Origin of the sequence: Rhodococcus sp. B10 (assembly GCF_011770055.1) — a bacterium.
Lineage (GTDB): Bacteria > Actinomycetota > Actinomycetes > Mycobacteriales > Mycobacteriaceae > Rhodococcoides > Rhodococcoides kyotonensis_B.
Genome location: NZ_JAAFYV010000026.1, coordinates 1 through 57,671 on the forward strand (window position 1 = coordinate 1; position 57,671 = coordinate 57,671).

Below are 57,671 nucleotides of genomic sequence, written 5' to 3' on the forward strand. Positions count from 1 at the left end.
ATGTTCTAGGACACCTACACCTCGACCGCGACAAGCGATACCAAGGACAACTCCACGCCCCCGCCGCCTAGAATCGACTCTCACATCTATGTAGACATCGTGTCTCACATCTATGTAGACAGCACACATACCCCTCTATACATAACCGCGCACATGCAACTAGTTGCATACTCACCTCGTTGCATACATACTGATGCCCGTGGCTCTCGAACATGCGATTCTGGTGTCTCTTTCCGAGCAGTCCGGCTCGGGATACGAGCTTGCCCGCCGCTTCGACAAGTCGATCGGCTTCTTCTGGAGCGCCACCCACCAGCAGATCTACCGCGTGCTGACGCGCATGGACGCGGCTGGCTGGGTCGCAGGCACCGTTGTTTCCCGCGACGGCCGACCCGACAAGAAGGTCTACTCCGTCGCCGACGCGGGCCGGGCCGAGCTGGATCGCTGGATCGCCGAGCCCGCCGACCCGAGCCGCCTACGGGACGAACTGGCCGTGAAGATCAGGGGAGCCGCACTCGGCGACGTCGAGGCAGTGAGAACCGAGGTCCGACGCCACCGCCAGGTGCATTCCGAGCGTCTGGAGATGTATCGACTGATCGAAAAGCGGGACTTTCCGTCACCGGAAAGCGTGGAGGGAGCCGCATTGCATCAATACCTGGTGCTGCGGGGCGGAATTCGAGTCGAGGAGGGGTTCACGCAATGGTGCGACGAGATTCTGGAGAGACTGTGATCGGAGCGAGCAGGTATCCGATTCTGTTGTCCCCGTTGATTGTCGGCAGGACGACGTTGAAGAACCGTGTGATCATGGGGTCCATCCACACCGGCTTGGAGGACCGTGCGCGCGACATCGACCGCCTTGCCGAGTACTTCGCCGAGCGGGCCCGCGGGGGCGTCGCGCTCATCGTCACCGGCGGTTATGCGCCCAACCGAACGGGTTGGCTGCTCCCGTTCGGCGCGAAGTTGACGAACAGACTGGAAGCACGCCGACACCGCCGCGTCACCGAGGCCGTGCACCGTGAAGGCGGCAAGATCGCTCTGCAGATTCTGCACGCGGGTCGATACTCCTACCAGCCGTTCAGTGTATCGGCGTCGTCGATCAAGGCTCCTATCAATCCTTTTCGACCTCGAAGGTTGACGTCTCGAGGGGTGCGATGGCAGATCAGGAATTTCGTTCGATGCGCGCGGCTCGCCCAATCCGCGGGATACGACGGCGTCGAAATCATGGGCGGCGAGGGCTATTTCATCAACCAGTTCCTGTCCGAGCGCACCAACCGCCGACGCGACGAATGGGGTGGCAGCCCAGAGAAGCGCCGACGCATCGCCGTCGAGATCGCACGAGGAATCCGCAGCGCCGTCGGAGACGACTTTCTGGTGATGTTCCGATTGTCGATGGCCGACCTCGTCGAAGGCGGACAAAGTTGGAACGAGATCGTCTCTCTCGCACAGGATCTCGAACGTGTGGGCGTCGACGTCATCAACACCGACATCGGCTGGCACGAGTCGCGTGTCCCGACCATCGTGACCTCGGTACCTCGTGGCGCATTCGCCGACATCACCGGCAAACTCGACAAGCACGTCGACATCCCGGTGGCGGCGTCGAACCGCATCAACATGCCCGACATCGCCGAGAACATCCTCGCTCGCGGTGACGCTCAACTGATTTCGATGGCTCGCCCCATGCTCGCCGACCCGTTCTGGGTGCGCAAGGCCGAAGCGGACGACGCCGACGCCATCAACACCTGCATCGCGTGCAATCAGGCGTGCCTGGATCATGCATTCGTCCACAAGACCGTGTCCTGCCTGGTCAACCCCCGGGCCGGCCGTGAGGTCGAGTTGAAGCTGTCTCCTGCGAAGCGCACCAAGAAGGTGGCGGTCGTCGGCGGAGGCCCTGCAGGTCTGTCCGCTGCGCTCGAGTGCGCGCGCCGCGGGCATTCCGTCAGCCTGTTCGAGGCACGTCCCGGTCTCGGTGGTCAATTCGGTATCGCACAACGCATCCCGGGCAAGGAAGAGTTCTCCGAGACGATCCGCTACTTCACCACTGCTTTGCGCGACGCCGACGTCACCCTCCATCTCGGTCGGCGCGTCACGGCAGCGGAGCTCGTGGACGGCGAGTTCGACGAGGTTGTCGTCGCAACCGGTGTCGTCCCCCGCATCCCGTCGATTCCAGGCATCGATCACCCATCGGTGCTGTCGTACGCCGACGTCGTCGAGCATGGAAAAACGGTGGGTGATCGCGTCGCGGTCATCGGTGCGGGCGGCATCGGCGTCGACATCTCCGAATTCCTCACCACCGACGTCTCCCCCACGCTCGATCTGAAGGAATGGAAACAAGAATGGGGCGTCACCGAACCCGAGGCCGCGCCCGGCGCGTTGACGACGCCCGTGCCTGCGGCGTCGCCCCGTGAGGTCTTTCTCCTGCAGAGGAAGAAGGGCCGCATCGGGGCAGGTCTTGCGAAGACCACCGGCTGGGTCCACCGCGCTGCCCTGAAGGCCAAGGGCGTGCACGAGATCTCCGGCGTCAACTACGAGCGCATCGACGACGACGGACTGCACATCTCCTTCGGCGAGAAGCACGAGAAGCCGCGCGTACTCGACGTCGACACGATCGTCGTCTGCGCGGGCCAGGAATCGGTACGCGACATCGCCGACGACCTCGACGCAGCAGGCGTGACGACGCATGTCATCGGCGGCGCCGACCTGGCCGCGGAGCTGGACGCCAAACGCGCGATCGAGCAGGGCACACGCCTCGCCGCACGGTTGTGACCGCATCCATTACCCTGGCTGACCGTGAGCCTGCCGAGTCCTGCACCCGAAGCCCGCGCCGTCGTCACCGGCGCCTCCTCCGGAATCGGAGAGGCGTTGGCGACCGAACTGGCCGCCCGGGGCCATTCCCTGATCATCGCTGCCCGACGCGGTGACCTCCTCGAGAAACTGGCCGCCACGTTGCGCGCGGACCACGGCGTAACCGTCGACGTGCGCGTCGTGGACCTGTCGGACCGTGACGCGCGCAAGCCGTTCACCGACGAGCTTGCCGAGCGTGAGATCAGCATCCTGTGCAACAACGCGGGCATCGCGACGTTCGGGCCGGTCGCGAACCTGGACCCGTCGTACGAGCGAGCGCAGGTGGAACTCAACGCGGTCACCGTCCACGATCTGACCCTCGCGGTTCTGCCCGGGATGGTTGCCCGACGCAGCGGCGGAATCCTGATCGTCGGCTCGGCGGCCGGCAACATGGCAATCCCGAACAACGCGACATACGCGGCGACGAAGGCGTTCGCCAACACGTTCTCGGAATCACTGCGCGACGAGCTGAAAGGCAGCGGCGTGAACGTCACGCTGCTCGCACCGGGTCCGGTCCGCACCGAGACTCCCGACCCCGCCGACGCGTCGATCGTCGACAAGGTGGTCCCCGGCTTCCTGTGGATCGACAGCGCCTACACCGCGAAGCTGTCGCTGGATTCGTTGGCCAAGAACAAGATGCGCGTCGTACCCGGCTTGATCAGCAAGGGCATGTCCGTCGCCGGTCAGTACAGCCCGCGCGCCATCTCGGCGCCGATCATCGGCAGTTTCTACAAGAAGCTCGGCAGCTGACGCCCACTCGTGAGTGCGAATGTAGAGCGGGCTCTACATTCGCACTCACGGGTGCGTCAGCGCTTACGCCTACGCCCCGTCCCGAAGATGCTGCGCGAGATCTCCCGCCCCGCAGCCGAAGCCGCCGATCGCAGGAAGCTCTTGACCGCCGGGTTGCTCATGATCCGTTCGGCCGCGGACGGCCCCTCGGGCGCCGAAGGTGGCAGGTCGGGAAGGTCGGCGGGCAACGGCGGGATGTCGAATGTCTCGTCGGGTGCAGGCACGTCGACGACACGGGCTGCGAGTTTCTCGTAGGCCGACTCACGATCGATCGTGGTGCGGTACTTACCGTTCAAGGCGCTCGCCGACGCGGCCTCGGTGATCGCGTCGTTCCCGATGGTGTCCATCAGCGAGCGCGGCGGCCGAATCCTGGTCCACGCCACGGGCGTCGGCGCTCCCTTCTCGGACAGGACCGTCACGATCGCTTCGCCGGTGCCCAGTGACGTCAGCGCTTCCTCGAGGTCGTAGGTATCGGTCTTCGGGTAGGTGCGCACCGTCTTGGTGAGCGCCTTCTGATCGTCGGGTGTGAACGCGCGCAGAGCATGCTGGACTCGCGCACCGAGCTGCGAGAGAACCTCGTTGGGGACGTCGGTGGGCAGCTGCGTGCAGAAGATGACGCCGACGCCCTTCGACCGGATCAGCTTGACGGTCTGTTCCACCTGTTCGAGGAACGCCTTCGACGCGTCGGCGAACAGAAGGTGCGCCTCGTCGAAGATGAAGACCACCTTGGGCTTGTCGATGTCGCCCACTTCGGGGAGCGTCTGGAACAGGTCGGCCAGCACCCACATCAGGAATGTCGAGAACATGACCGGACGTGCTGCCTGCGAACCGAGTTCGAACAACGTGACGACGCCTCTGCCGTCGGCACCGACACGCAGAAGGTCCTCGGTGTCGAGCTCGGGTTCGCCGAAGAACGTGTCGCCACCGTCCGCCTCGAGATTGACGAGCGCGCGAAGGATGACGCCCGCCGTGGCCGCCGACACTCCCCCGATACCCTTCAGGTCTGCTTTGCCCTCGTCGGACGTCAGGTGGGTAATGACGGCTCGAAGGTCCTTCAGGTCCAGCAGCGCGAGGCCTTGCTTGTCCGCCCAGTGGAAGATCAGGCCGAGGGTGGACTCTTGAGTCTTGTTGAGCTGCAACACTTTGCTGAGCAGAATCGGGCCGAACGCGGTGATGGTCGCGCGGACGGGAATGCCGATTCCGTCGGTCCCCAGCGACAGGAATTCGGTCGGATACGCGGTCGGCTGCCATTCCGCTTCACCGCACTCGACGGCTCGAGCCCGGATCTTCTCGTTGTCCGCGCCCATCGCCGACAGGCCCGACAGGTCTCCCTTGATGTCGGCCATGACGACGGGCACGCCCGCCGCGGACAGCTGCTCGGCGGTGCCCTGTAGCGTCTTCGTCTTACCGGTTCCCGTCGCACCCGCGACGAGTCCGTGCCGGTTCAACGTCGCCAACGGGATGCGAATGCGCGCCGACGGGTCGACGACGCCGTCGACCATCACCGTTCCGAGTTCGAGTGCGGCGCCCGACGTCGCGTACCCGGCTGCGATCGTTGCGGCGACGTCGTTCTGCACAGCCGCATCGGTTGTGCCCCGAGACTGCTTCTCCTCGGCTTCTGCCGCTGCTGCAGCCGCTTCCGCCGCCTCCGCAGCAGCAGCCGCCTCCTGTGCGATCCGGGCGGCCTCGACCGCCGCGGCCTTCGCTGCCTTCGCCCGTTCCGCCGGCATCGACGTTTCGGTGCTGCTCGGCTGATTCGGATCGACCGACATGTCTCCACTCCCTCTGAAACGAACGCGCCCCGCTGATTACACACTGTCGATCATCACCGCACACCATAGGGACCGGCCGTGCGCACTAGTGTGTCTGTCGTGCAGGACAAACTTGTGTGGATCGATTGCGAAATGACCGGTTTGGATTTGTCGAAGGACAAACTCATCGAGATTGCGGCGCTCGTCACCGACAGTGAGCTCGAAATTCTCGGCGAGGGCGTCGACATCGTCATTCACGCCGACGACGAGGCGCTGGCGGGCATGCCCGACGTCGTGAAGAAGATGCATGCCAAATCCGGTCTCACCGAGGAGGTACGTGCCTCGACGGTCACCATCGAGGAGGCGCAGAAACAGGTCCTCGACTACATCCGCGAACACGTGCCCGTGGCGTCGACGGTTCCGCTCGCCGGCAACTCCATTGCGACGGACCGCGGATTCATCGCGCGTGACATGGCCGACCTGGACACCTACCTGCACTACCGCATGATCGACGTCAGCTCCATCAAGGAACTGTCGCGTCGCTGGTACCCGCGGATCTACTTCGGTCAGCCGACGAAGGGGCTCGCGCACCGCGCCCTCGCCGACATCAAGGAGTCGATCAAGGAGCTGAAGTACTACCGCCAGACGGTCTTCGTACCTCAGCCCGGCCCCTCCACCAGCGACATTGCAGCAATCGTCGAGGGTCTCGACACGCAGTCGTAGGGGCGATTAGGAACCTGGGAACCGAACCGCTAATATTGTCGTCGCTGCTGAAACAGAGCCTGAACGGGCGAAGAAGAAGTAGCTATGGTGGGTGTAGTTCAGCTGGTAGAGCACCAGGTTGTGATCCTGGGTGTCGCGGGTTCGAGTCCCGTCACTCACCCCATCGAGAGCAAGAAAGCCGGTCTCCGCACGGAGGCCGGCTTTTTTGTGTCGCAAGCAGGCACCGATCGCTACCCGCCACGCATTCGCACACACGGTCGAAAATCGTGAATTACCTTGTTGTAATTCATCTTTCGAGTTTCGCATGTGATTGATGTGACGTACGGTTACTGATGGCACTTTTGGGGAAGAAAAGTACCGATGTTGAAGCTGTGATCACGCGGCTCTGATTTGTCGTGCCCCCAAACGCGTCGCCAGCAGTTCGAAGCCCGCCGTACGCGTGCGGGCAGAGACGAGGAGGTACGTCACGTGGGTCGACGAATGCACACGGTGATCGCAGGTTCGGTGTTGTCGGCAACGCTGTGCCTCGGCGGGGCGGGTCTGATCAACCCTGCCGTGGCCACAGCGCAGCCGACCATCGATCTGCCCGAGATCCCGATCCCGCAGCCCGACGCACAACAGCGCGCGGCAATTCTCACTGCGGTCCTGGATGCGACGGGCGTGCTCATCAACGAGGTTGCCGCCGTCATTCTCGACTCGGACTTCGGACCGACACCCGACACGACGGACGAGTCGGAGGATTCGACGCCGGAGGTGGAAGCCGCTCCCCCGTCCGTCGGCCTGGGTGGATCGATTCTGCCGCTCCCGGCGCGTAGCTACGACATCAGCTCCGGATACGGCGGACGAAACAATCCGACCGGCAACGGCGCTCAGTTCCACCAGGGCGTCGACTTCGCAGCACCGTCAGGAACCGCGATCTATGCCGTGACGGGAGGAACCGTCGAACAGGCGGGTGACGCGGGTGACGGGTACGGGAACCTCGTGCGGATCAAGAGCGGCAACACGGTCACCTATTACGGACACCAATCGGACATCGATGTCTCCGTCGGAGACACCGTGCAACCAGGCGACCGCATCGGGTCGGTCGGAAGCACCGGCAATTCCACCGGCCCGCATCTGCACTTCGAGGTGAGGAACAACGGGTCAAGCATCGAACCCGTCGCCTACCTGAAAACCCTCGGCATCGATCCCGCGCGGTACCAGAAGGACGACGGCGACTAGACCGCAGTCGCGTTGCCTGCCTTCCACTGATCCCACGGGATGTTCCAGTCGCCGAGACCGTCGACCCCGGACAGGGTGCCACCCACGGTGTTCTTGACGACGACGATGTCCCCGCGCTTGGTGTTGTCGTAGACCCACTTGGCGTTGGTCGGGCTGAGATTCAGGCAGCCGTGGCTGGCGTTCGAGTAGCCCTGCTGCCCGACCGACCACGGCGCAGAGTGGAAGAAGATGCCGCTGTAGGACATCCGCACCGCCCAGTCGACGGGTGTGCGGTAGCCGGCAGCCGAGTTGACCGGCACACCGTACGTCGACGAATCCATGACCAGGTGATCGAACCGATCGCCGATGATGTAGACCCCGTTGTCGGTCGGCGTGCTGTCCTTGCCCATCGACGTCGGCATCGTGATGACGTCCTGGCCGTTGACATTGAACGTGACCTGCTTGGTGTTGTCGTCGGCCGTGGCGACGACGGCGTCACCGATGGTGAACGACGCGGTGGCGTTCTCCTGCCCGTAGATTCCGTCACCGAGGTCGCGGCCGTAGACGTTGACCGCAACGTCGACGCGGGTGCCCGACGCCCAGTAGTTCTGCGGCCTCCAGCGAACCTCGCGGTCGTTGACCCAGTAGAACGCGCCCTCGACGGGTGGCGTCGTGGTCACTTGGATGGCGTTCTGCGCGGCGATCTTGTCGGTGATGGTCTCGTCGAACTGCACCGCGACGGGCTGGCCGATTCCGACGACCTCCCCGTCGGACGGCAGCAGGTACGGCTTGGTGAAGTTCCCCGGCTGACTCGTAGTGAAGCTGGTGACGGTGCTCGACGCTCCGCCGAGGCCGTACGCGTCGGCCTGGACACGATATTCGCGGTTGTAGCCGAGCGGTTCGGTGTTGGTCCACGACAGCCCGTCCGGCGCGATCGCCCCTGACACGACCTTGCCGTCGGGGTTGAGCATCGTCACGGATCCGAGCTTGCCGTCGGTCACCGACACGGTCACCGGGTCGGCGGGCGAGAATCCGACGGCACCGTCGGCAACGGTAGAGCTCACTTTCGGCTTCATGAGCTCGGCAATGGGGTTCGAATCGATCGGAGCTACCGCCTCGGTCGTCTCCGTCGTCGTTCCACAAGCGGACAGGACAGCTACCGCAGCGAGTGCCGCGACAGCGCCGAGTACCGTTCCGCGCCAGACCTTCATGAACCGCCCCACTTCCACACCAACCGATTACGCACGTACCGAATCGGACATTCCGGGAGGATAATGCCAGCTCGCAGCCTGCGTCTCCAACCGAAATGCCGTGAGTTCGAGTAACGTTCCAATACCAATCGGCATGTTCGGGGTTCGTGTTACGTCATCAACACCCGCAATCGGCGTGATGACGCGTCACACGTCAGCGGAAGCTCATGTTGTCGTCGACGAGCGAACCGAATCGCAGAACCGGCAGGTCGCGGAAGTAGTTCATCCGCAGGCGCCAGGGAGCCTCGGATCCCTGCTTCGGAAACGTGTCGACGGATCGAAGCACGTACCCGGCGGCGAAGTCGAGGAAAGGCTCCTCCCCGACCGACTGATCGCGCTTCAGCCGCACCTCTCGGTACCCGGACTCGTCCATGTGTCCGAGCAGCCTGGACACGTAATCGCAGACGAGGTCTGCCTTGAGCGTCCAGGACGCGTTGGTGTAGCCCACGACGAACGCGAAGTTGGGCACGTCGGTGAGCATCATGCCCTTGTAGGCCATCGTCTCGGTCAGATCGACGGTCTTGCCGTCGACCTCGAGGTCGACGTGACCGAAGGCGACGAGGTTCAGGCCCGTTGCCGTCACGACGATGTCGGCGTCGAGGTGCTTCCCCGACCGGAGCCGGATGCCGTCCTCGGTGAACCTGTCGATGTGATCGGTGACGAGTTCGACTTCCCCCTTGCGAATGCACCGGAAGAGATCGTTGTCCGGCACGAGGCACAGCCGCTGATCCCACGGGTTGTACTTCGGCGTGAAGTGAGTGTCCAGGTCGTACCCCTCCGGCAGCCACTTCTCCTGCAACTTCCGGATCTGCTTCTTCATGAAGTTCGGGTACCGCTGGCACAGCACGTACATACCGATGGCGGTGACGGCGTTCTTCAGACGCGTGATGCCGTACGCAGCTTTCGACGGCAGGTACTTGCGCAGCGCGAGTGCGACCGGGTCCTTCGACGGCAGCGACATGATGTAACTCGGCGAGCGCTGCAGGAGAGTCACGTGTTCGGCTTCGCGAGCGAGGTTGGGCGCCAACGTGATCGCCGTGGCCCCGCTTCCGATGACCACGACCTTCTTGCCCGAGTAGTCGAGGTCCTCGGGCCACAACTGCGGATGCACGACGGTTCCGCGGAAGTCGTCGACACCCTCGAACTCCGGCGTGAATCCCTTGTCGTAGTCGTAGTATCCACTACAGCACATCAAGAACGACGCTTCGAACGTGACGGTCGCGCCGGTGTCCGATCTTTCCGCGACGACCGTCCATGTCGAGGTGGCGGTGGACCACGAGGCTTTCACGACGCGGTGATGGAACCTGATGTGCTTGTCGATGCCGCCGTCGCGCGCGGTGTCCTCGATGTATTCGCGGATGTCCTTGCCGTCGGCGATCGACTTGTCGCCGGTCCACGGACGGAAGTTGTATCCGAGCGTGTACATGTCCGAGTCGGACCGAATTCCCGGGTACCGGAACAGGTCCCAGGTCCCGCCGATCGCGCCGCGGCTCTCGAGGATCGCGTAGCTCTTGCCGGGGAGCTTGCTCTGGAGATGATGCGCCGCACCGATACCCGACAGACCTGCGCCGACGATCAGGACGTCGACGGTCTCGGCCGCATCGGACGATTCGGACTCACGGGATTCCGAAGGGGAAATGGTTGTCATGGAAGCACTTTCGTGTCGGCGGGGCAGGCTAGTGAGCTACGTTGCGCTTGCTCGTCGAGCGACCGAGCGCTTCGACTTCGGCGTCCATCTTCGGGAGCAGGCGTGGCACGTGCTTCAGGATGGCGCGATCACCGACTGCCGACTGCAGCACTCCACGAAGGAAGCCGGCAGCACCTACCCACCGAGGCACGTAGACCTTGCGCTTGCGGCCCTCCAGGCCGTCGACGAACGCGTCGACGCACTGGTCGACGGTCATCGTGCGCCCGAACGGACCGGGCATGACACCCAACATCTCCCGGAACGCACCGAGGTCCGCTTTCGCGTCCTGAACGAGCGGGGTGTCGATCCACGCCATGTGTGCGGATCCGACGCCGACGCCTTGATAGGTGACTTCGAGCCGAAGCGCGTTGGCGAACTGCTCGACACCCGCCTTGCTGGCGTTGTACGCGGCGAGACCGGGGCACGCAGCGTACGCGGCGAGCGAGGACACGATCAGGATGTAGCCCTTGCGTTCGATCAGCGACGGCACAGTCGCACGAGCAGTGTTGAACACGCCGAGGAGGTTGACGTCGAGCACTCGCTGGAACGTCGCCGGATCGACCTTCAGCACCGATCCGTAGCTCGCGATTCCGGCGTTCGCCAGAACGAGGTCGAGGCCACCGAACTTCTCGATGCCCGCCGTCGCGGCCGCCTGCATCGCCGCGAGATCTCGCACGTCGGCGACGATGCCCAGCGCGACGTCGCTTCCGAGCTCTGCTTCCAGATCGCGGAGCGGTTCTGCATCGACATCGGTGAGCACCAGCTTGCTTCCGCGCGCAGCGAGGGCGCGTGCGGTCTCGGCGCCGATTCCGCGCGCGGCGCCGGTGATGAACACGACCTTGTTCGCGAGTACGGACACGAGAAGTCCACCTCCATGTTCCGGTCCCCCGTTTTGGGAACTGCTACGTGTCACTTTCCATCTGATACTGATCGGTGTCAAGATCGGGGGGTGAGCACTTCCGAAACTCGAGCACTCCCTGGGCGCCCCTACCGCGGTTCGTCGTCCGACCAACGTCGAGAAGACCGCCGAGAGAAGCTGCTCGACGCTGCCGTGGAGCTCTTCGGAACCAGCGGATACCGATCCGCGTCGATCGACCGCATCTGCGCAGCCGCAGGCCTGACGAAGCGCTACTTCTACGAGTCGTTCGACAGCAGCGAGGATCTGCTGAAGGCCGTCTACCGTCGCGCGACAGCCACGATGCTCGGCAGCATCGCAGTGCCGTCGGACGGCCGCAGCACGTCCGCCGAACAGGTGCTGCAGGCCGCCCTGGCGAACTTCTTCCGCAGCGTCGCGGACGACCCGAGATCGGCGCGTATCGTACTGCTCGAAGTCTTGGGCGTGTCTTCCGAGGTCGACGCGCTCTACAGACAGACGACGGCGCTGTTCGTCGACGCAGTCCTCGCGCTCGCCGCGTCCGTGGGTACAGCGCACGGGCTCGCGGGGCCGAACCGTCGAACTCTCGCAGTCGGACTCGTCGGGGCCGTGCTGATGATGACGCAGCAGTGGGTCCTCGCTCCCGACACCGAGTCTCTCGACGACGTCATCGCGGGTGCTCACACCATCCTCGGTGCAGTGGCGTTCGGACGGCTCGACTAGCTCCAAGTCGTTTCCAAGTGGGCGGGTGCAGTCTTCCCTCATGAGCGCACCGACCCTCCCCCAGTTCGCCGCCCCGCAGACCGCAACCCGGCTACGATCCGCGCGAGTGCAGTTCTGCGACCGCGACGACGCCGAGATGTTCCTCGAATGGCTGCACGCGCGCGCCGCATCGTACGCACGCGCCGACGAGACTGCGGAGGTCACGTTCCCTGTGTTCGTCTGCACTGCGGCCGACGCCTACAGCGTGTCCTCGGCTCTGACGTGCGCCGTGTTCGGCGATTCCGATGTCGTCGATCTTGTCGACACGGTCGCCGTTCGGGTCGAGCAGGCCACGCTCCCCGCGGTTTTCGGACCGTACGCGACCGAGCGAGGATGGGAGGTCATGTACGCACTGTCACTGCGATGACGGCACCGCGGCGAACACGAGTTCGCGAACCTCGCCGCGGGTCAGCTGACGCCCGACCTCGATGTTTCGCCGGAGCGTGTCGTCGTCGACGGCCGACCGGATCTCCTGGTCGTAACGTCCGATGTCGATCGGATCCATCGCCGACGGAACGTAGCCGATCATCTCGACCTGACGATCCACGACGCCCAACAACCGTGTCGCCGAATCGATGTCACCCCGCCGGAACAGTGCGTACGCAAGCGTTGCAAGCCCCACCATCCACGACGACGTGTCCGATACGGAGTCGCACGCGTCGATCATCCGTTGGAGTTTGAGTTCGGCAGGTCCTCCCCAACGGCCCTGCGCAAGATCGACTTTGGCATGGATCCACAAGGCGGATGCTTCGCACCACTGATACCCGCAGTCGGCGGCCACGGCCGTCGAGTACTCGAGCAGCTCCTCGGCGCGGATCATGTCCCCACTGCGGAGAAAAGCCGTCCCAGCGGACATCAACGCTTCGGCTTTCGTGTACGGCGCGTCGAGAGCGTCGGCCACGACGAGCGCCTCGTCGGCATGCACGACTGCTTGTTCGGTCAACCCGGCACCTGCCTCGAAGAATGCCAGCGACACGAGCACGTCCGACCGCGCCACCTTGTCGGAATGAGTTTCCGGCTCCAATTCCCCCAGCCTGCCGAAGGATTCGAGCAAACCCGAGATGTCGCCCGCGAGGTACCGCGTGATGGTCAGTCCCGCCACCGCCCGGACCAGGACACCGATGCCGATGTCCTTCGCCTTCATCGCCGACTCCAGGTAGCGAAGCCCTTCCGCGACGTGACCGCGGCGGTACCAGAACCAGTACAGGCTTCCGACGATGCGTAGATAGGTCTCCGACGTGTTGTCCAGATGTTCGAGAGCCGAACGCACGTTGGGCATGTCGTGATCGAGGCGCGTCATCCATCGTGGGCACTCGGGTCCCCGCAGACCGAAATAGGCTTCTTCCGCCATCGCGACGACCCACTCGGAGTGCCGTTGGCGCAATTCGGCCGACCGGGCCGGATGACGATGCAGCGCAGCGAAACTCCGCAACGTCTCCAACATGCGGTACCGCCGGGGATCACCGCCCGAGGACTTGATCAGCGACTTGTCGATGAGTGCGCCGAGGTCGGCGATGATGCCGCGATGGCCGGTTACCGTACGCGCCGCGTCGAGATCGAAACCACCGTCGAAGATCGCCAGATCTTCGAACAACACCTTTTCCGACGGCGCCAGACTCGCGTACGACCACTCGACCGCAGCGAGCATGGTCGAGTGCCGGAGATTGGTTCTCGGTCCACCGCGCAGTACCTCGAACCGGTCGTCGAGATTGTCGACGAGTTGACGCACCGACAGCGTACGACACTGTGCCGCAGCAAGTTCGATGGCGAGCGGCATTCCGTCCAATGCCCCGCACAGCTTGTCGAGTAGCTTCATGTCCTCGGTACTCGGATCCCAGCCGCCGGATTGCTGCGACGCACGATCGACGAACAGTCGAACGGCCGCGCCGCCGGCCCCGGAGGACAGCGACGGCGTGTCGTACACGTACTCGCCGTGCACGCCGAGCGCCTCGCGGCTCGTCGCGAGTACCGAGACTTCCGAACACGACGCGAGCACTGCTGCGACGAACTCGGCGACGGGCCCGAGGACCTGTTCGCAGTTGTCGAGCACGAGGAGGGTACGACGATCGCGCAAGATCGCCTCGAGCGACGACATACCGCCGGACACGCTCACCCCGAGCGCGGTGGCGATGGCGTCGACGAGCAATCCGCCCTCCCGGACGTCGGCGAGTTCCACGAACCAGGGGCCGTCGGAATCCCGACGCCGACGCGCCACCTCGAGTGCCAGCCGCGTCTTCCCCATCCCGCCGGGTCCGGTCAACGTGACGAGCCTGTTCGTGGCTCCTGCAGACTCGACGGCGAGCAGATCGTCGTGCCGGCCCACCAACGGTGTGGAAGGGATCGGAACGAGGCTGTGCCGAGCCGGCGGACGTGCGTCCGGTATCTCGGCGACGGTGACGTCGAGTGCCGAATCCTGCCGCAGGATGGCGTCGTGCAGCGCGATCGAACTCGGTCTCGGATCCGCGCCGAGTTGATCGGCCAGACTCTCGCGGGTTGCGCGCAGGGCCGCCAATGCGTCACCCTGCCTACCCGCTCGGTACAGCGCGAGCGCCAACAACTCCGAGGCACGTTCGCGAAGCGGATGGTTCCGGATGTGCGCCTCGAGCGCCGCGGCGGCCGACGCGTTCTCCCCCAGGGCTATCGCCGCATCCATGCGATCTTCGAACACCCCGAGTCGACGCTCCTCGAGGTGCCGGATCTCCGCCTGGGCGAACGGCCGGTCGGCGCAATCCGCGTGCGCGGGACCACTCCAGAGGTCGAGTGCCTCGCCGAGAATGCGGTGGGCGTCGGCGAACCGCTGTTCGTTCAGTGCTTCTTTCCCGGCGTGCGCGCCCGCCAGAAACCGCGTCGAGTCGAGACCGTCGTCGGGAAGGACGAGGGCGTACCCGGGCCCGCGCCGGACCAGCACCGTCGGCTTGGCGGTGCCACGGTTCGGTTCGAACGCCTTGCGCAGCGTGGAGATGTAGCCCTGCAACGTCAGCGATGCCGTCCTCGGTGGCGAGTCGCCCCAGAGGTCGTCGATCAGGGTGTCGTCGGCGACCATGTGGCCACCTGCGATCGCCAACCGGGCAACGATCGCGCGAGGCACGGGCCCACCGAGTGCAATCGGCTCGCCGTTCAGGAATGCCTCGATCGGCCCCAGAACGCGCAGCTCGACGCGAGCGTTCGTGGTGGCCTGATCTGTCGACACCGATGGATCATAAAGTGCCACCGGTCTTTCGTCTCACCGTTGGCACGACCCGGGCCCGGACCCCGCCGCGCGGGGACCGGGCCCAGGACGTCCGCCACCTACTCGGACGTGACCGATCGCCGCGTGGCGAGCAGTACCCCAAGGATCGTGTAACCGAGGACCAGTTGGACGGAGCTGACGACCAGTCCGGCGTCACGCACGATCATCACGAGCGGAATCGTGGCGACGAACCAGGATTGAGCCCACAGCGTCCACCACCGGACGACTCCGGTCCATCGTCCCGCGATCGCAACTCGTATGCCGATACCGACCATGCCCACCATCGACAGGGGCCAGCACAGGTCGAACGCCATCCACACCGCTGTGTCGTGAAGCAGCCAGAACGCGTCCAACGTCGACGAGACCAGTGCGCCTGCCATGAACACGAACTGTCCGACGTAGAAGCCGCGGGCGACGCGGCCGTCGCCCATCGCGTGCGTGCGTACCTGCAAGAGCAACAGCCGGACGACGCCGATCTGAAAGGCGATCGCAGTGGCGCCTCCGACGAGCGATTGCCACCCGAATCCCTGGTGGTCGCCGATCGCGGGCATTCCGACGGCCCAGGCCGTCGTGCCGATTGCCAACAGAATTCCGGTGTTGCGCACGGACTGCGGTGTCACGACACTTCTCGTGCGGTGTGAGTTCTCGAGAACGGCCATCGTCTCAGCTCCTCGTATGAGTGGAAGGTTCTTCTGGCTCACACGATCGGCGGTTCTACTGGGAAGTCACTGGGGATCCGCTTGGACCGCCTGCTTCTCGTAGAGCTTCTGCTCGTAGGACGCGCCGTAATACTGCTCGAGCTCGGCCAAAGACTCGGGCGAGTCCGGCATGACCGCCCTCGTGATCTCGGAGACGGTCGGCAGGATCGAGGGATTCCACGTCTCGGGCTCCCACAACTTCGATCGCATGAACGCCTTGGCGCAATGGAAGAAGACTTGTTCGACGTCGACGACGAGGCACAGGATCGGCCTGTGGCCCTTGACCACCATCTCGTCGAAGAAGGGCGCATTCTTGATCAATCGTGCTCGGCCGTTGATGCGCAATGTGTCACCGCGACCCGGGATGAAGAAGTTGATCCCGACGAACGGATTGGCCAGCACGTTCCGGTAGCCGTCCATACGTTTGTTGCCCGGGCGTTCGGCGATCGCGATGGTCGTGGAGTCGATGACGTGGGCAAGCAGGCCCGCAGGGTCACCCTTCGGCGAGACGTCGCAACGGCCGTCGGCGTCGGCGGTGCCGATGAGGCAGAACGGAGACTCCGCCAACCAGCGGACATCGATCGGGTGCAACGACGACCGGTCCTTGTTGGCAGCTCGGTAGCTCGGGGTACCGAACATGTCGGTCAGCTCGTCCGCGTCTAGAATCTCGTCCCAGGTCACGCCGCGAGCGTAACGAACCCCGCACGTGCGCGTGCACTCGCGTGGATCCACCGACATCGCTCCGACATCGTGTCCCCCGAACGGAGCGAGGGCGGCCCCCAGTCACTCAGAGTGACCGGAAAGCCACACTCGGTCCGAAACCCACCTTCGGGACGACGCTTCGAATCGCCGGCGGGCAACGAAGCCCCCGACCGGTTCTAAGCGGGGTGCCCCGCAGTGAAACTCGCGACCCGGTCGTAGGCCAGCTTGGGAGTGAAATCCCGCCGCAGCAACCCGAAGTTCTGCTCCGGGTCCGAGGCGTTGGTACCGGCATCGCGCGAGGCGTACACGAATGCAGGACCCATCCAGGAGTTACCGAGCACCGCGTCCATGACGATCCCGATCGTGTCCGACTGCACCTGCTCGGTGACGGCATTCGACGCGGTACCGGTCGGCGCACCGAACTCGGTCAGCCAGATCTGCTTGGCGCTGTCCCCGCCCGCGACCATGATGTCGCGCATCGGCCACATCGCCTGTGCCGTACTCCAACTCGCAGTGCTCGGGTCGTTGGGCAGATACGGATACGTGTACGGGTGGATGTTGAACGCGTCGAAGTACCGATTTCCGCCGACGTCGTACATCGCCTGCAGGAATGCTTTCGGGTTGATGTTGACACCGTTGCTCTCCGCGGGTGCGAGTCCGCCCGACAGCACAGTGGCTTCCGGTTGCGCCGCTTTGATCGCCGTGTAGGAGGCGCGAAGCAGGATCGAGTACTGGGTGGGATCGGGCGCCGGCTTGAAGAAGCCGACGATGTTCGGCTCGTTCCATACCTCCCACAGATTCATGTAATCGCGGTAGCGCTGAACGACAGTCGACGCGAAGGCCGCGAACGCGTCCGGATTGGCCGGACGAGAATGCGAGTCGTTCGAAGCACCCGCCACGCGCGCCCACTGCGGCGTATAGGCGATGATCCCCAGGGGACACAGGCCGTGCCCGACAATCGCCGAAAGAATCCGGTCGGTATTCGTCCAATTGAACCGGCCTCGAACCGATTCTATTGCGGACCAGTCGATGTCGACGCGTACTCCGAATACACCCGCATTGCTCATCAGAGTGAGCTCACGGTCGACGTCGGCGTCGGAGGCACCTCCGATCGAGGCACCCGGGGAGACACCGATACGAGGTGCGCTCGACATACCGGAACACTTCCCGCCGGACATCGGTGCGGCCTGAGCCGCCGGAGGCGACACGAACGCTGAAAGAAGTAACAGGACAAGGGTGGCGAGCGTGAACAGCTTCGGCGTCACGCTCAGCTGTACACGCTGAATCACCGCAGAAGGTTAACGCACTATCACAGAAAAGAAGAATCTCCTCAATTTACAGAACGAATGAAAGCGAGGTTTTCACCGGTCTGCACTACCATCGGGAAAATGACTATCGGAGTTCCAGGGTTCGATGATCGACTCGAGGAGATTCTCGGACAGCAGGCCGAAAAGGCAGGCGAATCGGTGGACGCGTACGTGCGACGTGCGGTCGTCACGCGTTTGGTACAAGAACTCACCGACGAAGACCAGTCCGAACTCGGACAACTCCTGCGGCATCTGAAAGAGGTGCAGATCGAGGCCCCGGCGCCGACCGGGGCACCGGCCAGCGATCGTCCACTCGACGATCCGGAGCGACTCGCCGCCGTCGAACGCACCGGCCTCCTGGACTCTCCACGGGAAGACAGCTACGACCGACTCGTCGCGATGGTCGTCGACGCACTGCAGGTGCCCTCTGCGGCAGTGTCGCTCATCGACAATCGCCGCCAGTTCTACAAGAGCGCAGTGGGCCTGCCCATAGAACTCGACCAAGCACGCGAACTCCCGGTGGACCAATCGATCTGCCAGTACACGATCGATGGCGGTGACATTCTGACCGTCGAGGATGCACGTCTGCACGACGTGTTGAAGGATCATCCTGCCGTCCTGAACAAGCTGGCCGTGTCGTACATGGGCATCCCCCTGAAAGACGACCAGGGCCACGCGGTGGGGACTCTGTGCGTGTGGGACGACCAGCCACGGGAATGGACGGTCGGCCACCAACAGATTCTTCAGGACCTCGCGTGGATCGTTCGTGAGCGAATCTTCGGCTGAACGTTCGCAATCGAAACTACCGCCCTGTAAAACCGCATGGAAACCGGAAGTCTGCCGCTTTTTCGTGACGAGATCGATAGAGCAATGGCGTTTCCGAATTGCCCGGCTCGGATATTGTTCGAAGGTGCTCTCTACTCGAAATCGGTCCCAAACGGGAGTTTGACTCGTGTCCAATACACTCGAAAGACGGCCGGTTAGACCCGGACTCACGCACTCCGACAATCCGGCGCCACAGAAAGGCCTGGCCGATCGCCTTCGGGTGGATCCGCTGCACACCGTCGTCACCGTCGCCGTCGATGTACTGACCGCGACCCTTGCCGTCGTCGCCGGTCTGCTCTGGAGGAGCGGAAGCCTTACCGAGCTCGGCTGGCTGCCATGGCTTTTCATCCCGATCGTCGTGGCGATCCTCGGCGCGCAATCCCTGTATCGCAGAAGCCTGCGTCGGAACTTCCTCGACGAGATCGGTCCGGTCGAGACGTCCGTCGCGTTCGCGGTGCTCGCCGTGCTCACGATCATGCTGATTGCAGGCACCGACTATCGACCCAGCACGCTGATGCTGCGCGTCTGGCTGTGCGCTGCGGTTCTGCTCGCCGTCGGCCGACTCGCCCGCGTCGTGATCCAGCGGCGCCTCAGAAGCAAATACCACTCCGCCGCACCGACACTGGTGGTCGGTTCGGGGCCGATCGGCCATCAGCTCGTGGCCCGCATGCGGCAGTTCCCCGAGTACGGTCTGCGGCCGGTCGGTCTCGTCGACGTCGACCCGGTGACGCCTCTCGACCCCTCGGCGGCCGACTACATCGAGGTCCCCTACCTCGGTACACCGAGCGAGTTCGAGGCCATCGCGCGCCGCACGGGTGCCGAAGAGGTCATCATCTCGTTCTCGACGGTCCGCGACGAGGAACTCGTCGCGGTCGCCCGTAGCGCACACAAGCTGGGTATGCGGGTGTGGGTGGTACCCCGCCTGTTCGACACCGTCGGCAACAAGACCAGAGTCGAGCACATCGGTGGTCTTCCGTTGATGGTCATGCCGCACGTCGACCCGAAGGGCTGGCAGTTCCTCGTCAAGGGAGCGATGGACCGCACCCTGACCGGGCTCGGCCTGCTGCTCATATCTCCTCTCTTTCTTCTGCTGATGCTGCTCGTCCGGTTGAGTTCACCCGGCCCGATCTTCTTCGCCCAGGAACGCATCGGTCGTGACGGAGTTCCGTTCGACTGCTTGAAGTTCCGTTCGATGCGTCCACCGCGGCCGGAGGATGCCGAGTTCGTTCGCACCGAGGGCTCGGCGCCCGGCGGTGTCGAAGGCGTCGATCGCCGCACCAAGATCGGCAAGATCATGCGTCAGACGTCTCTCGACGAGCTCCCCCAGCTGCTCAACGTTCTCAAGGGCGACATGAGCCTGGTGGGACCGCGGCCCGAGCGGCCCGTGTACGTGGACCTGTTCGAGATGCAGATCCGACGCTACGGCGAGCGTCACCGCGTCAAGGCCGGCGTGACCGGATGGGCACAGGTCCACGGTCTGCGTGGCCAGACGTCCATCGCCGATCGCGCCGAGTGGGACAACTACTACATCGAGAACTGGTCGGTCTGGCTCGACATCAAGATCTTGTTCCTCACCGTGCTCGCGGTGTTGAAGCGGGCAGAGGACTGATTCCATGAGTCGCGAAGACTCATCGGGCGTCTCGTGATCACCGTCGTCGCTGCGGCGTTCGGTGCCGTGATCGTCGTGATCGTCGGCTGGTTCGTCGCTCGATCGATCTGGTACCGGCCGCAGCGTGGCGTTCTTCTTCTTGCACTGGGGGTCCCGTTCAACGGGCTACTGGTGCTGCTTCCGGTCCCCGGGTTCGTTTCGGGGTGGAAAGAAGGCCTCGTCCTGTTCACGTTGATCTGCGCGTGGCTTCGTCGCGACAAGCGACCGAGAGACAGCGGCCCGAGACAAGGCGGCGCCCCTCTTCTCATGCCGTGGTGGCCCGCGGTGGCCCTGTACATCGCAATGGGCGTCGTCTCCGCCCTCGCGGTGTTCGGGCTCGTGGGCATCTTCGCGATCAAGGTGACGTTCTTCTACATCCTGTTGATCGGCATCATGTGGCTCGCGCCGTTCGACGCCAAGGATCGCGACGACATCGTCAGCATCCTGATGGGGGTAGGCGCCTTCACGTCGGCCGTCGGCATTGCCCAGTTGATCGCGGGGCCGGCAGCGCTCGTCTCCCTCGGCTACGAGTACGGGACGCAGGTGCGCACGTCGGGTGGCCTGCTGCGCACCTTCAGCACGTTCAACCTGCCGTTCCCCTTCGGGTTGTACGTGATGCTCGCCTTGTTGGTCGGCGGTGCCGTCGCCCTGGCCGATCCACGTCGGCGCCGAAACCTGTTGTTCCTGTGCGCGTCTCCGGTCATGGTCGTGGCGATGGCCAGTTCGATCGTGCGCGGCGCGATCCTCGGACTGATCGTCGGACTGATCTACCTGATCGCTATCCGGTTCCGATTCCTCGCTGCTCCCCTCGCCGTGGCGGCGGCGGCCGTGGCGGTGATCGTTCCGTTCGTACCGAAGATCACCGAGGTCTTCTTCTCGTCGAGAAGTCTCGGGCAGCGCAGTGATGGTTGGAACAACATCATCGCCAGCATCCAAGTTCATCCACTCGGAACCGCACTCGGTTCCAGCGGATCGGCAGCCGACCGAATATCCACTGCATCGGGCGCCTCGTTCCAGACCGAGGACGGGCTCTCCACCAACTATCAACCCGACAACTACTACGTGAAGGCCCTTCTCGAACTCGGACCGATCGGACTGTGGGTCGTGGTGGCACTCCTCGTCACTGCACTGCTGTGGTGCACCCGCTTGTCACGGTCCATGCCGGGCCGCGACGGCGCCCTCGCACTCGGCGTCGGTGCATCCATCGTCGCCGCGATGTTCGCTTCGCTGGTGTCCACGTATTTCGAGATCTTCCCGATCGACGTCTATTTCTGGTTACTGTTAGGAGTGGTGGGATGCGCAGCCGCGCAACACGATACGTCTACGGTGCGCTCGCGCTTCGGCCCGGCGGAAGCGGAGTTCAGACCTACATCCGCGAGTTACTGAACGAGCTCCCCGAGCAGCTTCCGGGAGCCGACCTGAACGCCGTCGTGCAGGAAGATGCCGTCGGCGAATTGCCTGCGGCCGTCACGCCGTCGACGCGCAGGGTTGCCGACGGCGCAGTCCGTGCCGTGCTCGGCGCACTCCCCGTCGGATCCGCCGATGTCGTCCACGGCTTGGATGTGGATCTGCCGCTCGTGACCCGAGCGTTCAAAGTTGCCACCGTGCACGACCTCTCGGTGATCGACATGCCGTCTGCATCGAGCCGGTTCCGAGCTCTGGGAGAGCAACGCCTCGTCCGGCACACACTCCGACGCGCAGATCTCCTTCTCGCCGTCTCTCAGTTCACCGCCGACCGAATCAAGTCGGTGAGCGGACGCGACGCAGTGGTGACGGAGCTGGCACCCGCCGCATGGGCGCGGCCCCCGAAAGAAGAGGAGGTCGAGGCGGTCCGCGCGAAATACTCGCTGCCGGACAAGTTCGTCATGCAGGTCGGTACCGTCGAACCTCGCAAGAACGTCCAACTCGTCGCGGACGCGGCCGAGAAAGTCGGCATCCCTTGTCTTCTCGCGGGAGCCGGATCGACGGGGCCCGACAAGCCGACGTCGGCCGTCGGCCTCGGTTACGTCGACCTGGAAGACCTTCCTGCGCTCTACGCGGCCGCAACGGTGACCGCGTACGCGTCGCGGTACGAGGGCTACGGCCTCCCGCCCGTCGAAGCAATGGCGTGTGGTGGTGCCGTCGTCGCCAGCGCGGTCGGTGCACTCCCCGACGTCGTCGGCGACGGCGCAACCCTGCTGAAGTCCGAACGCGTCTCCGACTGGGCGGACGCCATTCGCCCACTGGTCTTCGACGACGCCGCACGAGAAGCGTCGACCACGGCGGCTGTGGCGGCGGCCTCTCGAATGAGCTGGCGACAAACGGCCGAGAAGACCGCGCAGGCGTACCGAGGCGCCGGAGTGTGAACGGATGACCGAAACGACTGTCCCGGACGGGATGGAGACACCACCCGACTACCGGGCTATCGCGGCGGATCCGAAAGCCGCAGCCCGGGCGACCGCGGCCGTTCTGATGAGCCGCGTCGTCGTCGCGGCTCTCGGCTGGATCGGCAGCGTGGTCATCGCCCGTACCCTCAGTCCCGACGAGTGGGGTCAGTTCAGTTTCGTCTTCGCACTTCTCGGCCTGATGTCGGTCGTGACCGATCTGGGAGTCGGCCGAGTCGTGTTGGCCCGACTCATCGACGACGACGCCGAGGAGATCGCACGGACCGCATCGTCTTTCCTGGCACTGCGTTTCGTGCTGGGACTGGTCGGCTATGTGCTGGCGATCGGCTACACCGTGGTATTGGGGTATCCGTCCGAGGTCGTGCTCGCTACCGCTGTCGGTGGACTCGTGGTCGTCTTCGCGACACCGAGTCATGCACTCTCCGTACTCTTCCAGGCTCGGCACCGACTGCTCCTCGTGGCGGTCGCCGAAAGCGTCGGTCAGGTACTGCAACTCGCACTGACCGTTCTCGCCGCAGTGTTCGCGCCGACACTGCTGTGGTTCGTACTTCCCGCCGTCGCCAACGAGATATTCAAACTCGTGACCAAGGGCTTCGGAATCCGCCGCCGATCGGTCGGATTGCGGCCGTCGCGGCACATCGAGATACGCCGTTGGAGTGCGTATCTCAGGGAAGCAATTCCGCTGGCCATCGGTTTCGCGCTGACCATCGCGATGCTGAAGATCGACATGTTGATGCTGAGTCTGCTCGATGATTTCGACGCGGTCGGCCTCTACTCGATCGGCTACAAGTTCTCCGACATGATCGACACGTTCACGCTCGCGGCGGTCGCCCCGGTGAGCACGTTGCTGATCGCGTCCTGGCCGGACGATCTGACGACGTTCCGCGAGCGATCACGTTCGGCGGCAACGTTGTTCATCGTCTTCGGCGCCATGGCCGTCGCCGCGTTCTGGCCCTCGGCCGAACCGCTCATCCGGTTGCTCTACGGTGAGCGATTCGTCGACGGTGCGCAGGCGGCGCGGCTGCTCGTGTTGGGCGCGGCCCTCATGTCTCTCGTGATGCTCGGGATCTTCGTACTCGCGTCGGCGGGCATGCAACGCCACTACCCCCTGGTCGCGCTGCTCGGACTGGCGATCAACGTCGGGCTCAATCTGGTTCTGATTCCACGTATGTCGTTCGACGGCGCCGCGATCTCCACGGTCGTCACGATCGGGGTGACGCTGGTGCTGCTGTGGATCGTCATCGAACGCAGTATGCCGGTGTCGGGGGTACTACCGGTCCGATCGGTCGCGGCGGTGATCGTCGTGTGCGCGGCGGTATCCGCGGTCGGGTACTTTGCGGTTCAGGCGTTTTCGGCGATCTGGCTTCCCATCTCGATCGTCGCCGCCGCGCTGGTCGGAATCGTCGTCTTCGCCCTGGTCGCCATCGGTGCCATCGATTCGCCTCTTCCGTCCGCGAACAAGGGCCGCCATGCGCGTCGTTGAGTCGCCGCAGAGAAGGAGGTTCGCATGACCGCGTCACCGACCGAATCGGACACGCCGTCGGCTATGGAGCCGAAAGCAAGATTCGTGCACGTTCCCACCGGTCACGCTGCACCGCTTGATCTTTCACATCGCGTTATGATCGAGATTGACGACACTACCGGGCGGGTAACACTCGGCCACGTTGACAGATGCGACCTTAGGAGCCCCTCTTGGTGCCCGTAGACGATGCCGTGCATCGCGGTGACGTTCCTCCGCCCATCGATCTGGCGGGGCACATGCGAGAACTCGGGCGCGCTCTCCTGCCTGCGTTCGTCATCGCAGTTCTCGTGGGGGCCGGTGTGTTCTACGTCCGCAGTGAGCTGACGGAGAAGCAGTACTCAGCCTCGATCGTCACGGAAATCAAGCCCGCGCAGACACTCATCCCGGGCGACGCGTTCATCGAACAGATGCGTGCACCGTTCGAACAGCTGGCCACGGACACGGACGTGCTGAATCGTGTTCTGTCCGAGGTGGACACGGACATGGACGCCGGGCAACTCAGCGCAAGTCTCGAACTCGTCCCCGGCACGTCTCCCGCGCTGTTGACGTACACGGTCACGACGGACTCGCCCGAGACAGCCCTCGCCCTCGCGCAGTCCATGGTCACCAACGTGGCGCAGGCAGCCAACGCCAACTACGCGCGCGACACCCAAGGCCAGGTCGAGCAGGCCCAGGCATCGATCGCGGCGGCGGAGGCTCGGGTCAACTCTCTCGCCGCCGAGGACCCGAACCGCAGCGCCGCCGAGACACAGCTGTCGCAACTGCAACAACAGCTCTCGCAGCTGCAGGGTGGCGGCGGAGACCAGTTGGTCGTGCTGTCGAGCCCGGAGCAGAACACCGCGCCTGTGTCTCCCAAACCGATGTCCGAGGCTCTGGTGGCAGCGTTGGCCACGTTGGTGGTGGCGGCGGAGCTGATCGTTCTGCTGCGTGGCCGGTTCGGCTCGTCACCCAACCGTTCGTGGGCCAGGCGGGTCGCGAAGAAGAACGGTGCTGCGTTCGACGCGACGTCGTCCGGCGATCTGCCTCCGATTCTGGCGTCGCGCATCGACAGTCTTCACCGCGGAAGTTCCGTGTCCGGGAGCAATGCGCGGCATGCAGCGAGCAAGCGGGATGCAGTGGTCGTGGTCCTCGTCGGAGACGAAGCCGTGTATCGACCGACCCGCGGATACGCCGCCGATGCGGCGGCCGGCCGTCCCGTGGTCGTGACGATGGGACTCACCGACGAGTGGTGGCGCGCAGTCGATGTCGCGGACATCGATACCGTCGCGGTTCTGGTCTCCAAGGCCGGCAAGGACAAGAAGGCCGCAGCGCGTGCGCTGAAGCAGATTCACGAATTCGGAATTTCGTCGTTCCTGGTTCTGCAACCGAAGAACAAGAACAAGGACCATCGGGCCGACCAGGCGACACCGCAACAGAACACGGAGGTGGACACCCGTGCCAGCTGACAAGATCGCCCTCGTACACGAGCGATTCACCGAGATCGCCGGGTCGGAACACGTCATGGAGCAGCTGGCACTCCACTGGCCGAACGCGGACGTCTTCGCCCCCATCGCCCGCGCCGAAGGCATTCCTCCCGGCCTGTCCTCGCCGCCGCACACCACCTTTCTCAACAACATCTACAACGCCATCGGCCAGCGCTCCTACGCCCCGGTGCTGCCGTTGATGCCGGTCGCCTTCCGGCGGTTGAAGCTCGACGACTATTCCGCCGTCGTCGTCAGCCATCACGCGTTCGCCACACAGACCGTGTTCGCGACGGACGCCCCGGTCGTCGCCTACGTCCACAGTCCAGCGCGGTGGGCGTGGGATCCGGAACTGCGTGCCGGTGAAGGTGGCGGCAAGGTCGGTGCGGGAATTCTGACCGCGCTGTCTGCTGTGGCACGCAAGTGCGAGACGTCGGCGGCCCCCAAGTTGACCACCGTCGTCGCGAACTCGACGGCGGTGGCCGAGCGCATCTCGAATTGGTGGGGCAGGGACGACGCCGTCGTCGTACACCCGCCTGTCGACATCGAGGGGTTCACGCCCGACACGTCGGTCGAGCGCGAGGACTTCTTCCTGCTCGCCGGCCGTCTGGTTCCGTACAAGCGACCCGACATCGCGGTGCGCGCGGCCGCCGAAGCCAACGTTCCGCTGGTCGTCGCCGGTGACGGTAGAGCGATGGAGCAGTGCCGGGAGCTCGCGGGTCCGAAGACGACGTTCCTCGGCCGGGTGTCTCACGAAAAGCTCCTGGAGCTGCACCGCAAGACGCGCGCTCTCCTGATGCCCGGTATCGAGGATTTCGGCATCGTTCCCGTGGAGTCGATGGCCACCGGTACCCCGGTCATCGCCCTCGGCGAGGGTGGAGCGGTCGACACCGTGTTGCCCGGCAAGACCGGCCTTCATGTCGCATTCGGTTCGGACGACGAGATCGTGGCCGGCTTCGCTGAAGCGATGAGGTCGTTCTCCCCGAGCGAGTTCGACCGCAACGAGATTCGCACATGGGCGGAAGGCTTCTCGCGCGCCAACTTCCGCGACCGGATGCAGGAGGTCGTCGATGCCGCGATCTGACGCTCCCGGTGCAGCCCGCCATCGCTACCGATCGACCGCGATGGACCGTGTCTTCGCGGACGCACGCATCATCGCACTGACGGGTCCGACCAAGGGGCTTGACGCCGCCACTGCACGTGCGGTGATGAACGCAGCCGAGCAGTCTTCCGAGACCCCTCGGTTGGCTCTCGAGCCGCAGCACGACAGTCGCGACTGGGAGTATCGCACCGGCGAGGACAACAGCGCGGTGCTGGCACTTCCCGACCTCGACACGTCGGATCTGGGTCGTTTGCTGACCGAGATCCGAAACCGTCCGGGGCCGAAGAAGGCTCTGGAAGTGATCGTCTGCGGTGACTACCTTGCGGTCGATCTGTCCCACGGCATCGGCGACGGGCAGATGGGACTGATGCTTCTGGCGGCGTTCTCGAGCGACGTCGACGACGCACGTGCCCGCGGCCTGGCCACCGGTCTGCCCGATGGTTCGACCTGGACCGCGTTGCGGAAGCACTATTCCGCGAAACCTGCTGCACTGCGGGACTTCTGGCGTTTGCGAAATCAGCACAAGAACACAGGCGCGTCCGAGAACGTACCGTCGCGACGCATCGAGAACTGGGAGTCGGCGAAGGTCAGCCGGTCGGCGTACATGGAGCCCGCGCGCGTGAGCGAACTGCGCCAGTGGGCGTCCGAGAATGCGGCAGGCGCAACCACGGCATCGATTTCGGTGGCGCTGTGGCGCGCCGCTTTGCTGGCGCAGAACGTGCCGCTGTCCGAGCAGGTCATGATTCTGTTCAATTCTCGCCGCTATCTGGGCCCCGAACATCTTGCGTCGCACGGCAATTTCGCGGTCGGTATTCCGCTGCACCTTCCCGTCGACCTCACACCCGTGGACATCGCGTCCACGATGAAGCAGGTCATCGATTCCGGGTGGCCCGTCGCCATTCTCGGAATGTCCGAGATCAAGGACAAACTGCTGTCCTGGCGTTCGCGTCCGTCGACGCCCGAACCGGGCGGCGTCGTCGACGTTCCCGATCGGCTTCGCCTGGCAGTCAGCGACCTCGGCAAACTGCGCATGTTCGACCATCTGGCATGGGCGAACGACGGTCGACCGCCGCAGATCGCCGCGTCCTTGGAACCGGACGGACCCGACGGCGTCACCATGTTGATCGCCGAGGTTGCCGGCGGACGCACGTACACGGCGTCGTTCTGCGACAAGATGATCGACTCGGCGGTCGTCGAGTCCGCACTCGAGCAACTGTGCAGCGACCCGCTGTCCCTGCTGCGAGATGTTCGGACTTAGCGCCGGGGGCGCACACCCCGCTACCAGCCTCGCATCGGTGCGCAGGCTGGCACCGATGCTCGTCGTACTGCTGATCGCCGCCTGCTCGTCGGGCGAAAACGACCAATCCTCCGCGACCACGAGTTCGACCCCGGAAGCACCGGGCACGTTGCTCGCCGAGCCGACGGACTTCCAGGGGTATGCGGCCCTCGATACCGTGACGCAGAAGACCGTCGCCGTTCGTTACCAGTCGACGTCGGGAATCGACTCCTCCCCCACCGAAGTCACCGGGGTCGTGTTCGTTCCACAGGGTGACCCTCCTGCGGGTGGCTGGCCGATCGTGTCGGTGGGCCACGCGACCACCGGGTCGTCGAGTCGGTGCGCGCCGTCGAAACACATCGGTCTCCTCGGCAACCTGCCGACCGTCATTCCGTTCCTCGTGAACGGTTACGTCGTGGCAATGACCGACTACGAGGGTCTGGGAACCCCTCGCTCGCACCCGTACCTCGAACCGGTCACCGCGGGATACAACGTCATCGATGCCGTGCGGGCTGCGAAGGAAGTCGAGCCGAACACGTCCGACACCTGGCTCGGGTACGGCGTGTCTCAAGGTGGACAGGCTGTGTGGTCCGCGAACGAGTTGTCCGGGGACTACGGGCAGGGCCTGAATCTCCTCGGTTCCATCAGCGTCGCCCCGGCCACCGATCTGACACCGTTCGTCGACTCCATGCTCGCCGGCACATTGACGCCCGAGCAGATCACGGTGCTGCCGTCGCTCCTGCAGGGACTGCAGGTCAAGCACCCCGAACTGAACCTCGACGACTACGTGCACGGAACATTGGCGAGCCGCGTGGACGCCTTCGACACCTGCATCGGTGAGAAGGCTCAACTGCAGGCCGATATCGCCGAGGACACCCCGGCGTCGGACTACCTGCCGTCGAGCCCCGAGGCCGCAGAGCGGCTACGCGAATGGCTGGCCGAATACAGCGTTCCGAGAACCCGCGCGCAGAAGCCGATGCTGGTCGCGTACGGCGATCAGGATGCCCTCATCACTCCCTCGTGGACCCGGGCCGCAGTGGGTGAGGCGTGCGCGGCCGGCGACGTCGTGCAACTCGTCGCGGCACCCGGACAGGGGCACGGCATTCTGAACATCGGGTCGACAGTGCAGGACTGGGTCGACGGGCGTGTCGCGGGCACCCCGCCGCCGAACACCTGCGGCTCGTAACCCACCACCACGAACGAAGAAGGGTCGAACATGACCGATGCTGCGACGATCGTGTTCATCGCACATACCGGCCAGGTTTCGGGGGCCGAGAAGGTTCTGCTGAATCTTGTCGACGAGGCCGAGACCGCAGGGCACCGGGCGGTGGTTGCATGCCCCACCGGTCGCCTGTCCGAGTCGCTACCGGACGGAGTGCGCCACATCGCCATTCCGGAGCTGAGTCTCGGTGGTGAGCGGGGGCTTGCACGCGGTGTCGCAGCGTGTCGACTGGTCGGTCGATGGTTGGCCGCCGGCCGGTCGGTGCGACCGATTGTCCGCTCCCCCGGAACGTCGACGGTCGTCAACTCGCTGTTCGCACTTCCGGTCGCCCGTGTGGCGGGACCGAAGCGAGGTGCGTCGTGGCTCGTACACGACACGATGACGAGCGCGAAGCAGAAGGCCGTCGTCGCGCTCAGCAAACCCGCGATCCGCGTCGCGGTGTCGGTGTCGGAGGCCACCGCGGTTCCACTGAAAGCCGCCGGAGTACCGACCGTCGTGTCGCACAACGGTGTTCGATGGCCGGTCGAACAGTACGGCGGGGACCTTCACGATCCGCCCGTCGTCGGGATGGTCGCGCTGCTCACGCCGTGGAAGGGACACACCGTCCTTCTCGACGCCGTGGCGTCGCTCCCCGGCGTCCGGCTCGAGCTCGCCGGCGGCAGCTTCCCCGGCGACGCCGCCTACGTCGAGGAGTTGAAACGTCGTGCTGCCCAAGCCGATCTGGCGGGCCGCGTCGAATTCCTCGGTCATACCGACACCGATGCCGCGCTACGTCGATGGGACGTCGCGGTGTCCGCGAGCACCTCGCCGGAGGCCGGTCCCCTGTCCGTCCTCGAGGCGATGTCCCACGGACTACCCGTCGTCGGGACCGATCACGGCGGGACCACCGAGTTTCTCACCGGCGGAGCGGGAGTGCTGGTCGAACCAGGAAACTCAGCCGCACTCGCGACGGCGATCGAGGGTGTACTGGCCGACGGAAGCATGCGTCGACGGCTCGGGGAGACCGCCCGACGCCGAGTCGAAGCCGAGCACGACCTCGCCGTCACGTTGCCGCAATTGTTGAAACGCCTTACGGAGTAGACGAATCCGGCTCCTGCACCGGCATGCCGAACGCCATGACTGCGGCGTCGTCCTCCAGCCCGCTGTCGAAACTCTCCATCAGCGTTTTCAAGTCCGCGACGATGCCCGACGGAGTGTTCGGCGCGTGTCGCCGCGCGAACTCGAGCAGCGCGCCGTGGTCGTCGTAGCGCTCACGTCCGCGCCCGGTTCGGGCCTCGGTGAGACCGTCGGTGTACAGGACGAACGTGTCTCCCGGCTCGAGTCGGCATTCGGTCGCCACGAAACGCGCGTTCGGCAGGATGCCGACCAACTGCCCACCCGGTGTCTCGACGTAACGGACGGAACCGTCGGCCTTCAGCAGAAGGGCCGGTGGATGGCCGCCGCTGGCCAGTTGCACGTCGAATCCGCCGTCTCGCCGTGACAAGGTCCCGTAGATCACCGTGCAGAATCGAGCGTCTGCCTGGTCGAACTCCTGGTTCAACACGGTGTCGAGGTTGTGCAGCACCTTGACCGGACCGGAGTCGTACACCGCGGCCGCGCGCAGCGTGTAGCGCGTGAGCGAGGTGACGACTGCCGCGTCCGAGCCCTTGCCGCAGACGTCACCGAGGAAGAATCCCCAACTGTCCTCGGACAGCGGGAACATGTCGTAGAAGTCGCCGCTGACATCGTCCCACGAAGCGGTGTGGTAGTACGCGTCGGCGTCGAGTCCGCGGGGAGGCAACAGCTTCGGCGGTAGCAACGAGCGCTGCAATGTGCTGACGAGTACCTGAGCGCGCTCGTGTTCGCGCTCGGCACGTCGACGCTCCTCGACGAGTTCACGCTCGTAGGCGCGCCGTTCCCGTGCGTCGATCGCGGTGATGCGAACGAGTACCGGTTCACCGTCCTCGTTGCGCCGTACATTGCCGGTGACGAACATCGGTAGCCGCTCACCGGTCGACGACACCAAATCCAATGCCACGCTGTCGAATTCGCCCACCGAGAACAAAAGCGGGGCGAAGTGCGTTTCGTAGTGAATTCGCCCCCCGGCGGTGAGCAGATCGCCGAACTGCTTGTCCAGCAGGTCCTCTCGTGTGCTTTCGAGCCAGTTCAACAGCGTCGCATTGACTCCCGCGATCTTGCCGTCCGGCCAGGTCGCAAGGTAACCGCACGGGGCGTTGTCGTACAGATCGTCCACAGTGTCCCGCAAGGCGGGGTCGAGATATTTCATGCCGCATCGACGAACGTCAGAATGGCGTCGGCCGTCGACCCCGGATCGCTGACGTGCGGGCAGTGACCATGCGCATCCAATGTCACCAACGTGCTGCCCTGAATGTGCTCGTGCACGAATCGTCCTACCTCTCGTGGGGCGAGCGAATCGTGGGCGCACTCGACGATCGTCGTCGGCGTGACGACGCGGTCGAGATCGGCGCGGTTGTCCGACAGGAACGTCGCCCGAGCGAACGCGCGTGCACACGCAGGGTTGGTACGGCAGAAGCTCTCGGTCAATTCCTCACCCAATTCGGGACGGTCGGGATTGCCCATGATGCGCGGCGCCATGACCTGCGCCCACCCCATGTAGTTGCTGTCGAGGGACTCGAGCAGTTCGGTGATGTCAGCCTCGGAGAAGCCGCCGCAGTACCCGTCGTCGTCGATGTAGCGGGGCGACGGTGTCAGAAGCACGAGTTTGGCGAAGAGATCCGGATGCCGAGCCGCCGCCAGAACGCCGATCATCGACGCCACCGAGTGGCCGACGAAGACGACGTCGTGCAGGTCGAGTTCGCGGACGATGTCGACGACGTCGTCCGCGTAGGCGTCGAGAGTGGAATAACGCTCCTCCGTCCATTCGGAAATATCCGAACTACCCGAACCGACATGGTCGAACAGCACCACCTTGCAGTGCGTGATCAAGTGTTCGACGACGGCACGCCACAGGTTCTGATCGCACCCGAAACCATGCGCGAGCATGACCGTCGGGCCGCCGTCGACACCGATCGTCGTCACATTGTTCTTCACGCGCGGGTTCACCGGAGAATTGTCTCACCCCGTCGTGAGCCTGCGGCCCACGCCTGCCCTGTGCGGTCGGCGAGTTGGCGAAAGAATTCTTCCCGGTATGCCGAACCGACTGACATCGTTCCCGGGCGAGGACCACAATGGGAAGACCGAACGAGCGTCGCGAACGCACCGAGCTTTCCCTTTCGACGCTCGCCGAGGCGACGGGGGTGGCCATGGGGTTCGACATCCGATGGACGAGTCTTCTGTCCTGTGCTCGCACACGAGGAATGACGAAAGATGTTACGCCGGTGGAGAATTCGCAACAATAGATCACACGATGTCAGAACACGCGCTCCTCGGTCCCGCCAGGCGGGGATCGACTGGTCGTTCATGGCAGGCGCGATGTCCATCGTGACGTTCTGGGCTTTCGGGATCGGCATCGTCCTGGGCGCGCTCGCCGTGGCGGGCGCGGTGTGGTCGACGCAGGGACCGGAGGCGGCAGACGCTCCGGAGCGGGCGGACGTGGCGATCGCGATAGCGATCGGTGCCTCGGGAATGGTGGCGGGAGCCGGTTTTCTTCTGCTCGTTCTGCCTCCGTGACAGCGCGGGGAATGACCGTATGCGGTTGAACGTTCAACGGGGCATGAAGAACATCGGATTCCTGTCGTTCGGCCACTGGTCGTCGGCGCCTGGATCGCAGACGCGATCGGCGTCGGACGTCCTGTTGCAGTCGATCGACCTCGCGGTCGCTGCCGAGGAGTTGGGTGCCGACGGCGCCTACTACCGGGTGCACCACTTCGCCAACCAGTTGTCGTCCCCGTTTCCGCTGTTGGCAGCGGTAGGCGCGAAGACGAACCGGATCGAGATCGGTACCGGCGTCATCGACATGCGCTACGAGAACCCCCACTACATGGTGGAGGACGCCGGATCAGCCGATCTGATCTCGGGATCCAGGCTGCAGCTCGGCATCAGCCGAGGATCGCCGGAGCAGGTCGTCGAGGGCTACCGTCATTTCGGACATGTTCCTGCCGATGGTGCCGACCATGCGGAGATGGCACGAGAGAATACGCGCGTCTTCCTAGACCTGCTCCGAGGTGAAGGATTCGCGAAACCGAACCCACGCCCGATGTTCCCCAACCCGCCGGGCCTTCTGCGCCTCGAGCCACACTCCCCCGGCCTCCGGGAGCGTATCTGGTGGGGTGCCGGTACGCGTCAGACCGCCGAGTGGGCCGCGGACAACGGCATGAACTTGATGAGTTCGACATTATTGAGCGAGGACACGGGTGTGCCGTTCCATCAGCTGCAGGCCGAGCAGATCGAGCGCTTCCGTAAGCGTTGGGCGGACACCCAGCACACATTCGAGCCGCGAGTCTCGGTGAGCCGTAGCATTTTTCCGATCGTCGACGACGTCGACCGGGCATACTTCGGTCGTGAAGGCGGCAGCAGTGACCAGGTCGGATACCTCGACGGCGGCAAGGCACGTTTCGGTAAGACGTACGCGGGCGAACCCGACAAGCTGATCGCGCAGCTGGCCGAGGACGAAGCGATCGCTGCCGCCGACACGCTGTTGCTGACGGTTCCCAATCAGCTCGGTGTGGATTACTGCGCTCACGTCATGGAGTCGTTGCTCCGCGACGTGGCACCTGCCCTCGGGTGGCGGTAGATCTCACCAGGTCGCCACAAAACCGGTCCCGACGGCGTCCGCCGTCGGGACCTGTCTTCGTGCTGGTTCAGTGATGCGGATACTGAGCTTCGTATCGCGCGCGCTGCGAATCGATGTCTCGTCGCCTGCGGTCGCTCTGCAGGTCACGGGGCAACCCGTGTAGCTCGAGGCGACGCGCGCGATTGAGCTCCATGAACGCCGCGGTGTAGAAGAGGGCGAGCAGAACGCTCAAGAGCACCATCGCACCCCTCAACCACAGCGGGCCGGGGAACAGCACGAGAAACCCGACGAAGATGGGCGTGAAGGGCAGCAAGGACCGGAACAGGTGGCGAGGAACCGCTCCTTTACCGACCAGGTCGTTGCGCACCCACTCCTGCATCGAAAGCGGAAGTTTCCTCCCGAAGATCACGTAACCGAGCCATTGGAAGAAGGTGGGCTTGGTGCGTGCCGCCTTGTTGTTCATACCTGGTCCGATCGGTCGGCAGCCAGTGCTGCAGCGTTGATGCGAGTGAGGACTCCGTGGAGTTCTTCCAGTTCGGACATGTCGACTCCGAGCTTGGCGACAACTGCACCGGGAATGCCCTCGGCCTGGGTCCGCAGCGCGACACCCTTCTCCGTGAGCGCGACGGCCAGCTGCCTTTCGTCGGCCTGGCTCCGGGTGCGTTCGACGAGACCGTTGCCCTCCAGCCTCTTCAGCAGCGGCGACAGCGTCGGCGAGTCGAGGTGAAGAGCGGCACCGATGTTCTTGACCGAGCGCGGGGACTGCTCCCACAGTGCGAGCATGACCAAGTACTGGGGGTGCGTCAGCCCCATCGGTTCGAGCAACGGCCGGTACACGGCCAGAACGGTCCGATTGGTGACCGCCAGGGCGAAGCAGACCTGACGGTCGAGCGCCAGCGGATCGGTAGCAGTGGAAGTCACGCGTTCGAGCATACGCTAATAGTTAGTGCACTAACTGTTAGCGCGACAAAGCTCACTTCACGAAGTCTTGCTCCCATCGCTCCTGAAACTGCGCGATGGCCTCGGATGTCAGTGCGGCCGTGTCGGGCATCGGGATGTCCTGAGCCCTGGCCACCGCGCCCGGGATGTCGGGGAGGGCACTTGCGTACCCTTTCGACAACGCGACCTGGCCCTCCCGAGACACCATGAAGTTCGCGAGCACCTGAGCCGCGTTGGGATGTGGCGCCGACGACAGAACATGGGAGTACCAGGGCGTTCCCCATGCCGGATCGGGCAGAGCCCACCCCACCGGCGCACCGGCATCCATCTCGCGCACGAGCGGCTGCACCATGGGCGATGCGACGATCTCTCCTGACGCGAGAGCTTGCGCGATGGCCAACGCGCCGGGGTAGATACGTGGTTGCAGCGCGGCCAGACGTGCGTCGAAATCTCCTCCGACCCAGTTCTCGTCGAAGAACTGATATTGATCGACGACGGCTGCGAATCCTGCGGGATTCGTCACGCCGATGCGGCCGGTCAGTGCCGGATCGAGGATGTCGTCCGGAGTCCGCAGCCCGTCGGGCAGCGCGCTCGAGTTCCACCCGAGTGCGAAGACCGCGGCGCTCGTCAGGAACATGGTGTCGCCCAGAACACTTCGATTGCGCTCGTACGCAGGATCGTCGAACGCAGGCCCGACGAAGGCAGTCGAGTAGTCACCCGACTCCGCTGCCGCCGAGACCCACGCCGGATCCGAGGACATGTGCACGTCGGCGGTGCCGCGCCCCGTTCGATTTTCGGTCTCGACGCGTGGGTTCATCTCGACGTCGGAGCCACGGGTGAATTCGAGCTGTATCCCCGGATACGCCTCGTCGAAAGCGACTTTCAGCGCCTCCAGGTTCTCCGGGTGCTGCGTCGAATACAACTGGACGCTTCCCTCCTCCTTCGCCGCTGCGACGATATCCTCCCAACTACCCTCGACGGGACCGGATGCTTGCGACTGGCCACACGATGTGCCCGCAACTGCGAGACACAGGATTGTCACCGACAAGAGAACTCGTGGAACCACTTTCATCGATTCTGCCCTTCGATCTCGGAACATAGAGTCCCAACGAATGATTCGACTACAATTCCGCGCCCGCCCGGTACCCCTCGGCGATCGCATGGGAAATCCGTCGTGGCGTGACGCAGTCTCCGATGATGCTGACAGTGTCGCTGCGTTCGAATCCCCACGGTGGCACTGCAACCCGAGGTCCGTGCCAAACGACCGCGATGTCCTCGTACGTCAGATCGCCGGTTCCGAACACCGGACGCAGCGTCACGGGAGCGGTCAAGTCGTCGGGCACATCGAGGGCGTGGGCGATCTTGAAATCTACACCCGCGCTTCCCAATCGAGCGAGCAGCGGGCCTGCACTCTCGGGCGGAACACGAGAGGCAAGCGCTGTGAGCGCGGTGGCGAACGTGACGTCCCATCCCCGCTGCGCCAACGCCTCGGCTGCGCTGTACGCAGGCCAGAATCCGTCGCCGTCGTCGAACACCACGACTCGGCCGGGCGCGGCAGGAACTCGGCCGAGCAGAACGTCGTCGACCGTGAACGCGGTCCGCTGCTGCAGTACTGGGGTCAGCTTCGCGGGACGCGAACCGATCGCCACGACGACGTGATCTGCGGCAGAACGGATGTCGTCGAGATCGCCGGAGCCGATCCCCGCCGACAGGTTCACGTCGACTTTCAGCCTTCTCAGCTCGCGCTCGAGGTAATCGACGATGTCGATCAACGTCGCACGACGAGGAGCCGATGCCGCCACACGGACGGAACCGCCCAAGACCTTGTCCTGTTCGAACACGGTCACGCGGTGCCCTCGCCCCGCCGCCACCCGAGCGGCTTCGAGACCAGCGGGGCCACCGCCGATCACGAAGACTTCTTTCGATTTTCGTGCTCGCTTGCCGACGTCGACGTGTCGACCACGCCCGATCTCGGCGTTGACCGCGCAGTGCAGGTGCGGGTCGAACGCCCTGCAATCCTGGTTGACGCCGAGGCAACCGCGGATTTCGGCCACACGTCCGGTGCGGGACTTGTTCGGTAGCTCCGGGTCGGCGATCAGGGCCCGTGCCATGCCGACCATGTCGGCGTGTCCGGACTTGATGGCGTGGTCGGCGGTGCCCGCGTCCCGTATCCGCTGCCCGACGAGAGTCGGTAGTCCGGTGGCTGCCTTGACACGCGCGGCCGACGGAATCGCAACGGCGTCCTCGCCCGACGAATCCTTCACGTACTTCCCGCGCGTTCCGTGAGTGATGCTGAAGTAGTCGATCCCGAGTTCCGCGAGATTCTCCGCAATCCGCACGCAATCGTCGATCCCCATTCCGCCGGGGATCTCCTCCTCCCCACTCAATCTGACTCCGAGCACGAATCCCGCGGGAATCTCCGACCGCATCGCGTCGATGATCATCCGAGGGAACCGCATGCGGGCCTCGAACGACCCTCCGAAACTGTCCGATCGTCGATTCGTGAGCGGCGACATGAACTGAGCAGGCAAGTATCCATGTGCGGCATGGAGTTCCACCCCGTCTGCACCTGCTGCCACCAGATTGCGCGTCGACACACGCCATCCCTCCACGATGTCGTCGATTTCCGCTGCCGACAGCTCGTGGGGTGGGTACGCGTCGCGCACCGTTTTGATAGCAGACGGCGCCGACGGTGGTGCATCCGACTCACCCCCGATGAACTCGCGTCCGATGTGGCAGAGTTGCCCGACGAATTTAGCGCCGTGCCGATGCACTGCCTCCACTTTCGCCGCAGCAGCCGGAACGAACTCGTCGCGGTAGGCTTCGATCAGTTTCCGGGACCGCAGCGTCGTCGTGGGGTGTACGACGGTGGCACCGCCGATGATCATTCCGACTCCCCCCGCCGCCAAACGCTCGAAGTGCTCGGTGTCCCCGTGTGTCGGCACGCCGTCGACCGCCATCGACGTGCCTGCGGGAAGTGCAACCAGCCGGTTCTTCAGCGTGATGCCACCGAGCTGGATCGGCGAGAACAGGTGCGGGAACGGGGCGCTCACGTCAGCTCAGACCCTGAACACCTGGGCGCCCGCGGTTGCCATGTCCACCAACGACTTCGGCGGCTCGAGATGGCGCCCATACCGCGCAGCCAACTCACGCGCACGCTCGACGAAACCTGCTATGCCACCGTCGTATTGCTCGATGTATCTGATGACTCCGCCTGTCCAGGCTGGGAATCCGATGCCGAGCAACGAACCGATGTTCGCGTCCGGCGTCGATGTCAGAACGCCTTCGTCGAAACATTTGACGGCTTCGATCGCTTCCGCGAACAGCATGCGTTCCTGCATGTCGGCCATCGAGATCGACGTTGTTCCGGACGCGAACGCCTCACGAACGCCAGGCCAGATGCCTGCCCGCTTGCCCGCGTCGTCGTATGAGTAGAAGCCTCCACCGCCGGCGCGACCTGTTCTCGACAGCTGGTCGACCATCGTGTCCATGACAGCGTCGGAACCATGCTGTCGCGCTGTCTTTCCCGATGCGACGAGCACACGCTCGTTCTCCTTGCGGATCTTCTGCGACAGTGTCAACGTCAACTCGTCCATCAGTTGCAGCGGCGGAGCTGGATAGCCCGCCTGTGCACCTGCTTGTTCCACGAAAATCGGATTGATGCCCTCACCCACGGCTGCCATCGCCTCGTCGAGGAATGCCCCGATCACGCGCGACGTGAAGAAGCCACGGCTGTCGTTGACCACGATCGGCGTCTTGCGAATCTGTCGCGCGAAATCGATGACCTTGGCCAGCGTCGCATCCGACGTCTTCGCGCCACGCACGATCTCGACGAGCGGCATCTTGTCGCCCGGTGAGAAGAAATGGATCCCGATGAAGTCCTCGGCCCGTTGCACACCCTCCGCGAGTACGCCGATGGGCAGCTGAGAGGTGTTGGTACCGAGCACCGCATCGGGTTCGACGACGTTCTCGATCTCCTGAAACACAGCGTGTTTGACGTCGACGGACTCGAATGCCGCCTCGACGACGAGGTCGACGCCCGCGAAGTCCGCGGCGTCGGCGGTGGGCGTGATTCGTGCCAGCAAAGCTTCGGACTTCGCAGCGTTGGTCGACCCGCGCTCGAGCGCTTTGCTCTCCAGTTTGTCCGCATAGTTCTTGCCCCGTTGGGCCGTTGCGACGTCGACGTCCTTCAGCACCACGTCGATTCCCGCCTTCGCGCACACGTACGCGATGGCCGAACCCATCATTCCCGCTCCGATGACTCCGACCCTCGTCGCCGCGAGCGTCGGGTAGCCCTCGGGTCGGGATCGACCCCGGTCGATGGCCTCACGATCGAAGAAGAACGCGTTGATCATGTTCTGGGCGACGCGATCGGTCATGAGAGACACGAAATACCGCGTTTCGATCCGGTCGGCGGTGTCGACGTCGACGTAAGCGCCCTCTACCGCGGCGGCGAGTACAGCCCGGTGCGCCGGTGCAGGCGCGCCCTTGGTCCGCTTACGCAGCATGCTCGTCAGCACGAGCAGGTTCTGCGCGACGGCAGAATCGGTCGGGGCGCCACCGGGAATCGAGAAACCGCGTCGGTCCCAGGGTTGGGTCGCATCTGGATTGTGTGCGATCCATGTCTTGGCCGCCGGAATCAGCGCCGACGCGGAATCGACTGTCTCGTCGATCAATCCGAGCTCGACTGCCTCGGCGGCCGACTTACGTGCGCCCTTCAGCAGCACCTCGGGAAGTGCCGCGTGGAGTCCCATCAGCCGAACCGTCCGGGTGATACCGCCACCACCGGGTAGAAGTCCCAGGGTGATCTCCGGCAGACCGATCTGTACTCGATCGGTGTCGACGGCGATGCGGTGGTGAGTGTGCAACGCGATCTCGAATCCGCCGCCCAACGCCGCACCCGCTATCGCGGACACCACTGGCCTGCCGAAGGTTTCGAGCCGTCGGAGAACATTCTTGATTCCGTCGATGCGACGCGTCAGCTCGGCCGCGACCTCGCCTTTGTCCTTGTCCGCGTGGTCTGCCGTCATGTCGTCCAGGTCGCCTCCGGCGAAGAAGGACTTCTTCGCCGAGGTGAGCACGACGCCGGTGATCGACTCCTTCTCTGCCTCCAGCCGGTCGACGGTCGATGCCATCGACGCGATGTACAGGTCGTTCATCGTGTTGGCGCCCTTGTTCGGGTCGTCCATCGTGAGAACGACGACGCCGTCGGAGTCCTGTTCCCACGTGATCATGTTTCCGGCACTTCCTGTGTTGGTCATGTCTCAGCCCTCAGATCCGCTCGATGACGGTGGCAACGCCCATGCCGCCGCCGATGCAAAGAGTGATCAGCCCGTAGCGTCCGTCGATTCGTTCGAGTTCGTCGAGCACGGTGCCGACGAGCATCGCGCCGGTCGCACCCAGTGGATGGCCCATCGCGATCGCGCCACCGTTGACGTTGGTCTTCTCGTGCGGGATGTGCAGATCCTTCATCCACTTCAGAACCACGGACGCGAACGCTTCGTTCAGCTCGAACACGTCGATGTCGGCGACGGTCAGTCCCGCCTTCTCCAATACTTTCTCGGTCGCCGGCGTCGGACCGGTCAGCATGATCGTCGGCTCGCTACCCACTTGGGCCGTCGCAACGATCCGCGCCCGTGGGACGAGACCCGCCCTCTCCCCGGCCGCAGCACTTCCGACGAGCACGACGGCTGCCCCGTCGACGATGCCCGACGAGTTCCCACCGGTGTGTACGTGGTCGATTCGTTCGATGTCGGTGTACTTCTGCAGTGCGACGTCGTCGAATCCGGTTGCCGCTGCCATTGCGGCGAACGCGGGCTGCAACCGACCGAGACTCTCGGCCGTGCTGCCTGGCCTACGGTGCTCGTCATGATCGAGCAGCGTGATTCCGTTCAAATCCTTGACCGGCACGACCGATTTTGCGAAATACCCTGCGCTCCAGGCTGCTTCGGCGCGCGCCTGAGACTCCGCAGCGTAGTTGTCGACGTCGTCACGAGTGAAGCCCTCGACGGTCGCGATCAGATCGGCGCCGATGCCCTGCGGAACGACATGCAGGTCGTACGTGGTGGTCGGGTCCGTGAACAACGCCCCGCCGTCGCTCCCCATCGGCACCCGTGACATCGACTCGACGCCACCGGCGACGACGAGATCGTCCCAGCCGGAGGCCACTTTCTGCGCGGCAAGATTGACTGCTTCCAGTCCCGACGCGCAGAAGCGGTTGATCTGGGTTCCCGGCACCGACTCCGGAAGGCCGGAGACCAGCGCGGCTGCACGCGAGATCACCGCACCCTGCTCACCGACTGGAGACACGACACCGAGCACGACGTCGTCGATGTCGGCTGGGTCCATGTCCGGGAACCGAATTCGCAGTTCGCGAATCAACCCGGCGACGAGGTCGACCGGTTTGACACCGTGCAGAGCACCGTGTCGTTGTTTGCCTCGAGGGGTGCGTATGGCCTCGAAGATCATGGCTTGCTCTGTCACTGTTGCCCTTTCGCGCGGCCGAAACGTCAAGCTGGAGTCAGTCGAACGCAATTTCGGGGGTTCTGCCGATCAGCAGACGTCGAACCTTGCCATCGCCGGTGATCTGCGCGCTTGCGTTGAACGATGCTTCGAAGGCGCCGTCGCGGGTCGTGCGCCCGAGAACGAGTTCGACTCCGTCGACCGTCACCCCCCTGTCGATCACGTGGATCAGCGTGCTCTTCTCACGCTGCGCGAGATATCCGACCAATCCGCCACGGTCGCCGACGAATTCGGCCGACGCACCCTCGCCCTTCGAGAACTGCACCGACATCCGGAAGTCTGCGGTGATCATGTCGAGCACTCGATCCGGATCGTCCGAATCCATGCATCCGAACCATCGGGCGAGCGTCGGCGTCGCATGTGTAGTCGCGTCCACTTATGTTCCTTTCTGCGTTGAATCATCTGGCAGAAGCGCGAATTCGGCGTCGAACGAGACCTGATAGCGGTCGACGAGGCCGTTCGCATCGAGATGCATCGAGCCGACGAAATAGCCGGTGACGCGGTCACCTTCGGTCACTGCACCGTGCGCGAATTGGAGGTCTCCATCGGCGGCCGAGCGAAGAAGTCGATGCTTCCGGTCGACCGGTGGGCGGCCGTTCAGATACTCGAGCATCGCCGCGCGGCCGGACTTCCTGCTCACACCTGTCGGCAGCACCATCGCGTATTCGACATCGTCGGCAAGCATGGCGACAGCGGCGTCGAGGTCGCCCGCGTCCAGAGTCGCGTAGTAGTCCAAAATCCTCAGCTTCATGAAGTGAACTTAGTTCGAATTACCTCGGTTTGTCGAGACCCTTACGCTACGGTGCATACACAAATTGAATTCGATTCGAGTGGAGTGACATGGCAACTTCTCCGTCCACCGCCGCCGAGGCACCCTGGCCGCGGTCCGAACCTGCCGCCCTGACGCCGGGTGTCGAGCAAGAGGGAATCCGGGACGCCATCCGGGGACTTATCGGCAAACACTCCACGATCGACCAGGTGCGAGCACTGTCCGAATCCAAAGCGGGATACTCGCGCGAGCACTGGACACGACTCGTCGAGGAGATGTCGGTGACGACTCTCGCCGCACCCGAAGACCGTGGCGGACTCGGGTACGGCATGGTCGAGATAGGCATCATCCTCGAGGAGTGCGGACGCGGACTCTCCCCTGAGCCCGTCTACACCTCCGCAGTTCTGGGCGTCCACGCGCTTCTACTTGCTCCGGAGCCCGCTGAGGACCTGCTGACACGAGTGTTCGACGGCTCGGCGGTCGCGACGGTGAGCACGTCACCTCGCGGATCGGAGCGTATCCACGCCCACGACACCGGGTCGGGATGGACGCTGGACGGAGACGCAGCAGCTGTCGTCTGCGGCGCCGAGGCCGACATCGTCGTCGTCTCTGCTCGCTACGCCGGCGGAGTGGGCGTCTTCGCAGTCGAAGCCGGCACACACATGAATGCGCGCCCACGCACCGTGCTCGACCCGACCCGACGCCAGGCCGACCTCGCGTTCACGAGATCTCCCGCGCGCATGCTCGCATCCGACGGCGACAGCGCCGCGTTCCTGGACCGTCTGCGAGATCTCGCGACACTCGGACTCGCCAACGAGAACACCGGCATCATCGACGCACTACTCGACATGACCGTGCAGTACGTGACCACGCGGCATCAGTTCGGCCGCCCGATCGGATCGTTCCAAGCGATCAAACACCGCCTCGCAGACGTACTGACCGCGCTCGAACGCGCCCGCTCCGCGGCGAGATACGCGGCCGCGGTGTACGACGAGAACCCAGCGGACGCGCGGCTCGCGATCGCCGTTGCCGGTGCCGTGTGCACAGACGCCGTCGTCCATGTGGCACACGAAGCGATTCAACTCCACGGCGGTATCGGGTTCACCTGGGAACACCCGGCGCACTCGTACTTTCGACGGGCCATGGGAAACGAAGCGTTACAGGGCGATTCACGCTCCCACCGCGCTCGCATCGCAGACCTCGTCGGGATCTAGACGTTTTTTCCGCCACCTTCGATTCAGCTATTGACGCTGACAGACACGGTAGCTAATACTGAAGTGAATCCAGTTCAAGTTCGAACGAAAGGCACCACCATGATCGAGACCGATCACATCCTGTTGGAGAAGGACGGCGAGGTCGCTCGCGTCTGGCTGAACCGCCCGCACAAGAAGAACGCCGTCACGGTCGAGCTTCTTCATCGTCTCGACGAGATCATCGTCGAGGTGGACAACGACCCGAACCTGAAAGTTCTCGTCCTGCGCGGTGTCCAGAACCAGTTCTGCTCCGGTTTCGATCTCGACGAGCTGCTGTCGGATTTCGTCGGGTCCACCAACGCCATGGATGTCGCAGTTCTGTCCGCGAAGGTCTGCGACCGCCTCTACTCGATGAACACCCCGTCCGTCGCCGTTCTCGAGGGATACGTCACCGCAGGTGGATTCGAACTCATGATCTCGTGCGACTTCGCCGTCGCAGCCGACGACGCCAAGATCGGCGACTTCCACATCCGCCGGGCACTGTTCGGTGGTGCGGGCCCCATCTACCGCCTGCCTCGCATGATCGGTGTCCGCAAGACCAAGGAACTGATGCTGACCGGCAAGCTGCTGAGCGGCAAGGAAGCAGTCGACTTCGACCTCATCAATGCGTCCGCGCCTGCCGAAGGCCTCGACCAGTTGGTGGCCGACTTCATCGCACCTCTCGTCGACAAGAGCCCGTTCATGATGAAGCTCACCAAGATGTGCATCGATCGCGGTCTGGACGCGGACATCCAGTCCCTCATGGTCATGGAGCATCTTGCCGTCGGCAACGCCCTTCAGTCCGAGGACGGACGGGAAGGCGTCACCGCATTCCTCGAGAAGCGCGAGCCCAAGTGGGTCGGTCGCTGACGTTCCGCTGTTCGACGACTACCTGAAGGGATGGAGATGGACACGACGGCGGGCCTTGCACTCGCAGGCAGCAAGTGCACGAAATGCGACACTGTCGCCTTTCCTGCCAGCTCGATGTGCAGCAGATGTGCGACCCCCACAGCAGCCCCGGTGACACTGAGCACCACCGGACGAGTGTGGGCGTACACCGTGCAACGTTTCGCACCGAAGTCGCCGCCGTATGTCCCTCTTCCAGAAGGCTTTCGGCCGTTCGCCGTCGGCTATGTCGAACTTCCCGACGGAATCAAGGTCGAGGCGATCCTCGAGTGCGAGAGCTTCGACGAACTGGACGAGGCACCGGTGAGGCTGGTCTCCACCTCGCCGGTGCCCCGGTTCACGGTCATCGCTGACTCGAACATAGGAGTACCGCAATGACACAGGGTGTTTCGATCATCGGAGCAGGACTGTCCAAGTTCGGCAGGCAGCCCGGTGTCAGCGGCCGACAGATGGCCGTCACCGCGATCGGTGCCGCGTTGCAGGACGCAGGACTGACATGGCCGGACGTCCAGGTCGCGTTCGGAGGCAGCGACGGGTCCGGGCTCGCCGACACGCTCGTCGCCGAACTCGGCTTCACAGGGATCCCGTTCACGAACGTCAAGAACGGATGCGCGACGGGTGGCAGTGCGCTCTTCTCCGCGGTCAACGCGGTCCGGTCCGGATCCGCGGAGATCGCATTGGCCGTGGGATTCGACAAGCATCCACGAGGCGCCTTCGATCCGAAGCCCGCCGAGTGGGGCCTCCCCGACGGTTACGGCGACGCAGGCCTGATGGTCACCACCCAGTTCTTCGGCGCGAAGATCTCGCGCTACATGCGCCGCAACGGCATCTCGCACGAAACACTCGCGCGCGTCGCCGCGAAGGCGTATCGAAACGGTGCACTCAACCCCAATGCGTGGCGACGCGAGGCCATCGACGTCGACACCATCGCCGGCGCCGACATGGTGAACGATCCACTCACCCGGTACATGTTCTGCTCCCCCGGCGAGGGCGCGGCAGCCATCGTCGTTGCCGGCGCCGACGCCGCCAAGAGGTTGGGCGGTCGCCCAGTGCAACTTCGTGCAATCGCACACCGGACAAGGCAATTCGGGTCGTTCGAGGTGTTCAGTCCGTCCGTCCAGGGAACGGGAGAACCCACCAGCGTCAGCGCCGACGCGGCAGCCGCTGCGTTCGATCTCGCCGGAATCGGGCCCGAGGACGTCGAAGTCGCGCAGCTGCAGGACACCGAGAGCGGCGCCGAGATCATGCACATGGCCGAGTGCGGGTTCTGCAAGCCCGGCGAACAGGAAGCGATGATCGCCGCAGGCGAGACCGAGATCGGTGGCAGGCTTCCGATCAACACCGACGGCGGATGCATCGCGAACGGAGAGCCGATCGGCGCGTCGGGACTACGTCAGGTGCACGAGATCGTCACTCAACTCCGCGGTGAAGCAGGTGAACGTCAGGTCCCGAACACACCACGCGTCGGGTTCACCCACGTTTACGGCGCACCCGGCATCAGTGCCTGCACCGTGTTGACGGTGTAGGCCATGCCTTTCGACCACGAGGGACCAGAACAGTGACACGACAGACGCTTCCGGACATCGCCGAGTTCACCGCCGACGCCGTCCGATGGCTGGGCACGGTCGCACAGCAACGCACGGAGTCGGTGTGGGGTGAGGGCACCGATTCGGTGGCGGTGTTCGAGAATTGGACCGCAGAACAAGAGCGCGAGCATACCGACGTGATCTCTCGATACGAGAGAAAGAAATTCGACGCCGGCTGGGGTGCACTGAACTCCCCCGTCGAATTCGGTGGACGCGCTCTTCCGATGTCCTACGTTCTCGCCTTCCGCCGCGCGGAAGAATCGTTCGATGTGCCTCGCCGAACCGAGATGTTCTCGGTGACACAACAATTGGTCGCTCCGACTGTTCAACAATGGGGAACGGACGAGCAGAAAGCCACGTTCGTCCGGGCGATGCTGCGTACCGATCTCATTGCCTGCCAGCTGTTCTCCGAGACCGAGGCCGGTTCGGACCTGGCCGCGGTGCGTACCAGGGCCACGCAAGCCGACGACGGTGGCTGGACGATCGACGGCCACAAGGTCTGGACGTCGGGAGCACGCGTCGCGGACTTCGGGGTCGCGTTGTGCCGCACCGACACCAGCGTCGCGAAGCATGCCGGTCTGACCATGTTCCTGGTTCCTATGGATGCACCCGGCGTCACGGTGACACCGATCCGGCAGATGACCGGCGGATCCTCGTTCAACGAGGTGTACCTCGAGGGCGTCGAGCTCGACGACTCGTACCGACTCGGGCCCGTCGGCAAGGGCTGGCAGGTGGCGCTCACGGTGTTGGCCGCCGAACGACTCGACGGCGGCAACCTCGGACTCGCGAACGCCGACCAGGCAGTGGAGTTGGCCAGGAATCTCGGACGCCCACTGACGGAGATCGAACGCGACGCCATCGCCGACCTGATCACGCGCAGCTATGTCCAACGGATTGCGAACATGCGCGTCGCGGGAGCGGTGGTCGCAGGCAACGACCCAGGGCCGGAGGCATCGCTGGGCAAACTGCTGGCGACCGACACGATGGCCAGGACGTCCGACGTCGTTCGATTGCTCCTCGGCTCGGATGTGACGTCCGATTCAGGGAGGTGGGGAACGTTCGCGTGGGCAGAGCATCTCCTGGGAGCTCCGGGTTACCGGATTGCCGGCGGAACGGACGAGATTCAGCACAACATCATCGCCGAGCGCGTCCTCGGCCTACCCCGGGAGCCCAGGCCATGACGGAATCCACGCTGGAATCCCGCGTCGCCGCGACTTTGGCCGAACGTGGTGTCACCGTCGCCGACTTCGAGACGTTGCCCGGTGGCCATTCGGGGCTGACGTATCGAGCACACACGTCGGACGGCGACATCGTCGTCAAGGCCGTTCCGGACGGCCAACGTTCGATCGGCCGTCACGACATGCTCAGACAAGCGGCGATCCTGACCGCGCTGACGGACACCGACGTTCCCGTTCCACGGATCGTGGCGATCGACAGGACCGAACCGTCTTGGTTCGCAATGGAATTGGTGCAGGGCGAATCTCTGGAACCGGTCCTCGACGATCCTGCCGTGGATCCCGCTGTCGCAGCGCGCCGAATGCTCCGCGCTGCAGAGGTACTTCCCCGCTTGCACGCCGTCGACCTCGGCACGGTTCCTGGAGCAGAAGACCCGCTGTCCCCATCCGACGAACTCGATCGCTGGGCTCGCACGTTGGGTGCAGTACCACCCGAGTTGGTGGCCGGCGGCGACAACTTGCTGAACTTACTACGGGCCGACATCCCGGATCCCATCGATCCCGTTCTCGTGCACGGCGACTACCGCCTCGGGAACATCCTGTCCGACGGTGACGATCCTGCGGCGTTGATCGACTGGGAGATCTGGAGCGTCGGCGACCCACGTGTCGAACTCGGCTGGTTCCTCCTGTTCGCCGACGGTACGAACTTTCCAGGCGTCGGACGCGAGGTTCCCGGCCTGCCGAGCCCCGACGATCTTATTTCCGCGTACACCGGCCACGGACGGCAGCTACCGGACATGACGTGGTTCGACGCGCTCGGACGGCTCAAGATGGCAGCGATCATGGGACACAACCTGCGCCGGCACCGCGAAGGCCGTCATATCGACCCCGACCAGGAGAAGCTGCCCGCCACCATCGACCGGTTGATCGAGACCGGCACTGCGCTCCTCCGACGCTGACGACCCCACCTACGACAGAAGCGAAGACAAGTGGACTTCTCCTACTCCGCGCGCACCGAGGAACTGATCGGCACGCTCGAATCCTTCATGAACGATTACGTCTACCCGGCCGAGAAGGTGTACGACGAGCAGATCGCCGCGAACGACAAACCGCATGAGCAACCGCAGATCATGCGCGATCTGCAGTCTCGCGCACGCGAACTCGGGCTCTGGAACTTGTTCATGACGCACGACGGGCTCGGCGCAGGGCTGACGAACCTCGAGTACGCGCCACTCGCCGAGATCGTCGGACGCTCGATCATCGGCAACGAAGCGATCAACTGTTCGGCCCCGGACACCGGCAACATGGAGATCCTCGCCATGTACGGCACCGACGAGCAGAAGCAGCAGTGGCTGAAGCCGTTGCTGGGCTGCAGTATTCGGTCGGCATTTGCGATGACCGAGCCGGACGTCGCAAGTTCCGACGCCACCAACATCACGTCGACGATTCGGCGCGACGGCGACGACTACGTGATCAACGGACGCAAGTGGTACACCTCGGGTGTTCTCGACCCGGACTGCAAACTGATGATCTTCATGGGCAAGTCCGATCCCGAAGGGCCGACCTATCGCCAGCAGAGCATGATCCTGGTACCGACGGACACCCCCGGCATCGAGGTGCTGCGCGATCTTCCGATGTTCGGATTCCAGGATCGCCTCGGCCACGGCGAGGTGCAGTTCACCGACGTGCGGGTGCCCGCGTCGAACATGCTCGGTGCCGAGGGCGACGGATTCGCGATCGCACAGGGACGATTGGGCCCCGGTCGCATGCACTACGCGATGCGTGCGATCGGAATGGCCGAGCGCGCACTGGAAATGATGTGCCGTCGCGCCACCGAACGTCACGCGTTCGGTGGGCCCCTTACGGATCGCGGCGTCGTGCGCGAGTGGATCGCGCGCAGCCGCGTCGAGATCGATCAGATCCGTTTGCTGGTCCTGAAATCCGCCTGGCTGATGGACACGCGTGGAAATGCCTCGGCGCGATCGGAAGTCGCAGCCATCAAGGTCGCGGCTATGGAGGTCGCGCACACCGTCGTCGATCGTGCGGTGCAGGTGCACGGCGCTGCCGGCGTCAGCAACGACACGATCCTCGCGCGACTCTATGCCATCACACGTGCGCTGCAGATCGCCGACGGCCCGAACGAAGTCCACTTGCGAACCATCGCCCGACTCGAAGTGAAGAAATACGCATGAGCACACCGACATTGGCAGGCAAGGTAGCGCTGGTGACCGGCGCGAGCCGTGGACTGGGACTCGCCATCGCGCGAGGTCTGCGTGACGCGGGCGCAACCGTCGTCGTCTCGAGCCGCAAGCTCGACGCCTGTGAGGCGGCGGTGGCGGCGCTGGGCGACACGGGCCCCGGCACCGCACACCCCTACGCGCTGCACATAGGGCACTGGGAGACAATCGAACCTGCCGTCGACGACATCATCACGCGATTCGGCAGCCTCGACATCGTCGTCAACAACGCCGGGATCGCTCCCCTCGCCCAGAATCTCGCGTCGGTGACGGAAAGCCTGTGGGACAAAACGATCGAGGTCAACCTCAAGGGCCCGTTCAGGCTGATGGCCGTGGCCGGAGAACGTATGGCGGCCGCGGGTGGCGGTTCCATCGTGAACATCTCGAGCATCGGCGCCGAGCGACCGAGCCCACCGGAGGCGATGTATGCCGCGGCGAAGAACGGACTCAACGCGCTGACAAGGGCGTTCGCGCAAGAGTACGCGCCCACCGTGCGCGTCAACTGCATCATGCCCGGCGGGTTCGCCACCGACATGTCGGAGAACTGGGACGACGAGTTCATCGGCAAGATCGTCGATCGTCTGCCCGCAGGCAGGCTCGGCAGTCCCTACGAGATCGCCGGGCTCGTCACCCATCTCGCATCCGACGCCGCCGGATACACCACCGGCGCGCTCATCCCGGTCGACGGCGGCCGCACTGCGGTGTACTGATTCTGCGAAACGAAGGAACTGTTCTGATGGACACCATGTTCGGGCTCTCGAACCGCGTCGCCATCGTCACGGGCGCGTCGTCGGGCCTGGGTCTCGGGTTCGCTCGCACCCTCGCTACTGCGGGCGCAACCGTATATGCGGCGGCCCGACGCCTCAATCGCCTCGAAGCCCTCGCCGCCGAGGTGCCGAGCATCGTCCCGGTGCAGTGCGACGTCACCATCGACTCGGACCGGCGCGCGCTCGTCGATCGCTGCTTCGAACAATCGGGGCGTCTCGACGTCCTGGTCAACAATGCAGGCAAGCCCGGTCTGCCCAACGCCGAGGACGAGACGCTCGATGGGTTCCAGTCGATTCTCGACGTCAACCTGGTCGCCGGTTTCCACCTCGCAACCTACGCAGCAGGCAAGATCCCGCCGGGCGCGACAGCGTCGTTCGTCAACATCTCCTCGGTCATCGGTCTGGTGTCGACAGCCCCGATCGGAGGAGCGAGCTATGCCGCATCCAAGGCGGGGACGCTCGGTTTGACCCGCGAACTCGCCGGTCAGTGGGGTCGACGTGGGATCCGGGTGAACGCCGTGGTGCCGGGATGGTTCGATACGGAGATGACCGACGGGTTGTTCACCAACGACAAGTCGGCCGGCTGGGTTCGACGCAACACGATGCTCGGACGCGGCGGCGCCGACGGAGAGATCGACGGCGCCGTGCTGTTCCTGGCCTCCGACGCGTCGTCCTACATGACGGGACAGACCCTGATCGTCGACGGCGGCTGGACGGCCCGCTGATGCTGGCCGTCCAGCTCACCGAGTGGGGTGCGCCGCCCGAGTTCCGCGACGTTCCCGACCCCGAACCCATCGGCGAGCAACTCGTGCTACGTGTCGACGCGGCCGGCTTGTGCCGGTCGGACCTGCACGTCATGGATTCGTCGGCGGCCCGGTTCGCGTATCCCCTGCCACTGACACTGGGCCACGAGGTGGCAGGAACCGTCGTCGCCGCGGGTCCTGCGGCCGACAGCTCGTGGATCGGGCAGTCGGTCGTCGTACACGGCCTCTGGGGGTGCGGCACGTGCCGACAGTGCTTGCGTGGCAGACAGAATTACTGCCTGGCTCTGGCGCCGACGTCGGAGGGTCGACTCGTGCCGATCGGCAACGGTCTCGGCCACGGTGGCGGACTGGCAGAGCTGATGGTCGTTCCGTCGGACGACGTGCTGATCCCCATAGGCTCGCTGGACCCCATCTCGGCGGCGCCTCTCGCCGACGCCGCACTCACCGCGTACCACTCTATTCGCACCAATGCCGACGTGATCGACAGCCGCAGCGTCGTCGTGGTCGTGGGAGTCGGTGGACTCGGACACCTGGCCGTACAGATCCTACGATCGATGCGAGCGGGCCGGATCGTGGCGATCGAAACCCGCGTCGAAACACATTCTGTCGCTGTGCATTCCGGCGCACACGAATGCCACGAAACCTTTTCGGACGCACAAGGCAGCATCGAAGGTCTCGGCGGCGCCGACTTGGTGCTCGACTTCGTCGGCGCACCCGGCACGGTCGACGCAGGTGCGGAAGTACTCACGCCCGGTGGACGACTCGTCGTCGTGGGCAGCGCGGGCGGCCGGCTGACCGTCGGAAAGGATCTCGGTATGGCTGCGGGATGGCATGTGAGCGCGCCGTTCTGGGGAACTCGCGACGATCTACGTGCCGTCGTAGCACTCGCACAGGACGGGGCCCTGCACGCTGAGGTCACCACCTTCCCGTTCACCGACACCCTCGACGCCTACCAGCAACTACGCGCGGGGTCCATCACCGGCCGCGCGGTGATCGACATGAACGTATCGCGACGGAGAGAAGAGACACGACCGTGAAATGGCTTGCAGAACAGATGGTGTCCCGTGCTCAGCACTCACCCGACGACGTCGCCGTGGTCGACGAGTCGGGTAGTCACACGATCGGAAAGGTCGTCGCGGCCGCGCAAGTCTTGGCCGACGCCATCTCCGCCATCGACGTCGGCGCACCGACTGCGTTGATTCAAGCGGACAACACGTGGCGCACCGTCGCCACCGCACTGGCCGTCGGATTGCGCGGCGGCGTCGTCGCCGTGTTCAGCCCGCACGCGACCGAATCCGAATTCCACCTGGCGCTGGAGGACATCGCCCCGGATATCGTCGTCGGGGACCCGGATTCGTTGTCGCACTGGGGCGTTACCGACGAGCTGTTCCCCGTGTCGAACACCGCGTTCGCTGCGCATTCGGTGAGGTCGACGGGGCGTCCGTTCAGAGGCGTCGAACGGTGGAACGGTGGCGCGGCGATCGCCATGACATCCGGGTCGACCGGACGACCCAAGTGTGTCGTGCAGTCCGAGGATGCCATTCGCTATGCCTGCACCAGCACCATCCATGCAGTAGGGCTGAAGCCGGGTGAGGCGATCGGCGCGTTCGTCCCTCTGTCGTCCGTCGCCGCATACTGTTTCGGCATGTACCTCCCCGCCCTGCTGGGTGGACGGATGGTTTCGATCGGCCGATGGTCCCCCGCCGGAGCGCTCGAAGCAGTGAACGATCACCAGGTGGCGTGGACGATGTTGGTGCCGACGATGGCGCTGCAACTGTCCGTCGCACCCGACTCGAAGGGCGCGTTGACGCCGATGCGCGCCATGACCGTCGGCGGCGGCCCGATGAACGAACGTGCTCTCGGCGAGGCCGAGCAGTGGCTGAACACGACGTTCCTCCGCGTGTTCGGTATGTCGGAATGCCTCGGTCACACGACACCTGCGCTGGACGATCCGCCGTCGATCCGTCTCGGTCGCGACGGCCGTCCGTTCCCTGGCACGACTGTCCGTGCCGTCGACTCGGCCGGCGCTCCCCTTCCTCCCGGCGAGATCGGTGAAGCTCAGGTCACGGGCCCGTCGCTCTACGTCGGCTACGCGCGTGAGGGCAAACCGGTTCCACCGCAGCTCACACCCGAGGGATACCTGCCCACCGGCGATCTGGTCGAGGTCTTCGACGACGGCTCGATTCGCGTCATGGGCAGGCAGAAGCAGATCATCATTCGTGGTGGACGGAACATCGACATCAACGAGATGGAATCTGCACTCGCGGCACTCGATTCCGTCGTCCAGGTCTGTGTCGTGCCTGTCCCCGACGACCTGCTCGGCGAACGAGCAGCAGCGCTCATCGTCACGGGCGGCGACGCAATGACATTGAGCGATGTCACTTCTCGTCTCGCTGCCACCGACTTCCCCAAGTTCAAGTGGCCGGAATACGTGTTCACGGTCGACGATCTGCCGCAGAATCGCGTCGGAAAGTTGTCTCGGCCCGACGCGACCGAGCTCGCCCGCAAGTTGGCGTCACTAACTGACTCGAATTCAGATCGAAAACTGTAGACTCGACTGAATCTGTACACGCATCGACAGTGGGGACACCAATGACCGTAGGAACCGGCGTTCGTCGCGAGAGTCCACGATCCAAGCGAACCCGCATCTTGTCCGCAGCCATCGACCATTTCGGCAAGGTGGGGTACGAGCACACCAAGTGGGCGTCCATCGCCGACGAGGTCGGTATAGGACAGACCGCGCTGTACCACTACTTCGAGTCCAAGGGCCATTGCCTGCTCACCATCATGCGGCTCGAACTGGCCGACTCCGTCGAACGATTCAGCTCAGCGACGGAGGACGTCTCCGATCCGGAGGAGGCGTTGCGCGCAGCGGTCACCGCGTCGCTCGCAGCCACTCCGACCGATGCGTTGCAACGACGAATCCTGCAGAGCCACATGGATTTGCTCGCCACCGAGCGTCAGTCGGCGAAAGAGGAAGCCGAGCGACTGCAGTGCCGTGATCTGGTGCACCAGATCGAAATCAACTGGACGTCACTGATCGCGCGCGGCATCGAATCGCGCGAATTCACCAAGTCGGACCCGACGATGCAGGCACGCCTCGTGCTGGCGTTGATCATCAGCGTGTGGCGTTGGTACCGACCGGACGGCAAGCTCTCGATCGACGAGATCGCCGAATTCGTCACCGATGCCGTGATGCGAGTCGTCCGAAAGTAGATCTCTTCGGAGTTGGGCCCGCGGGCCCTTCCCGTCCAGCCAAAACGAACAGAATTCAGTTGGGAGAATCATGTACAACTTGGTACTGGTCGCGGCGCGGCCACCCGAATGGACGCACGACCAATTCATCACCTGGTGGCGAGGCGAACACGCCGATGTCACCTATCCCCTGCCGGGCCTTCTTCGATGGCAGCACACAGAACTGCTCGAGGCGTTCGGCGGACGATCCGAGGGCTGGGACGGACTGTCGGTCCTCAGTTTCGAATCCCGCGATGCACTCGAAGCCGCACTGGCAAGCCCGGAATGGAAGGCCGCCGTCGAACACGTCGGGAACATGGGCGGCCGTCGCATGATGTGGTACGGCGACGAGAAGACTATGGTTCCGCTGAAGGCAGTCGCGAGCGACTCGTGATGGCGTCGTCCTGGACCGAAGCCGGGTGCTTTCCCGTAACGGACGGCGTCCACCGCATCCCGCTGCAGATGCCGCAGGACGGTCTGCGTGCGATCAATGTCTATGTCCTCGAGACCGATAGCGGACTGGCCTTGATCGACGGCGGTTGGCATCGCGAGACGACGCACGACGAACTGTCGAAAGCGTTGTCTCACATAGGTCGTCGACCGTCGGAAATTCACGACATCTACGTCACACACGTGCACCGCGACCATTACACGTTCGCGGTGGAGTTGCGGCGTCGGTACGAATGTCGGGTTCATCTGGGCGCGGCGGAGGCGCCCGGCATCGCGGCCATCAACGAATTGGGAAGCAACGTCCCCGAAAGTTCGATTCGTGAACTGCACCGAGCAGGGGCAGACCGTATAGCCCGAATCGCTCGAAAGAGCGCTCTGACAGAACCTTTCGCTGTGTCGGATTGGGAACCTCCGGACGGATGGTCGACAGCCGGCCCCGTCGACATTCCGGGCCTTCGAATCGAGGCGGTGCATACACCTGGCCATACCAAGGGCCACATGGTGTTTTACGACCTGGATCGCGGCATGACATTCACCGGCGATCACGTGCTACCGACCATCACTCCGTCCATCGGATTCGAGCTCGGTGACTGGGATCTGCCGTTGGCGAAGTACATCGCGTCCCTCGAGATGATGCTCGACGACGCCGATCGAACGATGTTGCCGTCGCACGGGTTTCCCGGTGGCAGTGTCCACGAACGGTGCCGCCAGCTTCTCGCGCATCACGAGCGCAGGCTGACCGACACACTCGCCGTGGTCGACGGTCGTGGCCCCAGCACGGGCGCCGCGGTCGCTGCCGGTCTCACATGGACCCGTCGTGATCGGTCGTTCGACGAGCTCGACGATTTCAACCAGATGGTCGCGACGTGTGAAACTCTCGCGCATCTGGACGTTCTGGTCATGCGCGGAAAACTCTGTGTCCGAAACCGATACGGGGTGGACATCTTCGGCTAGGGCTTTGCCCCTCAGGCGCAGGTCCAGCCGCCATCGACATAGAGTTCGGACCCGGTAACGAACGTCGAGTCGTCTCCGGCCAGAAATGCCACTGCCGCAGCAACTTCCGACGCAGTGCCCAATCGACCCATCGGCGTTTTGGCGACCATGGCCTGGTGCCGCTCGGATCCCTCGTACCGCTCGAGCAATTGCTCCGTACCGATGAACCCAGGGTGCAGCGAGTTGACGCGCACGCCCTTCGTCGCCCAGTGCAGCGCGGCGTTCTTCGTCATCGTGCGGACTGCACCTTTCGCAGCCGCGTAGGCGACGCTGTTGCCCAGTCCACCGACGCTGCCGAGGATCGAGCAGATGTTGACGATCGATCCACCACCGGACTGCTCGACGAACGCGCCCGCGTGCTTCATGCCGAGCCACGTGCCCGTCTGGCCGACTTCGACGACCCGGTTGAACGTCTCGACGGTCTCGTCCACGACGGTTCCGAGACTGCCGATGGCGCCATTGTTGACGAGCGCGTCGAGCCGCGAATACCGTTCCGTCACAGCGGCGACGACGTCCCGCCACTGACCTTCCTGCGTGATGTCGAGCGACAGCGCTAGGTGAGCTTCTGGATTGTCCTGCTCGGCCACGAGTTTCTCGCAGGGCACCTGATCGACATCGGTGACGACGACCGAAGCGCCCTCGGACGCGAGTCGTCCGACGATGGACGCGCCGAGTCCGCCAGTCGCCCCCGTTACCAGCACGATCTTGTCGCTCAATCGCGAAGACGTATCCATCCTTCTCTCGATCACAACTTGCTCAATACGTTTCGGCCGCCGACGAGCATCGCGAACGCGACACCGACCGTCGTCACGGCCGTCATCAGCAGCGCCATTGCCGCGACGAGCGGGTAGGAACCGTTCTGCCACATGTCGAACAGCAATGTGCCCATGACCTGTGTCGTGGATGCGCGAACGAGCAGCGACGCCGCGAACTCGTGCGTCAGCAGGATGAACATCAACGCGACCGCACTGAGAATCGTCGGACGCATGAGCGGCAGCATGATGCGCAGCGTCGTCACGAACGGCGATGCACCACTAGTCGCCGACGCCTCGGTGTACGTATTTCCCAGCGACAGCATCGCCGTCATCTGCATCCTCGTCGCGAACGGCAACATCAGCACGACGTAGACGAGAATGATCACCGTCCGAGTGCCGTACAGGATGAGGGGCGGTTCGGTGTAGGTGAGCAGGAATCCGACACCGAAGATCACTGCCGGGATACCGAGCGGCAGCGCCGTGATCAGGTCTGCGATGAGCGCGAGGATCTTGAAACGTCTGCCGCGGACGAGGAGGTTGGCCATCAGGTATCCGAGCGGAATGCAGATCGCCACCGCCCCGAGCGACGTCAGCACGCTGGTGATCACCGATTGCACGACTGCATTGTTCCCGAGAAGCTCACGGAAGTTGTCCAGTGTCAACAGACTCCATGACAACGACCCGGACCAGTACGGCGTCAGGGACACGATGATCAGGCCGAGCAGTGGGATCACGAGCGCGAACAAAGCGAAAATTCCGATTGTCACCGCGGCCCAGGTGCCTCGCCCGCTGGGCGTCGAGAACGCCTTGCCGCCGTGCGTGACGAACCGAGTCTGGTTGCCCAACAGGACCTTCTGCGTGAGAACGAGGACGATTCCGAAGATCACGAGGGGCGAACCGGCGGCCGCAGCCGCAGCGAAGTCCGACGGCGATTCCGACACACGCCGGTACATCTCCGTCGTCAGCACCTTGACGCCGCTGTTCTGCCCGAGCAGCAACGGACCGGTGAACTGACCGAGGCCGAGCAGTAAGGCGATACCACCGCCGTAGATGAGTGAGGGCCGCAGCAACGGCAGAACGATCTTGAAAAAGATTCCCAGCGTGGACGATCCGCTGACCTGAGCCGCTTCGAGATGCTCGGAGCTGATGTTCTGCATCCCGGAGCTGACGAACAGGTAGACGAAGGACGTCAGACCGAATCCGGTGAGGACGATGATCCACGGAACGGTGTACACATCGATCGGGCCGGTGTCCGATCCACTCCACCACGGCAACTTTCGCAGCAGAACGTTGAGATAGCCGGGCCCCGGCGACAACAGGAACGCCCAGCCGACGACGCTCGCCACGGCAGGCATGACGATCGGCAGAATCGGAATGATCCGGAGCCAGCCGAGTTTCGC

General features: G+C 64.3%; 53 protein-coding genes and 1 tRNA gene (1 of these 54 running past the window's edge). 34 read left to right on the top strand and 20 right to left on the bottom strand.

The features are described from left to right. Positions 1–199 precede the first annotated feature (199 nt). The 3 genes from RhoFasB10_RS17350 to cmrA are packed head-to-tail and all read left to right on the top strand — an operon-like array spanning position 200 to position 3,588. Entirely contained in the window at positions 200–727 is a 528-nt protein-coding gene (locus tag RhoFasB10_RS17350; protein WP_167677615.1) for a PadR family transcriptional regulator, read from the top strand. Further along, a complete protein-coding gene (locus RhoFasB10_RS17355) occupies positions 727–2,760 on the top strand; it encodes an NADPH-dependent 2,4-dienoyl-CoA reductase (protein ID WP_308115181.1) in 2,034 nt (677 codons plus the stop codon). The genes RhoFasB10_RS17350 and RhoFasB10_RS17355 overlap by 1 nt, the downstream gene beginning before the upstream one ends. Positions 2,761–2,784: 24 nt before the next feature. Beyond that, positions 2,785–3,588: a mycolate reductase gene (gene cmrA, locus RhoFasB10_RS17360; protein WP_167677619.1), complete on the top strand. Its 804-nt coding sequence runs from the start codon at positions 2,785–2,787 to the stop codon at positions 3,586–3,588. A gap of 56 nt (positions 3,589–3,644) precedes the next feature. On the opposite strand, the gene RhoFasB10_RS17365 is transcribed toward cmrA, so the two are convergent. After that, positions 3,645–5,399 (bottom strand): helicase HerA-like domain-containing protein, encoded by a 1,755-nt coding sequence (locus tag RhoFasB10_RS17365; protein ID WP_167677621.1) that lies wholly within the window; start codon positions 5,397–5,399, stop codon positions 3,645–3,647. A 99-nt stretch (positions 5,400–5,498) separates the two neighbouring features. Here RhoFasB10_RS17365 and orn point away from each other — a divergent pair, with 99 nt between their 5' ends. The 3 genes from orn (at position 5,499) to RhoFasB10_RS17380 (ending at position 7,322) form a co-directional block, all read left to right on the top strand. Then, positions 5,499–6,101, top strand: a complete 603-nt coding sequence (gene orn / locus RhoFasB10_RS17370) for an oligoribonuclease (RefSeq protein ID WP_084423536.1) — start codon at positions 5,499–5,501, stop codon at positions 6,099–6,101. An 87-nt stretch (positions 6,102–6,188) separates the two neighbouring features. Beyond that, positions 6,189–6,264: transfer RNA gene (locus RhoFasB10_RS17375), tRNA-His, on the top strand. Between the two features lie 305 nt (positions 6,265–6,569). Next, positions 6,570–7,322: a M23 family metallopeptidase gene (locus tag RhoFasB10_RS17380; RefSeq protein ID WP_068421212.1), complete on the top strand. Its 753-nt coding sequence runs from the start codon at positions 6,570–6,572 to the stop codon at positions 7,320–7,322. On the opposite strand, the gene RhoFasB10_RS17385 is transcribed toward RhoFasB10_RS17380, so the two are convergent. The 3 genes from RhoFasB10_RS17385 to RhoFasB10_RS17395 form a co-directional block, all read right to left on the bottom strand. Further along, positions 7,319–8,512, bottom strand: a complete 1,194-nt coding sequence (locus RhoFasB10_RS17385) for an Ig-like domain-containing protein (RefSeq protein ID WP_068421282.1) — start codon at positions 8,510–8,512, stop codon at positions 7,319–7,321. The two genes, RhoFasB10_RS17380 and RhoFasB10_RS17385, sit on opposite strands and share 4 nt — an antisense overlap. A gap of 193 nt (positions 8,513–8,705) precedes the next feature. Further along, positions 8,706–10,199, bottom strand: coding sequence for an NAD(P)/FAD-dependent oxidoreductase (locus RhoFasB10_RS17390; RefSeq protein WP_167677623.1), 1,494 nt, complete (start codon positions 10,197–10,199; stop codon positions 8,706–8,708). A 28-nt stretch (positions 10,200–10,227) separates the two neighbouring features. Continuing rightward, on the bottom strand, positions 10,228–11,097 hold the full coding sequence (locus RhoFasB10_RS17395; RefSeq protein WP_068421206.1) for an SDR family oxidoreductase: 870 nt from the start codon (positions 11,095–11,097) through the stop codon (positions 10,228–10,230). A 90-nt stretch (positions 11,098–11,187) separates the two neighbouring features. Between RhoFasB10_RS17395 and RhoFasB10_RS17400 the strand changes: the two genes are divergently transcribed. Together RhoFasB10_RS17400 and RhoFasB10_RS17405 are read left to right on the top strand one after the other, a co-directional pair. Next, positions 11,188–11,835: a TetR/AcrR family transcriptional regulator gene (locus RhoFasB10_RS17400; RefSeq protein ID WP_167677625.1), complete on the top strand. Its 648-nt coding sequence runs from the start codon at positions 11,188–11,190 to the stop codon at positions 11,833–11,835. Between the two features lie 40 nt (positions 11,836–11,875). Continuing rightward, positions 11,876–12,241, top strand: coding sequence for a hypothetical protein (locus RhoFasB10_RS17405; RefSeq protein ID WP_157105204.1), 366 nt, complete (start codon positions 11,876–11,878; stop codon positions 12,239–12,241). On the opposite strand, the gene RhoFasB10_RS17410 is transcribed toward RhoFasB10_RS17405, so the two are convergent. From RhoFasB10_RS17410 to RhoFasB10_RS17425, 4 genes are all read right to left on the bottom strand, one after another. Further along, positions 12,230–15,064 carry a BTAD domain-containing putative transcriptional regulator gene (locus tag RhoFasB10_RS17410; protein WP_068421199.1) on the bottom strand — a complete coding sequence of 945 codons (2,835 nt, stop codon included), beginning with the start codon at positions 15,062–15,064 and terminating at the stop codon, positions 12,230–12,232. The genes RhoFasB10_RS17405 and RhoFasB10_RS17410 overlap by 12 nt on opposite strands. 98 nt (positions 15,065–15,162) lie before the next feature. Then, on the bottom strand, positions 15,163–15,762 hold the full coding sequence (locus tag RhoFasB10_RS17415; protein ID WP_068421197.1) for a hypothetical protein: 600 nt from the start codon (positions 15,760–15,762) through the stop codon (positions 15,163–15,165). A 66-nt stretch (positions 15,763–15,828) separates the two neighbouring features. Beyond that, positions 15,829–16,482, bottom strand: a complete 654-nt coding sequence (locus RhoFasB10_RS17420; protein ID WP_167677627.1) for an MSMEG_1061 family FMN-dependent PPOX-type flavoprotein — start codon at positions 16,480–16,482, stop codon at positions 15,829–15,831. Positions 16,483–16,679: 197 nt separating this feature from the next. Continuing rightward, complete coding sequence (locus RhoFasB10_RS17425; RefSeq protein ID WP_167677628.1) at positions 16,680–17,792, bottom strand: beta-xylosidase; 1,113 nt, start codon at positions 17,790–17,792, stop codon at positions 16,680–16,682. A gap of 99 nt (positions 17,793–17,891) precedes the next feature. On the opposite strand from RhoFasB10_RS17425, the gene RhoFasB10_RS17430 reads away from it, so the two are divergent. The 10 genes from RhoFasB10_RS17430 to RhoFasB10_RS17475 all read left to right on the top strand — a co-directional run bounded on the left by RhoFasB10_RS17430 (position 17,892) and on the right by RhoFasB10_RS17475 (position 30,329). Then, complete coding sequence (locus RhoFasB10_RS17430) at positions 17,892–18,596, top strand: GAF domain-containing protein (RefSeq protein WP_114331437.1); 705 nt, start codon at positions 17,892–17,894, stop codon at positions 18,594–18,596. Positions 18,597–18,762: 166 nt separating this feature from the next. Then, on the top strand, positions 18,763–20,244 hold the full coding sequence (locus RhoFasB10_RS17435) for a sugar transferase (RefSeq protein ID WP_222634072.1): 1,482 nt from the start codon (positions 18,763–18,765) through the stop codon (positions 20,242–20,244). A 33-nt stretch (positions 20,245–20,277) separates the two neighbouring features. Continuing rightward, on the top strand, positions 20,278–21,669 hold the full coding sequence (locus RhoFasB10_RS17440) for an O-antigen ligase family protein (RefSeq protein WP_167677630.1): 1,392 nt from the start codon (positions 20,278–20,280) through the stop codon (positions 21,667–21,669). Then, positions 21,579–22,628, top strand: a complete 1,050-nt coding sequence (locus tag RhoFasB10_RS17445) for a glycosyltransferase family 1 protein (RefSeq protein ID WP_167677632.1) — start codon at positions 21,579–21,581, stop codon at positions 22,626–22,628. The genes RhoFasB10_RS17440 and RhoFasB10_RS17445 overlap by 91 nt, the downstream gene beginning before the upstream one ends. 4 nt (positions 22,629–22,632) lie before the next feature. Further along, positions 22,633–24,150: a flippase gene (locus tag RhoFasB10_RS17450; protein WP_114331440.1), complete on the top strand. Its 1,518-nt coding sequence runs from the start codon at positions 22,633–22,635 to the stop codon at positions 24,148–24,150. A gap of 212 nt (positions 24,151–24,362) precedes the next feature. Further along, positions 24,363–25,634, top strand: coding sequence for a hypothetical protein (locus tag RhoFasB10_RS17455; RefSeq protein WP_167677634.1), 1,272 nt, complete (start codon positions 24,363–24,365; stop codon positions 25,632–25,634). After that, positions 25,624–26,733: a glycosyltransferase gene (locus RhoFasB10_RS17460; RefSeq protein ID WP_167677636.1), complete on the top strand. Its 1,110-nt coding sequence runs from the start codon at positions 25,624–25,626 to the stop codon at positions 26,731–26,733. The genes RhoFasB10_RS17455 and RhoFasB10_RS17460 overlap by 11 nt, the downstream gene beginning before the upstream one ends. After that, the gene (locus RhoFasB10_RS17465; protein WP_240931211.1) at positions 26,720–28,009 is read left to right on the top strand and encodes a hypothetical protein; all 1,290 of its coding nucleotides are present in this window, start codon (positions 26,720–26,722) and stop codon (positions 28,007–28,009) included. Before RhoFasB10_RS17460 ends, RhoFasB10_RS17465 begins: the two co-directional genes overlap by 14 nt. Before the next feature lie 37 nt (positions 28,010–28,046). Then, positions 28,047–29,213 carry a lipase family protein gene (locus RhoFasB10_RS17470; protein WP_308115176.1) on the top strand — a complete coding sequence of 389 codons (1,167 nt, stop codon included), beginning with the start codon at positions 28,047–28,049 and terminating at the stop codon, positions 29,211–29,213. 30 nt (positions 29,214–29,243) lie between these two features. Continuing rightward, positions 29,244–30,329, top strand: coding sequence for a glycosyltransferase family 4 protein (locus tag RhoFasB10_RS17475; RefSeq protein ID WP_068421158.1), 1,086 nt, complete (start codon positions 29,244–29,246; stop codon positions 30,327–30,329). Here the strand turns inward: RhoFasB10_RS17475 and RhoFasB10_RS17480 are convergent. Continuing rightward, positions 30,319–31,515 (bottom strand): SpoIIE family protein phosphatase, encoded by a 1,197-nt coding sequence (locus tag RhoFasB10_RS17480; protein ID WP_167677640.1) that lies wholly within the window; start codon positions 31,513–31,515, stop codon positions 30,319–30,321. The two genes, RhoFasB10_RS17475 and RhoFasB10_RS17480, sit on opposite strands and share 11 nt — an antisense overlap. Beyond that, positions 31,512–32,312: an alpha/beta hydrolase gene (locus RhoFasB10_RS17485; protein WP_068421152.1), complete on the bottom strand. Its 801-nt coding sequence runs from the start codon at positions 32,310–32,312 to the stop codon at positions 31,512–31,514. Before RhoFasB10_RS17485 ends, RhoFasB10_RS17480 begins: the two co-directional genes overlap by 4 nt. 357 nt (positions 32,313–32,669) lie before the next feature. Here RhoFasB10_RS17485 and RhoFasB10_RS17490 point away from each other — a divergent pair, with 357 nt between their 5' ends. Further along, the gene (locus tag RhoFasB10_RS17490) at positions 32,670–32,879 is read left to right on the top strand and encodes a hypothetical protein (protein ID WP_068421151.1); all 210 of its coding nucleotides are present in this window, start codon (positions 32,670–32,672) and stop codon (positions 32,877–32,879) included. A gap of 43 nt (positions 32,880–32,922) precedes the next feature. Further along, a complete protein-coding gene (locus RhoFasB10_RS17495) occupies positions 32,923–33,942 on the top strand; it encodes an LLM class flavin-dependent oxidoreductase (protein ID WP_068421279.1) in 1,020 nt (339 codons plus the stop codon). Positions 33,943–34,009: 67 nt separating this feature from the next. Here the strand turns inward: RhoFasB10_RS17495 and RhoFasB10_RS17500 are convergent, their stop codons facing one another. Genes RhoFasB10_RS17500 through RhoFasB10_RS17535 form a run of 8 tightly spaced genes read right to left on the bottom strand, consistent with a single transcriptional unit; the run spans position 34,010 to position 42,154 of the window. After that, positions 34,010–34,405: a DUF5313 family protein gene (locus tag RhoFasB10_RS17500; RefSeq protein WP_068421149.1), complete on the bottom strand. Its 396-nt coding sequence runs from the start codon at positions 34,403–34,405 to the stop codon at positions 34,010–34,012. Beyond that, positions 34,402–34,863, bottom strand: coding sequence for a MarR family transcriptional regulator (locus tag RhoFasB10_RS17505; protein ID WP_254303379.1), 462 nt, complete (start codon positions 34,861–34,863; stop codon positions 34,402–34,404). Before RhoFasB10_RS17505 ends, RhoFasB10_RS17500 begins: the two co-directional genes overlap by 4 nt. A 52-nt stretch (positions 34,864–34,915) precedes the next feature. Next, a complete protein-coding gene (locus tag RhoFasB10_RS17510; RefSeq protein ID WP_167677642.1) occupies positions 34,916–35,953 on the bottom strand; it encodes an extracellular solute-binding protein in 1,038 nt (345 codons plus the stop codon). Positions 35,954–36,002: 49 nt separating this feature from the next. Beyond that, entirely contained in the window at positions 36,003–37,934 is a 1,932-nt protein-coding gene (locus RhoFasB10_RS17515) for an FAD-dependent oxidoreductase (RefSeq protein WP_167677644.1), read from the bottom strand. Between the two features lie 6 nt (positions 37,935–37,940). Continuing rightward, entirely contained in the window at positions 37,941–40,142 is a 2,202-nt protein-coding gene (locus tag RhoFasB10_RS17520; protein ID WP_240931213.1) for a 3-hydroxyacyl-CoA dehydrogenase NAD-binding domain-containing protein, read from the bottom strand. 10 nt (positions 40,143–40,152) lie between these two features. Further along, positions 40,153–41,364, bottom strand: coding sequence for an acetyl-CoA C-acetyltransferase (locus RhoFasB10_RS17525; protein WP_068421143.1), 1,212 nt, complete (start codon positions 41,362–41,364; stop codon positions 40,153–40,155). 37 nt (positions 41,365–41,401) lie between these two features. Continuing rightward, on the bottom strand, positions 41,402–41,728 hold the full coding sequence (locus RhoFasB10_RS17530; RefSeq protein ID WP_206031051.1) for a hypothetical protein: 327 nt from the start codon (positions 41,726–41,728) through the stop codon (positions 41,402–41,404). A 51-nt stretch (positions 41,729–41,779) separates the two neighbouring features. Next, positions 41,780–42,154: a nuclear transport factor 2 family protein gene (locus RhoFasB10_RS17535; protein ID WP_068421141.1), complete on the bottom strand. Its 375-nt coding sequence runs from the start codon at positions 42,152–42,154 to the stop codon at positions 41,780–41,782. An 89-nt stretch (positions 42,155–42,243) separates the two neighbouring features. Here RhoFasB10_RS17535 and RhoFasB10_RS17540 point away from each other — a divergent pair, with 89 nt between their 5' ends. The 14 genes from RhoFasB10_RS17540 to RhoFasB10_RS17605 all read left to right on the top strand — a co-directional run bounded on the left by RhoFasB10_RS17540 (position 42,244) and on the right by RhoFasB10_RS17605 (position 55,477). After that, positions 42,244–43,386 (top strand): acyl-CoA dehydrogenase family protein, encoded by a 1,143-nt coding sequence (locus tag RhoFasB10_RS17540; RefSeq protein WP_167674221.1) that lies wholly within the window; start codon positions 42,244–42,246, stop codon positions 43,384–43,386. A gap of 99 nt (positions 43,387–43,485) precedes the next feature. Beyond that, the gene (locus RhoFasB10_RS17545; RefSeq protein ID WP_068421139.1) at positions 43,486–44,274 is read left to right on the top strand and encodes an enoyl-CoA hydratase/isomerase family protein; all 789 of its coding nucleotides are present in this window, start codon (positions 43,486–43,488) and stop codon (positions 44,272–44,274) included. Between the two features lie 30 nt (positions 44,275–44,304). After that, positions 44,305–44,688, top strand: a complete 384-nt coding sequence (locus RhoFasB10_RS17550; protein WP_167677646.1) for an OB-fold domain-containing protein — start codon at positions 44,305–44,307, stop codon at positions 44,686–44,688. Then, positions 44,685–45,836 (top strand): thiolase family protein, encoded by a 1,152-nt coding sequence (locus tag RhoFasB10_RS17555; protein WP_167677648.1) that lies wholly within the window; start codon positions 44,685–44,687, stop codon positions 45,834–45,836. Before RhoFasB10_RS17550 ends, RhoFasB10_RS17555 begins: the two co-directional genes overlap by 4 nt. 32 nt (positions 45,837–45,868) lie before the next feature. Continuing rightward, positions 45,869–47,077: an acyl-CoA dehydrogenase family protein gene (locus tag RhoFasB10_RS17560; RefSeq protein ID WP_167677650.1), complete on the top strand. Its 1,209-nt coding sequence runs from the start codon at positions 45,869–45,871 to the stop codon at positions 47,075–47,077. After that, positions 47,074–48,030 carry a phosphotransferase family protein gene (locus tag RhoFasB10_RS17565; protein ID WP_167677652.1) on the top strand — a complete coding sequence of 319 codons (957 nt, stop codon included), beginning with the start codon at positions 47,074–47,076 and terminating at the stop codon, positions 48,028–48,030. The genes RhoFasB10_RS17560 and RhoFasB10_RS17565 overlap by 4 nt, the downstream gene beginning before the upstream one ends. 30 nt (positions 48,031–48,060) lie before the next feature. Next, entirely contained in the window at positions 48,061–49,263 is a 1,203-nt protein-coding gene (locus RhoFasB10_RS17570) for an acyl-CoA dehydrogenase family protein (RefSeq protein WP_167677654.1), read from the top strand. Then, a complete protein-coding gene (locus tag RhoFasB10_RS17575) occupies positions 49,260–50,018 on the top strand; it encodes a glucose 1-dehydrogenase (RefSeq protein ID WP_167677656.1) in 759 nt (252 codons plus the stop codon). Before RhoFasB10_RS17570 ends, RhoFasB10_RS17575 begins: the two co-directional genes overlap by 4 nt. 26 nt (positions 50,019–50,044) lie before the next feature. Further along, a complete protein-coding gene (locus RhoFasB10_RS17580) occupies positions 50,045–50,800 on the top strand; it encodes an SDR family oxidoreductase (RefSeq protein WP_167677658.1) in 756 nt (251 codons plus the stop codon). Next, complete coding sequence (locus tag RhoFasB10_RS17585) at positions 50,800–51,876, top strand: alcohol dehydrogenase catalytic domain-containing protein (RefSeq protein ID WP_167677660.1); 1,077 nt, start codon at positions 50,800–50,802, stop codon at positions 51,874–51,876. Before RhoFasB10_RS17580 ends, RhoFasB10_RS17585 begins: the two co-directional genes overlap by 1 nt. A 17-nt stretch (positions 51,877–51,893) precedes the next feature. Continuing rightward, positions 51,894–53,390, top strand: a complete 1,497-nt coding sequence (locus RhoFasB10_RS17590; RefSeq protein ID WP_167677695.1) for a class I adenylate-forming enzyme family protein — start codon at positions 51,894–51,896, stop codon at positions 53,388–53,390. A 41-nt stretch (positions 53,391–53,431) separates the two neighbouring features. Continuing rightward, the gene (locus RhoFasB10_RS17595; protein ID WP_167677662.1) at positions 53,432–54,055 is read left to right on the top strand and encodes a TetR/AcrR family transcriptional regulator; all 624 of its coding nucleotides are present in this window, start codon (positions 53,432–53,434) and stop codon (positions 54,053–54,055) included. Positions 54,056–54,125: 70 nt separating this feature from the next. After that, on the top strand, positions 54,126–54,467 hold the full coding sequence (locus RhoFasB10_RS17600; RefSeq protein WP_167677663.1) for an EthD domain-containing protein: 342 nt from the start codon (positions 54,126–54,128) through the stop codon (positions 54,465–54,467). Continuing rightward, the gene (locus tag RhoFasB10_RS17605; RefSeq protein ID WP_167677665.1) at positions 54,467–55,477 is read left to right on the top strand and encodes an MBL fold metallo-hydrolase; all 1,011 of its coding nucleotides are present in this window, start codon (positions 54,467–54,469) and stop codon (positions 55,475–55,477) included. Before RhoFasB10_RS17600 ends, RhoFasB10_RS17605 begins: the two co-directional genes overlap by 1 nt. A gap of 11 nt (positions 55,478–55,488) precedes the next feature. Here RhoFasB10_RS17605 and RhoFasB10_RS17610 read toward each other — a convergent pair whose 3' ends face one another. Together RhoFasB10_RS17610 and RhoFasB10_RS17615 are read right to left on the bottom strand one after the other, a co-directional pair. Next, complete coding sequence (locus RhoFasB10_RS17610) at positions 55,489–56,250, bottom strand: SDR family oxidoreductase (RefSeq protein WP_167677667.1); 762 nt, start codon at positions 56,248–56,250, stop codon at positions 55,489–55,491. 11 nt (positions 56,251–56,261) lie between these two features. Next, positions 56,262–57,671, bottom strand: partial view of an ABC transporter permease subunit gene (locus tag RhoFasB10_RS17615; protein ID WP_167677669.1) — the 3' portion only. The gene runs 318 nt beyond the window's last position; the window shows 1,410 of its 1,728 coding nt (coding positions 319–1,728); its start codon lies off the right edge, out of view; its stop codon occupies positions 56,262–56,264.

What these genes read in the sequence shown, in the direction of transcription:
- RhoFasB10_RS17585 (WP_167677660.1), top strand. Translation starts at nt 50,800, where the DNA reads ATGCTGGCCGTCCAGCTCACCGAGTGGGGTGCGCCGCCCGAGTTCCGC.
- RhoFasB10_RS17510 (WP_167677642.1), bottom strand. Translation starts at nt 35,953, where the DNA reads ATGAAAGTGGTTCCACGAGTTCTCTTGTCGGTGACAATCCTGTGTCTC.
- RhoFasB10_RS17540 (WP_167674221.1), top strand. Translation starts at nt 42,244, where the DNA reads ATGGCAACTTCTCCGTCCACCGCCGCCGAGGCACCCTGGCCGCGGTCC.
- RhoFasB10_RS17365 (WP_167677621.1), bottom strand. Translation starts at nt 5,399, where the DNA reads ATGTCGGTCGATCCGAATCAGCCGAGCAGCACCGAAACGTCGATGCCG.
- RhoFasB10_RS17450 (WP_114331440.1), top strand. Translation starts at nt 22,633, where the DNA reads ATGACCGAAACGACTGTCCCGGACGGGATGGAGACACCACCCGACTAC.
- RhoFasB10_RS17575 (WP_167677656.1), top strand. Translation starts at nt 49,260, where the DNA reads ATGAGCACACCGACATTGGCAGGCAAGGTAGCGCTGGTGACCGGCGCG.
- RhoFasB10_RS17545 (WP_068421139.1), top strand. Translation starts at nt 43,486, where the DNA reads ATGATCGAGACCGATCACATCCTGTTGGAGAAGGACGGCGAGGTCGCT.
- RhoFasB10_RS17605 (WP_167677665.1), top strand. Translation starts at nt 54,467, where the DNA reads ATGGCGTCGTCCTGGACCGAAGCCGGGTGCTTTCCCGTAACGGACGGC.
- RhoFasB10_RS17535 (WP_068421141.1), bottom strand. Translation starts at nt 42,154, where the DNA reads ATGAAGCTGAGGATTTTGGACTACTACGCGACTCTGGACGCGGGCGAC.
- RhoFasB10_RS17390 (WP_167677623.1), bottom strand. Translation starts at nt 10,199, where the DNA reads ATGACAACCATTTCCCCTTCGGAATCCCGTGAGTCCGAATCGTCCGAT.
- RhoFasB10_RS17415 (WP_068421197.1), bottom strand. Translation starts at nt 15,762, where the DNA reads ATGGCCGTTCTCGAGAACTCACACCGCACGAGAAGTGTCGTGACACCG.
- RhoFasB10_RS17495 (WP_068421279.1), top strand. Translation starts at nt 32,923, where the DNA reads ATGAAGAACATCGGATTCCTGTCGTTCGGCCACTGGTCGTCGGCGCCT.
- RhoFasB10_RS17405 (WP_157105204.1), top strand. Translation starts at nt 11,876, where the DNA reads ATGAGCGCACCGACCCTCCCCCAGTTCGCCGCCCCGCAGACCGCAACC.
- RhoFasB10_RS17430 (WP_114331437.1), top strand. Translation starts at nt 17,892, where the DNA reads ATGACTATCGGAGTTCCAGGGTTCGATGATCGACTCGAGGAGATTCTC.
- RhoFasB10_RS17480 (WP_167677640.1), bottom strand. Translation starts at nt 31,515, where the DNA reads ATGAAATATCTCGACCCCGCCTTGCGGGACACTGTGGACGATCTGTAC.
- RhoFasB10_RS17465 (WP_240931211.1), top strand. Translation starts at nt 26,720, where the DNA reads ATGCCGCGATCTGACGCTCCCGGTGCAGCCCGCCATCGCTACCGATCG.
- RhoFasB10_RS17500 (WP_068421149.1), bottom strand. Translation starts at nt 34,405, where the DNA reads ATGAACAACAAGGCGGCACGCACCAAGCCCACCTTCTTCCAATGGCTC.
- RhoFasB10_RS17600 (WP_167677663.1), top strand. Translation starts at nt 54,126, where the DNA reads ATGTACAACTTGGTACTGGTCGCGGCGCGGCCACCCGAATGGACGCAC.
- RhoFasB10_RS17550 (WP_167677646.1), top strand. Translation starts at nt 44,305, where the DNA reads ATGGAGATGGACACGACGGCGGGCCTTGCACTCGCAGGCAGCAAGTGC.
- RhoFasB10_RS17490 (WP_068421151.1), top strand. Translation starts at nt 32,670, where the DNA reads ATGGCAGGCGCGATGTCCATCGTGACGTTCTGGGCTTTCGGGATCGGC.
- RhoFasB10_RS17530 (WP_206031051.1), bottom strand. Translation starts at nt 41,728, where the DNA reads ATGGATTCGGACGATCCGGATCGAGTGCTCGACATGATCACCGCAGAC.
- RhoFasB10_RS17475 (WP_068421158.1), top strand. Translation starts at nt 29,244, where the DNA reads ATGACCGATGCTGCGACGATCGTGTTCATCGCACATACCGGCCAGGTT.
- RhoFasB10_RS17580 (WP_167677658.1), top strand. Translation starts at nt 50,045, where the DNA reads ATGGACACCATGTTCGGGCTCTCGAACCGCGTCGCCATCGTCACGGGC.
- RhoFasB10_RS17590 (WP_167677695.1), top strand. Translation starts at nt 51,894, where the DNA reads ATGGTGTCCCGTGCTCAGCACTCACCCGACGACGTCGCCGTGGTCGAC.
- RhoFasB10_RS17555 (WP_167677648.1), top strand. Translation starts at nt 44,685, where the DNA reads ATGACACAGGGTGTTTCGATCATCGGAGCAGGACTGTCCAAGTTCGGC.
- RhoFasB10_RS17610 (WP_167677667.1), bottom strand. Translation starts at nt 56,250, where the DNA reads ATGGATACGTCTTCGCGATTGAGCGACAAGATCGTGCTGGTAACGGGG.
- RhoFasB10_RS17565 (WP_167677652.1), top strand. Translation starts at nt 47,074, where the DNA reads ATGACGGAATCCACGCTGGAATCCCGCGTCGCCGCGACTTTGGCCGAA.
- RhoFasB10_RS17385 (WP_068421282.1), bottom strand. Translation starts at nt 8,512, where the DNA reads ATGAAGGTCTGGCGCGGAACGGTACTCGGCGCTGTCGCGGCACTCGCT.
- RhoFasB10_RS17520 (WP_240931213.1), bottom strand. Translation starts at nt 40,142, where the DNA reads ATGACCAACACAGGAAGTGCCGGAAACATGATCACGTGGGAACAGGAC.
- RhoFasB10_RS17595 (WP_167677662.1), top strand. Translation starts at nt 53,432, where the DNA reads ATGACCGTAGGAACCGGCGTTCGTCGCGAGAGTCCACGATCCAAGCGA.
- RhoFasB10_RS17445 (WP_167677632.1), top strand. Translation starts at nt 21,579, where the DNA reads ATGCGCAGCCGCGCAACACGATACGTCTACGGTGCGCTCGCGCTTCGG.